Here is a 41,999-nt window from a genome sequence, read left to right as displayed (position 1 = left end):
GATGATGCCTACCCGAGGCCCTTTCCGGGGCCCCCACCCTGGCGCAAGCCAGGGTGGGGTGGTATTAGCCCTAGCGCACCTCTACCCCCACCTTGCGCTTGGCGTAGGCCCGCACCAGGGTGCGGATGGACTCGATCACCCGGCCCTGCTTACCGATCAGCCGGCCCTTGTCCTCAGGGGCCACCTCCACCACATACACCGGCCCCTCGCGGGTGCGCCTTTCCTGCACCCGAACCCGCTCCGGCTGGTCCACCACGCTCTTGGCCAGGTATTCCACCAGGTCCTTCATGCCCTAATGCTAAAGGAAAAACGCCGGCGGGAAAACCCTACCGGCGCTTGGGCTCCTATGCCCCTTGGCCCCGAGCGCTTGCTGTACCTGGGGCTCCAGGCTATGCGGGCTGGTCTTGCCGGAAAACCCCCGCCTGCCGGAGAAGCCTACGTGCGGTGTCCGTGGGTTGAGCGCCCACGGACAGCCAGTACCTGGCCCTCTCCACGTCCACCTTAAGCCACTCCGGGGTGGTCTTCCGGGGGTCGTAGTAGCCTATCTTTTCGATGTACGCCCCGTCACGCTTCTTGCGGCTATCGGTCACCACGATGCGGTAGTGGGGGTTATGCTTGGAGCCGAAACGAGAAAGACGGATCTTGACCATTCTCCCTTACCTCCTGAACATTCCCATGAGTCCCCGGCCCTTGTTCTTCTCCAGGGACTTCATTAGGGCCTTGGTTTCCTCAAAGGCCTTGATGAGCCGGTTGATCTCCTGCACGCTGGTGCCGCTTCCCCTGGCGATGCGCTTGCGCCGGGAGGCGTTTAAGATGCGGGGGTCCTTCCGCTCCTCGGGGGTCATGGAAAGGACGATGGCCTCGAGGCGCTTCAGGGCCTTATCGTCCACCTGAACCCCAGCGGGCAAGGCCTTCCCCACCCCAGGGAGCATGGAGAGCACCTCCGAGAAGGACCCCAAGCGCTTTAGGTTTTGCATTTGCTTGAGGAAGTCCTCCAGGGTGAGCTCCTTAGCGGACTTGGGGGTCTCCGCCTCGAGGCCCGCCGCCCGCACCTTCTCCGCCAGGGTGGCCACGTCCCCCATGCCCAGGATACGGCTCGCCAGCCGGTCCGGATAGAAGGGCTCCAGACCCTCGGGGCGCTCGGAAACCCCGGCGAAGTAGATGGGCTTCCCCGTCACGTGCCGGGCAGAAAGGGCCGCCCCACCCCGGGCATCCCCGTCCAGCTTGGTAAGGATGAGGCCCGTGACCCCCACCTTTTCGTCAAAGGCCTTGGCCACCCCCAGGGCCTCCTGGCCGGTCATGGCGTCCAGGACCAGAAGCACCTCGTCGGGGCCCAGGACCTCCTTGAGGAGGGCAAGCTCCGCCATGAGGGGCTCGTCAATCTGCAGACGCCCGGCGGTGTCCACCAGGATCAGGTCGCGAACCTCCTGCCTGGCCTTTTCCTCCACCCGGCGGCGGATGGACCCGGGGCTCTCCCCATCCTGCACCTCCAGGACCGGGACCCCGATCCTCTCCCCCAGGATACGAAGCTGCTCCCGGGCAGCGGGGCGCTGGGTGTCGGCGGCCACCAGGAGGGGCCTGCGCCCCTTGCCCTTATAAAAGAGGGCCAGCTTGGCGGCGGTGGTGGTCTTACCGGAACCCTGCAGACCCACCAAGAACCAGAGGTTACGGTCCTTCAGGGTAGGGAAACGGGGCTCCCCACCCAAGGCCTCCTTTAGGGCCTCGTAGACCGTGGCCAGGACCACCTCCGCCGGGGTAAGGCTCTCCAGGACCTTTTGGCCCAGGGCCTTTTCCCGCACGCTCTCCACGAAGGCCCTGGCCACCTCCAGGTTCACGTCCGCGTCCATCAGGGCCCGACGGATCTCCCTCAGGGTGGCCTTCAGGTCCTCCTCGCTGATGCGGCCCCGGCCCCTTAGGCGGTCTATGGCTTCCTGTAGTTTCCCCGCTAGCTTGGCAAACATGCGCCTCCCGGCCACCAGGCCGGGCCTTAGGATAGGGTACACCCCTTGAGCGTGTCAACCTCAATTTTTCCCACACTTCTAGCGAGGTTGGTTGACGGGGAAAGCCTGACCCCCTAGGCTAGAAAGGGTATGACAGGGGCTTTGCCCTCGAGTCCTAGGCCCTGAAGGCCGCCATGGGCGGCCTTCAGCGAGAAAGGAGGCCGCCTGTGGAAACGACCCTTTCCCCCCTTCGCCAAGCCCTGCGAGAAGGCGATACCCTTGCGCTTCAGAAAATCCTGGAGGAAATCCATCCCCAGGACCTCCTTGCCCTTTGGGATGAGCTAGAGGGGGAGCACCGCTATGTGGTCCTCACCCTCCTGCCCAAGGACCGGGCCGCGGAGGTCTTCTCCCACCTAGGCCCCGAGGAGCAGGCGGAGTACCTGAAGACCCTACCCCCCTGGCGGGTTCAGGAACTCCTGGAGGAACTCTCCCTGGACGACCTGGCCGACGCCCTCCAGGCGGTAGAGGAGGAGGACCCCGAGCTCTTCCGCCGCCTAAAGGAAGCCCTAGACCCGGAAACCCGGGCCGAGGTGGAAGAACTCACCCAGTACGAGGAGGACGAGGCGGGCGGCCTCATGACCCCCGAGTACGTGGCGGTACGGGAGGGCATGACCGTGGAGGAGGTGATCCGCTTCCTGCGCCGGGCCGCCCCCGATGCGGAAACCATCTACTACATCTACGTGGTGGATGAGGTGGGCCGCCTTAAGGGGGTGCTCTCCCTACGGGACCTGATCGTGGCCGACCCCCGGACCAAGGTGGCGGAGATCATGAACCCCAAGGTGGTCTTCGCCCGCACGGACACCGACCAGGAGGAGGTGGCCCGCCTCATGGCCGACTACGACTTCACCGTTTTGCCCGTGGTGGATGAGGAGGGGGTGCTGGTGGGCATCGTCACGGTAGATGACGTCCTGGACGTGATAGAAGAGGAGGCCACCGAGGATATCCACCGCCTGGCCGCCGTGGACGTGCCGGATTTGGTCTACAGCCAGGCCTCCCCCATCGCCTTGTGGTTGGCCCGGGTGCGCTGGCTGGTGATCCTGATCCTGACCGGCATGGTCACCAGCTCCATCCTGCAAGGGTTTGAAAACCTCCTCGAGGCGGCCACCGCCTTGGCCTTTTACGTGCCCGTGCTCCTGGGCACGGGAGGCAACACCGGCAACCAATCCGCCACCCTCATCATCCGCGCCCTAGCCACCCGCGACCTAGACCTTAGGGACTGGCGGCGGGTCCTCTTTAAGGAAAGCCTGGTGGGGAGCCTTCTGGGCCTCACCCTGGCCATGCTGCTTTTGGGCAAGGTCTTCCTGGACGGGCACGCCCCCTTGGCCCCGGCGGTGGGCTTAGCCCTCTTCCTCCTGGTGCTCTTCGCCAACCTGGTGGGGGCCATGCTCCCCGTGGTGCTGAGGCGTCTTGGAGTAGACCCCGCCTTGGTGTCCAATCCCCTGGTGGCTACCCTTTCCGACATCTCGGGCCTCCTCATCTACCTTTCCGTGGCCCGCTTGCTGCTTAACCTGGGATGATGCGGCTTTCCATGGTGGTGGAGTGGAGCAAGGGAAGCCCCTTCCGCTATGCCTGGAAGGAAGGGAGACTCAGCCTGGTGGCCGTGGACCAACCGGCGCCGGTGAACTACGGCCTCATCCCGGGCCTCATCAACCCCGCCGACGGGGAGGAGGTGGATGCCGTGTATCTGGGCCCGGCCCTTCCTCCAGGAACCCAGGTGGAAGGGGAGGTGGTGGGGATGGTGTGGCTAGCGGATGGGGACCACAAGCTTCTCCTCGGGACCGAAGAAGGAAAACCCGGCCCGGGGGAGGTCCAAGAGCTCCTCGCCTGGTTCCACCCAGGCCGCAACCCCCGCCTCCTTGGACCACAGGAGGCCTGGGACTGGGTGAGCGCATTGCTTAGAGGATGAGCATGGCATCCCCTAAGGAGTAGAACCGATACCTTTCCGCCACCGCCAGCCGGTAGGCCTCCATGGTCCTTTCGTAGCCCAAACAGGCCGCCACCAGCATGAGGAGGGTGGAGCGGGGCAGGTGGAAGTTGGTGAAAAGACCATCGATCACCCGGAAGGTATAGGGCGGCCGGATGAATAGCCGGGTCTCCCCTTCCCCAGCCACTACCCCTACCCCCTCCCGGTAAGCGCTTTCCAAGGCCCGCACCACGGTGGTGCCCACCGCTACCACCCGCCTCCCCTCCTCCTTAGCCTGGTTGACGGCCTTTGCGGTTTCCTCGGGGATCTCGTAGGGTTCGGGGTGCATCGGGTGCCCCTCCGGATCCCCCTTCACCGGGCGGAAGGTGCCGGGGCCCACGTGCAGGGTGAGGAAGCGGAGCTCCACCCCCATATCCCTCAGGCGGGCCAAAAGCTCCGGGGTGAAGTGAAGCCCAGCGGTGGGGGCCGCCACCGAACCTGGGCGCCTGGCGTACACCGTCTGGTAGCGCTCAAGGGGGATTCTGGTCTTGATGTAGGGGGGCAAGGGCACCTCCCCTACCTCCTCCAAGTGGGCCAAGAGGTCCCCCTGGAAACGGAGGAGCCGCACCCCCCCCTCCTCCACCCCCACCACCTCCGCCATCAGGCCCGAAACCTCCTTCAGGTCCCGGGGCGAAAGGAAAACAAGCCTCGTGCCGGGCTTAGCCTTCCTCCCTGGCCCCACCAGGGCCTCCCAGAGGCCAGGAGCCCTCTCCCGCACCAAAAGCACCTCCACCTTGCCCCCCGTGGGCCTTCGGGCGAGAAGCCTGGCCGGGATCACCTTGCTTTCGTTGAAGACCAGAACATCCCCCGGGCGAAGGTAGTGGGGAAGGTCCTTAACCTGGCGGTGCTCCGTACGGAAAGGCCCTTCCCGAAAGACCACCAGCATCCGGGCCAGGTCCCGGGGCTCCACCCCCTCTTGGGCAATCAGCTCGGGGGGCAGAAAATAGTCGTAGGCCTCGAGGCTCATCGCTCGGCGTTCTTGGGCTCCATGAAGGCATTGGGGATTTCGGGAAGGTGCACGAAGCGATCCACGGCATCGATGAGCTTTTGGGCGGTGGTCTCCCGGAAAGCGATCACCTCCACCCGGATGCCCCTTTCCATGAGGACCTCGAGGATCTCCACAAAATCCCCATCCCCGCTTCCCAGGACCACCACGTCCAGGTGGGGCATGAGCCGCACCATGTCCGCAGCGATACCCATATCCCAGTTGCCCTCGTAGATGGGCTTCCCTCCCTCGCCCAGCTCCTTCACCGTGAGGTACATGCGCCTAACCCGGTAGCCGATGGTGGAAAGCTTGTAGATGAAGGGCCAGGCGGAGGTGTCCCCCTCCTTTTCCACCACGTAGGCGGTGGCCCGCACCAAGCGCCTCCCCCCCACGGCAAAGCGCAGGAGGCTTTCAAAGTTCACGTTGCGTTCGTAGTAGTCCCGGGCGGAGTGGTAGAGGTTCTGGGTGTCCACGAAGACGCCCACCCGCTGGTCAGGATGCTGGCCGAGTTCCATCGGCCTCCATCTTACCCCGCATTCCTAAGACCCGCCGCCACCCCCAGCAAGGAAAGCAAGAGGGCCTTCCTCAGGGCCTCGTCCTCCCGGCCTCCGGGGGCACGGTAGCGGCGGAGGAGCTCCACCTGCACGAAGTTGATGGGGTCCACGTAGGGGTTGCGTAGCCCGATCTGCCTTTCCAGGGTCCTTTGGTTGTGGAGGAGGGGGGCCTGGAAGATGTTTTCCAGAAGCGCCACCGTCTTTTGGTACTCCTGGGCGATGCCGTGGAAAAGGGAATGTAGCTCCTCCGGCACCAGGCGCAGGTAGAGCTCCGCCACCCCAAGATCCGCCTTGGCCAAGGCCATGGCGGCGTTTTCTAAGGTGGTGGCGAAGAAGGGCCACTCCCGGTACATCCGCCTGAGAAGGTCCAGGGGAAGGGTTTCCAAGGCGCTAAGCCCATACCATCCCGGCAGGAGAAGGCGCACCTGGGTCCAGGCCATCACCCAGGGGATGGCCCGGAGGTCGCGGATCTCCCGCACCCGGCCGTGCCGGTACACGGGGCGGCTGGCAATGGGGAGCTCCCCGATCTCCCGGATGGGGGTGAGGGCCTCAAAAAAGGGGAAGAAACCCTCCTGGGCCAGAAGGGCCCGGTACCGGCGCACGCTCTCCTCCCCCGCCTGCCAAAGGGCCTCCCGCCACTCGGGCTTGGGTTCTATCCCCTCCCCCAAGGCCGCCTGGGCGAAATGGAAGAGGAGTTGCTCCAGGTGGCGCACGGCCAGCTCGGGGTGGCTGTACCGGTCCGCCAGGGCTTCCCCTTGCTCCGTGAGGCGGATGCGGTGCCCCACGCTCCTGGGCGGCAGGCTGGCGATGGCCCGGCCTGCGGGGCCCCCGCCCCGGGCGGTGGAGGTACCCCGGCCGTGGAAGAAAAAAACCGGCAGGCCAAAGCCTTTCCCCACCCTGGCCAAGGCCTCCTGGGCCTCGTACAGGGCCAGGTTAGCGGCCAGGAAGCCCACATCCTTGTTGGAATCGGAGTAACCGATCATCACCTCCACCCCTCCCCGGCCCCGGGCGTGGGCCTGGAAAATGGGGTTGGAGAGTAAGCGGGCCAGCACCTCCGGGGCCCGGTGGAGGTCCTCCAGGGTTTCAAAAAGGGGCACCACGTCAAAGGGTAAGGAGGCGCCCGGGCGGTATAACCCCACCTCCCGCGCCAGGAGGAAGACCGCCAGGATGTCCGCAGGATGGTGGGTCATGGAGACCACATGGGCCCCCTTGTCCCGCCAGGCCCTAAGGGCCCCCAGGGCCACCCGCAAGGCCTCGCCCTTGGGCTCCTCCCCCACGGGCAAAAGGGGTCGGGCGCTGGCCAGCTCCCGGGTGAGAAGCGCCTCCTTCTCCTCCGGGGAAAGGGAGAGAAAATCGGGGTGGACACCCCCTACGAAAAGAAGCTCCTGGGCGGCCTCCAGAAGCTTTATGGACTCCTCCCTCAGGTCCAAAGGGGCCAGCTCCAGGCCGAAAGCCTGCAGGCGGGCCTCGAGGGGGCGGAAAAAGGAGAAGGCCACCTGCCCTAAGCCCACCGTCGCCAGGCCCTCCTCCGCCATCTTTAGGGCCTTTAAAAGCTCCTCGGTGCTGACCTCTTCCCTTTCCAGCCGGGCATAAAGCCGGGCAAAGAAGCGGCGGTAGGGTTCGCCGGGAAAGCGCTCCACCCCTTCTCCCCCCTCCCGGATACCCCGGGGGACGGGCACCTTGGTTTCGGAGAGGGAGAGGTCCCGCACCAGGTCCTCCAGCTCCCGTAAAAACCGTTCCCGGGCCACCTGGCGGGCATACCGACCGGCGAAGGCGGTCACCTCTGGGGTGACAAAGGGGTTGCCATCCCGGTCGCCTCCGATCCAGCTCCTAAAGCGCACCGGGCTCTTCAGGCGGGGCCTTTGGCCATACACCTGCTCCAGGGCCGCCTCGAGGCCCTCCACCACCTTGGGCACCGCCTGCCAGAGGGTGGTGGGCAGGTAGTAAAGTCCCCCCTTGATCTCGTCCTCCACCGTGGGCCTGGCCTTGCGCACCTCCTCGGTGGCGTAAAGCAGGGCTACCCTGGCGGCCAAACGGGAGCGGTCCTTGGCCTCCAGCTCCTCTTGAAGCTTTTCCAGATGGTACCTTAGGGTCCGCCGGCGGGTCTCGGTGGGGTGGGCGGTGAAGGTGAGCCATAGCTCCAGGCAGTTCAGGTGGGCCTCCACCTGCTCCAAGGAAAGGCCCCTTTCCTTCAGGGCCTGGGCCAAGGCCAGGAAGCCCTCGGGCCTAGGATTCTCGGGGGTTTCCGCCTGGGCCCTAAGCCGGTTCACCCGCACCCGGTGCCTCTCCTCCGCCAGGTTCACCAGGTGGAAGTAGTGGGTGAAGGCCCGCACTAGGGCCTCCGCCTCCTCCAGGGAAAGCCCCTCCACCCGCTCTAAAAGGAGGGCGCTCGCCCCCTCGTCCCCTTGCCGCCGGGCTTTGGCAAGGAGGCGCACCTCCTCCACCAGGGCAAAAAACCGCTCCCCCGAGATGGCCCGGATGGCCTCTCCCAAAAGGCGGCCCAAAAGGTCCACCTCCGCCCGCAAGAGGTCAAAGGTGTCCTCCTTACCCTGCGTCAAGGTTCCTCCCACACATAAGGGCCTATGGAGGCCCCCCTTCCTCCTTCCAGAATCAGCTCCGTGGCATGGAAACGGGCCCTTCCCTGGGCAGCCCTAAAGGGCTGGGGCCTACCCGTGAGGAAGCGGGCCAGAAAGGTTTCCACCTCCCCGCCGATGATGGACTCGTAGGTGCCGGTCATGCCCACATCGGTCTGGTACAGGGTACCCTTGGGCAGGCGCATGGTGTCCAGGGTGGGCACGTGGGTGTGGGTGCCCAGCACCGCGGTCACCCGCCCGTCCAGGTAGTGGGCCAAGGCCATCTTCTCGCTGGTGGCCTCGGCGTGCACCTCCACCAGGATATAGTCCGCCCTTTCCTGGGCCAAAAGGGCATCCAGGGTGCGGAAGGGATCGTCCAGGGGGTCCATGAAGATCCGGCCCATCACCTGCACAAAGAGGAGGCTCTCCTCCCCTGCCCAAAGCCGCCACCAACCCCGCCCCGGGGTACCCGGAGGGTAGTTGAGGGCCCGGACCACGGGTTCCTTCTCCAAAAGGTCGTAGACCTCCTTGTGGTCCCAGGCATGGTTCCCCAAGGAAACCAGGTCCACCCCTGCCTCGCGTAGGATGCGGTAGGAACGACGGTCCAGGCCCTTACCCTTGGCGGCGTTCTCCCCGTTGGCAATGACCAGATCGTACCGGTCCCGGATATCCGGCAGGTGCAGGCTCACCGCCCTGAGGCCGGGCTCGGCCATCACGTCGCCGATGAAGAGGACCCGCATGGGGGCATTATACGCACCCTAGGGGTCCTTTCAGGTTCAACCCACCTTGATGTACGCGTACCCTTTGGCCTGAAGCTCCCCCAAAGCCCCCACCCCAGAGGGCACCCACTTGAGGAACTCCTCCGGCCGAAGTTTGTCCTTGGGGATGTTGTTGCGGCTAAAGGTGATCTCGCAGAGGTAGTATTCCACCCCCAGCTGGGCCAGCTGCTTCACCCGGCTGAAAAGGGCCTCCCGGTCGTACTGGGCCGAGGCCCATGGCGTACCCTCCAGATCCTTAAGGAAAAACTGAACCCCGGCCCCATGGGCCACCACCACGATTTTGACCTTGAAGGGGTCGTTGTCGTAGACGGAGAGGTGGTTGCTGATGTTGGTCAGCATCTGCCCAAAGCGGTTAGGGTCCCCAAAGTCCAGGTGGTACACCACGGCCATGGGGGTTTCCTTCTTGAAGTCCTTGTAGGCCAGCCGCTCGTTGGCCCGCACCCCCAGCAGGGAACCCGCCCCCAGAAGCGTCCCCAGCCTTAGTAGAAACCTTCGGTCCATGCTCCCTCCTATTGAGGAAATAGGTTACACCCCCCATATCGTTAAGGTCAAGGGTATCCGGCACGTTAAGAAAAAACCCAGCCCCTTGGGTGGGGGCTGGGTTCGGGATCGCCTCCTGACCCTCCTCGAGGGGCTACCCTATGCGGTTCGCCTCTGCAAAAGGTACACCACCCCGTAGCCGATGGCCGCCAGGATCAGCAAGGGGATAGCGAACTTCAAAAGCTCCCAGATCAGGCCGGAAAGCGCCAGGAGCACCCGCCCCAGAAAGGAGAACACCCATCCGCCCACCCACAGGGCAAGGAGCACCCCCACCACCACCAGTAACCCCAAGACCACCCACTCCAGAACATCGCGCAGGGTCCGTTCCATACCTTAAGCATACACTAAAGAGGTGGAGCGTTACCGGCTGGAGGAAGGCGTGGTGGTGGGGCGTAAGGCCCTACCCCAAGGGGATCTTCTCCTGCGTTTCCTAACCCCAGGGGGGAGCCTCGAGGCCGTGGCCCGCAAGGGGGTGCGCCCCTCGGGGCGTTCGGGGAGGCTGTCCCTTTTCCACCACGTGCGCTTCCAGGTCTACGCCAAGGGGGAAGGCCTTCCCACCCTCACCCAGGCGGAGCTTCTCGGAAGGCTCCACGGCCTGGAGGAACCCGAGCGCTTCCTTCTGGCCTCCTTTCTGGCGGAACTGGCCTACCGCCTGGCCTCCCCCGAGGCCGCGCCCAGGATCTACCCCGTCTTCATCTCGGGCCTAAGGGGCATCGCCAAACACCAAAGGCCCCTTCTGCCCCTGGTGTGGGCCGGTTGGCGGGTGGTGAAGGCGGGGGGCCTGGGTCCCAACCTTTTGGGGCCGGGCCTATACCTGAAGGCGGGCCGCCTGGAGGATGAGGGCATCTACCTGGGGGAAAGGGGCGTGGCAGCCCTCAGGGCCATCCTCCACCTCCCGGGTAGCGAGGCCCTTCCCCATCTGGAGGAGGCTCCCTTGGAAAGACTTATGCTCGCCCTCAAACACCATGCGGAAGAGGCCCTGGGCCCTCTTAAGGCCACGCCTGCCCTCGCAGAACTATAGGGGCTTGATCTCCAGGATGGTGTAGACCTGGGCTCCCCTCTTGCCCCTTATCTCCACCACGTCCCCTACCTTCTTGCCCAAAAGCGCCTGGCCCAAGGGGGACTCGTCGGAGATCTTGCCGCTGAAAATGTCAGCCTCGTGGCTCCCCACAATGGCCAAAGAGAGCCTTTCCCCGGATTCGGTTTCCAGCTCCACCTGGCAGCCCAAGGCCACCTGCTCATAGGAGCCGTTCCCCTCCACCACCACCGCCCGGGCCAAGAGGTCCTCCAGCTGGGCAATCCGGGCCTCATTTTGCCACATGGCCCGGCGGGCCTCATCGTAGCCAGCGTTCTCCCTTAAATCCCCTTCCTCCAAGGCCTGTTCAAAGTCGGCGGAGATCTCCTGCCGCTTGGTGGTCTTTAAGTGGTTGAGTTCCTCCTGAAGGCGCCTAAAGCCTTCTGGGGTCAGGTAAACCGGCTTCTTCATCCCTTCCCTCCGCGTAAAAAGGGGCACCAGCCCATGGGGATGGGCTGGAGGTACCGCTATTCAGTATAGCAGGCGGGAAGGAAGCGCTCCACCAAGGGGGCCAAAGCCTCCGGAAGCGGCCCCACGGGCAAAAGCCCCACCCCGCTTCCCGCTAGGAGCAGGCTTCCCCTTCCTTCCCGCTCCCCCCGTTGGCGGCGCAGGGCCAGTTGCGGCGGAAGGGGTGGCGGCTCAGCCAAGGGAAGTTCCCAGGGGTAAAGCCGGGCCCTTTCCACCCTTAGGCCCAGTTCCCGAGCCGCCTCAGCCACCTTCCTCCGGGTGATCCCCTCGAGGCCCCCCTCCAGGAGCACGAGCACCCCATCCCGGTAAAGGAGAGGGCTGGTGCGGCTTCCGTCCACCACATAGCCCTCCCCATCTTGGAGAAGCCCCTCAAAGGCCCCCTGCCCCTCCGCCTCCTTCAAGGCCAGGCGGTACGGCAGGTAGTTGCCCGTCTTAAAGCGGTACAGGTCCGGATGCACCCGGTAGGGCGTGAGGAGAACCCGCACCCCCTCCTCATAGGCCGCCAAGGGAAGGGGGGTATAGGGCCGGGCCTCGGTAAGCCAGACCCCCTCCCCCACGGTGAAGCGGAGGCGGAGGCAAGGAAGGTGGGAAAGCTCTCCTTTAAGGGCCTCGAAGTCCTGCAGGAACACCCCATCCCCCGGGTAGGGAAGCCCCAAGGCTGAAGCGTGCCGCCTCAGGCGGTGGAGGTGTTCCTCCAACCAAAGGGCCTCTCCCCTTTCCACCCGCAAGGTGGTGAAGACGCTTAGGCCGTGGTACAAAAACCCTTCCGGAAGGGGCTCGCGAAAAGGCTCCCCCCTCAGGAGCACCCGCCTTAAGCCTCCTCCAGGAACCTGGCCAAAAGCTCCATCCCCCACGGGGACAGGATACTCTCCGGGTGGAACTGGACGCCATAGGCCCGTCTGCCGTCCCAGATGGCCATGGGTACCCCATCCCCTGTCCAAGCCAGGAGGCGCACCTGGGGAGGAAGGTTTCTAAGGGCCAGGGAGTGGTAGCGGGCAAAGGGAAGGGGATTGGGTAGGCCCGCAAAGAGCCCTTCCCCGCTATGGAAAACGGGGTGGGCCTCCCCGTGGACCGGCCTTTCCCGGTAAAGCTCCGCCCCCAAGGCCACCCCCAAGGCCTGGTGCCCCAGGCATACCCCAAAGAAAGGCATCCCTTCCGCCAAGGCCTGTTGCGTCCAGGCCAAAACCCTTCCCGCCGCAAAGGGGTCCTTGGGCCCTGGGCCTACCACCAGGTGGGTAAAGCCTTGGAAATGGGGTGGCTCCTCCTGATCCACCACCTGAACCTCAGCCCCCAAGGCGCTCAGGTAATCCACCAGGTTGTAGCTGAAGGAATCCCGGTTTTCCAGGAAAAGCACCCGGGCCTTTACCCGCCGGGGAGGGGGAGGCGGCGCCCAGGAGCTCGAGGGCCTGGGAGGCAAGGGCTTGACCCCAGGCCGGCCCCGGTTCAGGGCCAGTAGGAGGCTTTGTGCCTTGTGGAGGGTCTCCTCGTACTCCGCTTCCGCTTCCGAGGCGATGACGATCCCCGCCCCCGCAGAGAAATACACCTCCTCCCCTACCCTCTGGAAGGAGCGGATGAGGATGTTGAAATCCGCCCCCCGGCCCGACACGTACCCCAGGCTTCCCGTATAAGCCCCCCTCGGTACAGGTTCCAGCTCCCGGATGGCCTCCATCACCGTCCCCTTGGGGGCCCCGGTGATGGTGCCTCCCGGGAAGAGGCTGGCGAAGACCCGGCCCAAAGGAGCCCGCGTGTACCCCTCCACCTCGGACACCAGGTGCATCACGTGGGCGTAGCGCTCCACGGTGAAGAGCTCCTGCACCCTCACCGTACCCGGCAGGGCCACCCGGGCCAAGTCGTGGCGCAGAAGATCCACCAGCATGGCGTGCTCCGCCCGCTCCTTCGGGGAGGAGAGGAGTTCCCTTTCCAACGCCAGGTCCTCGGCTTCCGTTTCCCCCCTAGGCCGGGTGCCGGCGATGGGCCGGGCAAGAACCCGGCCTCCCACCTTTTTTAAAAGCCTCTCCGGGCTACCCGAGACCACCGCCCATCCCTCCCCCTCCATTAGCCCCATAAAGGGGGAGGGGTTTAAGGAACGGAGGCGGGCGTAAAGGAGGAGGGGGTCCACCGCGCCCAAAAGCCGGAAGCGGTGGGAAAGGTTCACCTGGTAGACCACCCCGGCCCGGATCCTCTCCTGCACCGCCACAACCCCAAGCAGGAAATCCTCCCTGGGGAAATCGGAAACCAGGGGGTATTGGGGCAAGGGAGGGGGATTATAGGGAAGGGGCCTCAAGGGAAAGGAAGGGGTTTCCACCAGCCGCCCCTCGAGGAGGGCGAATCCCTCGGGGTAGTAGGAGAACGCGGCCTCGGGAAGGCCAGGAAGGGGCTTGTGGGTGGCCAGGCCCAGATGCCGGGCAAACTCGTAGGCAAAGAACCCCATCCAGGCAGGGAAATACCCTCTCCCCAGCCCTTTTTCCAGGTAGGTAAAGATGTCCAGGGCCTCGCCCACCCGCTTTCCGTCCAGGTAAAGCCGGCCCTCCCACACCTCGAGGCGGTGCGCTGGCCGCAACCCCAAAAGGAAAAGGCGGGAAAAAGGCGCCCGGATCCCCAAGGACTCCAGCAGGGCAGGCCTCAAGCCCAGGCTCCGGGCGGCGTGGTAAAGGCCTAGCACGGGGCCAAGTATATCGGCCAGACCCACCGGGGCAACCCCTTGTCCTGCACCTCAGGGTATGGTACCTATCTAGATATAGGTCTAGATATTGGAGAGAAAATGGCCGGAACCAACCCCCGAACCAACCTTACCATCGGCAAACCCCTGGGCCCATGGATGGTTCGTTCCACCCCTCTTCTGGGGGTTCATTGGATAAGAGACCGGTTTGTTGCCCTAGGATGGCACGGCCTCTGCTTGGAAAGCCCAGATGGCCTGGACTGGAGGCCCGTGTCCACCCCCACCCACCTTTCCCTCACCGCCTGTACCGGCGGGGAACATCCCTGGGTGGTGGTGGGAGCGCAAGGCACCATTTTGGCCTCAACAGGGAAAGGTACCTTGAAGGAAGTGCACCGGGGTGGGGACCGAAGGGGTCTTTGGGCTGTTGCTTACGGGCTCGGTCGGTATCTTGCCGTGGGTATGGAGGGCCTGGCTTTAGGCTCCACGGATGGGTATGCCTGGTACCCCTTAGAGCCAGGCACCAACGCCAACCTTTGGGGCGTGGCCTTTGCTCAGGGAAAGTTCGTGGCTGTAGGTGACCATGTCATCCTGGTTTCCCGGGATGGCCTCCACTTTGAACACCTGCCCGCACCGGGTATTCTCAACGCCGTATCCTTCGCTAACGGCCTTTGGGTGGCCGTAGGGTGGGGTGGCCTCGTCCTCGCCTCCCAAGACGGGCGGACCTGGCAGCCCCAAACCTCAGGGGTTTGGAGGGGACTCTTCGCGGTGGAATGGGGCAACGGGCACTGGGTCGCTGTGGGGGAGCACGGCACCGTCCTCGTATCCCGGGATGGTGCCCGCTGGCTACGCATACCCCTCGGGGGCCAACCCTTCCTCACCGGCGTGGCCTGGAACGGCCAGCGGTTCGTGGCCTCCGGTTGGGGTACCTCCCTCTACTTCTCCGAGGACGGCCTCACCTGGAACCCCGTGCATACGGGAACAGGGCAGCACCTCTCCGCCTTAAGTGCTGGCCCAGAGGGCTTCGTGGCCGTAGGACACGAAGGACTCTTGGGAGTGATCCTTACCTCGCCCAATGGCTCCAAGTGGAACCTAGCCGCACGCGCCCCAGGCTGGCTCATGGCCGTGACCCGGGGTCAAAGGGGTTTTGTTGCCGTGGGGGAGAAGGGATTGGTGCTCTATTCCCGCGACGGTACGGCCTGGAGGGCACTCCCCTCCCCCACGCAGAAGTGGCTTTATGGCGTGGCCTTCGGCAACAACCGCTTCGTCGCCGTAGGCGAGGCCCTCCTCCTTTCCCAAGATGGCCTGGCCTGGGAGGCCCTGGCCGCACCCACCGATCAAACCCTGCTGGGGGTGGTGTTTGGAGGGGAAATCTTCCTGGCCGCAGGGGAGAAGGGAACCCTCTTTGCCTCCCGCGATGGTGTCCGCTGGGAACCCGTGTTGTCGGGCGGAGCCCCGTGGCTCAAGGGCCTTGCCTCCGGCAACAGACGCTTTGTGGCCACAGGGTACGGGACCATCCTGGTGGCCAAAAGGCCCTGGGACTGGGAGGAAGCCAACACCCAGCACCTTCCCCAGTACCTTCCCAGCGTGGCCTACGGCCAAGGCCGCTTTGCTCTTGTGGGACACCCCCGGCCGGGTGACGGCGTCGTTGCCTTCTCCGAAGACGGCCTAACCTGGGAAGAGGTATACCCCTTGGCCGCGGAACCAGAGGCCATCGCCTTCGGCCAGGGGAGCTGGGTGGTAGCCGGGGTATGCGGCACCCTCTTAAGTATCCTCAATCCACGCTAAAGTACCGCGCCTCTGGGTGATGGACCACGATGGCACTGGTGGCATGCTCGGGGTCCAGCTGGAAGTTCTCCGTGAGGCGCACCCCAACCCTGCTGAAGTCCATGAGCCGGTCCAGCTTGGCTTGGTCGGCTAGATCGGGGCAGGCGGGGTAGCCGAAGGAGTACCGGGCCCCTTGGTAGCCCTGCTGGAAGAGTTTTCTGATCTCGGTGGCGTCCTTACCAGCAATCCCCCACATCTGCCGCATCCTTTTGTGCCAGTACTCCGCCAGGGCCTCCGTCATCTCCACGCTGAAGCCATGTACGAAAAGGTACTCCTGGTAGGTCCCAGCCTCAAAAAGCGCCTTGGCCTTCCGGGAAGGCTCCTCCCCCATGGTGACCAGCTGCACCCCCAGGACATCCCTGGCCCCAGCCCTAAAGGCGGGAAGCCATTCCTCCTCGTCCGCCAAGGGAGGGGCAAAGCGCGCTCGGAAAAAGTCCACGAGGCTTAAGCCGCCACCTCTTTGCCGAGGGAAGGCAAAGCGTTCCCAAACCTCCCCGGTATCGGGGGAGAAGACCAAAAGCTCCTCCCCTTCCCGGGCCACGGGAAAGAAGCCATAGAGAACCCTGGGCCTGAGCCAGCCCTCCTCCATGGCCTCCTTGAGAAGCCTTCGGAACACGGGTTCGGCCTCCCTTTCCACCAGGGCCTGCCATTCCTCCCGGGAAAGCCCTTTGCGGCTGTAGCCCCACTGGCCCCGGAAAAGGGCCAGCTTGTTCACGTAGTGGGCGAGGGTGGCCAGGTCCAGGTTCTCCTCCACCCGCACCCCGAAGAAAGGAGGCCGGGGGACAAAGGGAGCCTCCCCCACCGGCTTGGCCCTGGGCACCACCTGGGGTGCCTCCACCCGGGGCTTACTGGCCGCCCTCGGCACCGAGGTGGCCTCCCCGCTGGTGAGGGCCTCCATGAGCCTAAGGCCCTCAAAGGCATCCTCCGCATAGTGGACGTTGGGATAAACGGCCTTTAGCTCCTCCACATAGGAGCGGGTGAGGGCCGCCCCCCCTAGGATCACCGGCAGGGTATAGCCCCTATCCCGCATGTACTCCAGGTTTTCCTTCATGACCACGGTGCTCTTCACCAAAAGCCCCGACATCCCCACCGCATGGGGCTTGTGCTCCTCCACCGCCTTGAGGATCTCCTCAATGGGCACCTTGATCCCTAGGTTGATCACCTGGTAGCCGTTGTTGGTGAGGATGATGTCCACCAGGTTCTTGCCAATGTCGTGGACATCCCCCTTGACCGTGGCCAGCACCATCTTCCCCCGGCCTTCCCCCCGCCGTTCCATGTGGGGCTCCAGGTGGGCCACCGCCCGCTTCATCACCTCAGCAGCCTGGAGGACGAAAGGCAGTTGCATCTTCCCCGCCCCAAAGAGTTCCCCCACCTCCCTCATGCCTTCCAAAAGAGGGCCGTTGATGAGCTCCAGGGGTGTATGGCCAAGCCTCAAGGCCTCGTCCAGGTCCCCCTCGAGGCCCCCCTTCCTCCCCTCCACCACCCGGCGCTTTAGCCTCTCCAAAAGGGGAAGGGCCTGGAAAGCATCCTCCTTAAGGGCAGGGTCCTCCCGGTGGGTTTCAAAGTAGGCCATAAAGGCCAGAAGCGGGTCGTACCCCTCCCTCCTCCGGTCATAGATGAGATCCAGGGCCAGCGCGTAGGCCTCCTCGGGGATCTGGCCCAAGGGGAGGATCTTCCCCGCATCTACAATGGCGGCGGTAAGCCCCCTCTTCCGGGCTTCGTCCAGGAAAATGGAGTTCAGGACCCGCCGGGCCCGGGGCTTCAGGCCAAAGGAAACGTTGGATACCCCCAGGATGAAGCCCACCCCGGGAAACCTCTCCCGTAGCTCCTCCATGGCCAGCAGGGTTTCCTTGGCCAAGGGGCGGCTCTCCTCGTCCCCTTGGGTGATGGGGAAGGTGAGGAGGTCGAAGAGGAGGTCCTCCGGGCGGAAACCGTGGTGCTCGGTGAGGCGCTCGTACATGCGCAAGGCCACCTGCACCTTCTCCTTCTGCGTTTTGGCCATGCCCCTTTCGTCAATGGTGAGGACCACCAAGGCCGCCCCGTGGGCCTTGGCCAGGGAAGCCACCTGGTCAAACTTCAAGAGGCCGTCCTCGAGGTTGGCGGAGTTGAGAAGGACCCGGCCCGGAAGGTGCTTCAGGGCCAACTCCATGGCCGAAGGAGAGGTGGAATCCACCATGAAGGGCACGGTGACCGCCGTGGCCAGGTGGGGAAGGAGCCAGGCCAGGTCCATTAGCTCATCCCTTCCCGTCCAGGCCACGGAGAGGTCCAGGGCGTGGGCCCCCTCCGCCACCTGCTCTCGTGCCAGGGCCAGGATCCCCTCCAGGTCCCGGGCGAAGAGCATCTCCCGAAACCGCTTGCTCCCGGTGGCGTTCAGGCGCTCCCCCACCAGGAAGAGGCTGGCCTCCTGGCGCAGGGGAACCGCCTGGTAGAGGGAGGCCACCTGGGGTGGGAAGGCTTCCGGACGCTTGGGGGCCGGCTTCCCCTTAATGGCCTCCGCCACCTTTCGGATGTGCTCCGGCCCCGTGCCGCAACACCCACCCACGGCGTTTACCCCGTACTCGGTCACGAACTTGAGGTGCCACTTGGCCAGCTCCTCTGGGGTGAGGTCGTAGACCACCCTTCCCCCTTCGTTCCGGGGCAGGCCCGCATTGGGCAAGCAGCTCACGAAGCGGGTGGCGTTCTCGGCAAAGTAGCGGATCTTGGCGTCCATGAGGTCGGGGCCCGTGGCGCAGTTCATACCCACCACATCAATGGGCAGGCTCTCCAAGGCCGCCAGGGCCGCCTGCTCGTCCGTGCCCACCAGCATGGTGCCCGTGGCCTCCATGGTCACCTGGACCTGCAAGGGCACCTCCCTGCCCACCTCGGCCATGGCCTCCCGGGCCGCCAGGACCGCACACCGCACCTGCAGGATGTCCTGGGCGGTTTCCAGAAGGATCAGGTCCACCCCGCCCCTTAGAAGCCCCCGTACCGCCTCCTTGTAGGCGGCAAAAAGCTCATCCCAGGTGATCTGGCCCAGGGAGATAAGCTTGGTGCCCGGCCCTAAGGCCCCCGCCACGAAGGCCCCGTAGGGCTCGGCCACCTCCTTGGCGACCCGAGCCCCCAGGTAGGCCAGCTCCTCCGCCTCCCCCTCCAGTCCATACTCCGCCAGCACATGGCGGAGAGCGCCAAAGGTGTTGGTTTCAATCACCTCCGCCCCCGCCTCGAGGTAAGCCCGGTGGATCTCCTGGATGACCTCGGGCCGGGTACGGTTCAAGACCTCCGGGCAACCAAAGTAGGCCTCCCCCCCGTAGTCCTCAGGGGTGAGGTCCCTTTTTTGCAACTCGGTGCCCATGGCCCCGTCAAAGACCAGGGGCCTTTCCGAGAGGGCTTTAAGGTAGGGGAACTTCTGCGCCCGGGCTTCCCTGTTGTAACCAAGCCGCACCAAAGGGGCATCCCCAAAGCCCGCCCCCCCCAGGTGGTGACGGCAGCCGGGACTGCAGGTGTGGACCTCCACCATATCCCGCTAGTTTAGCCAAATAAAGCAAGCTATGCTAGGCCCATGGACCCCTTCGGCATCCTCTACACCGACCTCTACCAGCTCACCATGGGCCAGGTTTACTTCCGGCTTGGCCTGCACGAAAGGGAAGCCCTCTTTGAAGCCTTCTATCGCAAGAACCCCGACTACGGGGCCCATCAGGCGGGTTACACCGTCTTCGCCGGTCTGGATCCCCTCTTGAGTTGGATGGAAACCGCCCAGTTTGCCGAAGAGGAGCTGGCCGCCCTCCGCACCCTAAAGAGCCTTAGCGGCAAGCCCCTCTTCGCCAAGGATTACCTGGAATATCTAAGGGGGATAGGAGGCTTTCCGGGGCTTACCCTAAGGGCCCTTCCCGAAGGCCGGGTGGCCCATCCCCAGGTGCCCCTCATCAGCGTGGAAGGCCCTCTCCTCCAGGCCCAGCTCCTGGAAACCGCCCTCTTAAACCGCATCAACTACGAAACCCTCATCGCCACCAAGGCCAGCCGGGTGCGGGAAGCCGCAGGGGAGGCGCTGGTGCTGGAGTTCGGCCTCCGCCGCGCCCCCGCCAAAGGGGGAGAGGCCGCCACCCGGGCCAGCCTCATCGGCGGGGCCAACCGCAGTAGCGCCGTGAGCCTTTCCCACCTCCTGGGGCTTCCCTCCTCCGGCACCCATGCCCACAGCATGGTCCAGGCCTTTTTGGCGTTGGGCCACTCCGAGGAGGAAGCCTTCCAGGCCTTCGCCGAGGTCTTCCCCGACGACACCATTCTCCTTTTGGACACCGTGGACACCCTGGGCTCGGGCCTTCCCCACGCTATCCGGGTTTTTGAGAGGCTAAGGCGCAAGGGGCACAAACCGGTGGGGGTGCGCATCGACTCTGGGGACCTGGCCTACCTGGCCATCCAGGTGGCCAAGGAGTTGGACAAGGCGGGTTTCCCGGAAACCCTCATCGTGCTCTCCGGGGACTTGGACGAGCTGGTCATCTGGCAGATCAAAAGCCAGATCCTGGAGGAAGCCCCCCGGTACGGGGTGGACCCGGACCGCCTCCTCAGGCGTCTGGTCTACGGGGTAGGGACCCGCATGGTGGTTTCCTGGGGCTACCCGGCCCTGGGAGGGGTCTACAAGCTGGTGGCCATCCGGGAAAACGGCACCTGGGCCCCGGCCATGAAGATCTCGGACTCCCTGGAAAAGGTGCTCAATCCCGGGCACAAGAGGGTCTTTCGGGTCTACGACCACCGGGGCCTGGCCACCGCCGACCTTTTGGCCACCTTTGACGAGGAGGTCCGGGAGGACAGGCCCCTTCTCCTCCGCCACCCCACGGACCCCACCAAGCGCCGTATCCTGCAACCCGGAAGCTTCACCCTCGAGCCCCTCCTGGAAGAAGCCTACCGGGGAAGGCGCCTCTTTCCCCCCTTGCCCCTGGAAGTGCTACAAGAAAGGCGGCGCAAGGATGTGGAACGCCTGGACCCGGGGGTGCGCCGCCTGGTGAACCCCCACCTCTACCACGTATCCCTTAGCGAAAGGCTTTTCGCCCTGAAGGAGGAACTGGTGGCCCGGCTGGGCCAGGCCTAGGAAGCCTGGCGAAGCTTGGCCTCCTCCAGGGCCTTCAGGGGCTGGTCCAGGTGGGGGAGGTCAATGACCAGCTCCCGGACCCCGCTCCCCGGGGCCTCAAACATCAGGTCCACCATGGTCTTCTCCAGGATGGCCCTCAGGCCCCGGGCCCCTGTGCCCCGCTTCAGGGCCCTGCGGGCGATCTCCTTCAAGGCCGCCTGGGTAAAGCGGAGCTCGATCCCCTCCATGCGCAAAAGCTCCTGGTACTGCTTCACCAGGGCGTTTTTGGGCTCGGTGAGGATACGCACCAGGTCATCTTCCGTAAGGGGGTGGAGCTGGACGATGAGGGGGGCCCGGCCCACAAACTCCGGGATCATGCCGAACTTCACCAGGTCCTCGGGGATGACCTCCAGGGGCTCGTCCTTGCTCTTGGTGCGGGTAAAGCCGATGGTGGTGCGCTCGGTTCGGGCCTTCACGATGGCCTCGAGGCCCTCAAAGGCCCCGCCCAGGATGAAGAGAATGTTCTTGGTGTTCACGGGGATGAACTCCTGGTGCGGGTGCTTGCGCCCCCCCTGGGGCGGCACGTTGGCGATGGTGCCCTCGATGATCTTCAGAAGGGCCTGCTGCACGCCTTCCCCGGAAACATCCCGGGTTAAGGAGGGGTTTTCCGACTTGCGGGCGATCTTGTCGATCTCGTCAATGTAGACGATGCCCATCTCCGCCCGCTCCACGTCAAAGTCGGCGTTTTGCAGGAGGCGAAGGATAACGTTCTCCACATCCTCCCCCACGTACCCCGCCTCGGTTAAGGTGGTGGCGTCGGCGATGGCGAAGGGAACATCCAAAAACCGGGCCAGGGTTTCCGCCAGAAGGGTCTTGCCCGTGCCCGTGGGGCCGATGAGGAGAATGTTGGCCTTGCCGATCTCCGCCTCCGGGTGAAGGAGGCGCTTGTAGTGATTGTAGACGGCCACGCTCAAGGCCCTCTTGGCCGCCTCCTGCCCCACCACGTACTGGTCCAGATGGGCCTTGATCTCCTGGGGTCTGGGCAGGCGGCTGGGCCCCTTGGGACCCGGCTTTTCCCTTGAAAGAAGCTCCCGGGCCCGCTCCACACATTCCTCGCAGATGTAGACCTCAGCGACAGGGCTCTCCAGAAGCCGCCCCGTCTCCGGCGGGCGTAGCCCGCAGAAACTGCAGAAGGGCCTAGGCTTCCTCACGGCTCACCACCTGGTCAATGAGGCCGTACTCCAGGGCCTCCTGGGCCGAGAGGTAGTAATCCCGGTCGGTGTCCTTTTCCACCTTTTCCAGGGGCTGGCCGGTATGCTTGGCCAGGATCTCGTTCAAAAGCTTCTTGGCCTTGAGGATCTCCTGGGCCTGGATGGCGATGTCGCTGGCCGTGCCCCGCACCCCGCCCCAAGGCTGGTGGATCATGACCTTGGAGTGGGGCAGGGCGTAACGCCGGCCCTTTTCCCCAGCGGCCAAGATCACCGCGGCCATGCTGGCCGCCATGCCGATCACGATGGTGGAAACCGGGGCCCTGACGAACTGCATGGTGTCGTAGATGGCCAGGCCCGCATCCACCTCGCCCCCAGGGGAGTTGATGTAAAGGCGTATCTCCTGGTTGGGGTTTTGCGCATCCAGGAAAAGAAGCTGGGCCACGATGGTGTTGGCCACCTGGGAGTCTATGGGGGTGCCCAGGAAGATGATGCGATCCTTGAGAAGCCGGGAGTAGATGTCGTAGACCCGCTCGCCGCGGGCGGTCTGCTCTATGACGTAGGGTATGACCATACCAGTCCCCATTGTAGCGGCAAGCCCAGGGGGAAAACCCCCCTGGGCCACCATGGCGCACCTATAGGAGCTTGGCCAAGGCCTCCTTAACGGCCTTATCCTGAATGTACGCCGCCCTCAAACGGGCAAGCCCCCTCTCCCCAAACTCCCGCTTCAGCTCCTGCAGGGAGACGCCGTAGGACCGGGCCACCGCCTGGAGGTAGGCCTGCCACTCCTCCTCGCTCACCTCGGGCTTGAGCTCCTCAGCCAAGCGCTCCTTAGCCAAGGAGCGCCGCACCCGCTTCAGGGCCTCCTGCTTCAGCTCCTCCCGCAACTTCGCCAACTCGCCCTTCTCCTCCAAGGCTTGGAAGTAGGCCTCCAGGGGAATCCCTTGACGGGCCAGGTCCTCGGCCAGGTGCTCTAGGAGATGGCGCTCCTCCGCCTCCAGCATGGAAGGGGGGATCTCCGCCTCTAGCCCCTCAGCCAACTTCTCCAAAAAGGCCTGCTCCCGCGCCTCCTGGTACCGGGCCTCCGCCTGGCGCTTGAGGCTCTCGCGCACCTTCTCCTTAAGCTCCTCCAGGCTTTCCACCTCCAGGGTCTTGGCGAACTCCTCATCCAGCTCGGGGAGCTCGAGGGTCTTCACCTCCAGAATCTCGGTGCGCACCTCCCGCACCTTCTCCCCCTGCTCGTTCAAGACGGGGACCATGACCACCTCCCCCGCACGCCTGCCCAAAAGGGCCTCCCGCACATGGGGAAGGGCCTTGGAAAGGTCGATGGGGAACTCCGCCCCTTCCTCGGTGCGCACGAAAACGTGGTCCTTCTCCTGGGCCTCCCGATCTACGGGGACAAGCTCAGCGTAGCGGTGGCGGAGCTCCTCGAGGGCCTTTTCCACCATCTCCTCCGTGACCTCTTCCGGCGCCACCCCAAGGTCAAAGCCCCGCCAGTCGGGAAGCTTGACCTCGGGGTAGTTCTCCACCTCCGCCACGTAGCGGAAACCCTCCCCCTCCTTGAGCTCCTCCTCCACCACCCTGGCCGCCACGGGCAAAAGCCCAAGCTCCTGCACCGCCAAGGGATAGGTTTCCTCCACCAGGCGCTCCTTGAGGTCGGAAAGAAGCTCCTCCCGCCCGATCCGGGCCTCCACCACCTTCAAGGGCGCCTTGCCCGGGCGGAAGCCCGGGATGCGCACCCGCTTAGCCACATCCTTGAGGAGGGCCTGGTAGCGCTCTTGCACCTTCTCCGCAGGCACCTCCACCCGCACCTTTACCCGATAGCCGGAACGCTCCAGGATCTCCGCCACGCCTCACCTCACTGAACAAGGGGCCTCGCCCGCGTGGTGCGAGGAGCGGGACTTGAACCCGCACGGGCTACCCCACCGGATCCTAAGTCCGGCGCGTCTACCGGTTCCGCCATCCTCGCATGGGAGGACGAGGCCCCCCTTTAAAATACCACCCCTTTCGGGGTGGAGGTATTGGGGTGAGCGATGGGACTTGAACCCACGACCCCCGGATCCACAGTCCGGTGCTCTAACCAGCTGAGCTACGCTCACCACGCTCAGCATCCGCCATTCTAAGGGCCTAACCCCCCACCGTCAAGGCCTGAAGCCCCCCCTCCAGGCTCATGGCCTCATACCCTTCCGCCTCCAGGTAGAGGGCCGCCACCTGGCTGATAAGCCCCTTCTCGCACACCAGGAGGAGGGGAACCCGGGGCAGGTGGTGTTCCCCTGCTTGGATCTTCTCCAAGGGAACCCACTCCGCCGCAAAGGGCAAGGGGGTGTGGCGCTTGTCCGCAGGGCGGACATCCACCACCTTCACCCCCTGGTCCAGAAGGGCCGGCAACTCCTCGGGTTTGACCCTACGCATACCCTTGATTGTACCAGGAGAAGGCGGGGCCTCGAGGACCATGCGCAAAGTTATGCAATAAACCCGGGAAGCTCTGCATAAGAAGTGGGGTCCTCCTTGGACAGCCCGGGGCAAATATGTTATCCTCGCCCATTGGGTACGCGATGCCGCCGAGAAGAGACCTCAAGAAAATCCTCATCATCGGTTCCGGGCCCATCACCATCGGCCAGGCTGCGGAGTTTGACTACTCGGGCACCCAGGCGGTGAAGGCCCTAAGGGGTGCGGGGTACGAGGCCATCCTGGTCAACTCCAACCCCGCCACCATCATGACCGACCCCGAGCTGGCCGAGCGCACCTACCTGGAACCCCTGACCCTGGAGTACCTGGAAAAGGTGATCGCCCAGGAACGCCCCGACGCCCTCCTGCCCACCTTGGGGGGCCAGACCGCCTTGAACCTCTCCATGGCCCTCCACGAGGAAGGCATCCTCGCCCGCTACGGGGTGGAGCTTATTGGGGCCAAGGCGGAGGCCATCAAGAAGGGGGAAGACCGGGAGGAGTTCCAGAAGGCCATGCGGAAGATCGGCCTCGAGGTGCCCCGGGGCCAGATGGTGAGTAGCCTGGAGGAGGGCCTGCACTTCGCCCGGGAGGTGGGCTATCCCGTGGTGGTCCGCCCCTCCTTCACCCTGGGGGGCACCGGGGGCGGCATCGCCCACAGCGAGGCGGAGCTAAAGGAAATCCTGGGCCGGGGCCTCCTCCTTTCCCCGGTGCACACCGCCTTGGTGGAGGAATCGGTTTTGGGCTGGAAGGAGTTTGAGCTGGAGGTGATGCGGGACCATGCGGACACCGTGGTCATCATCACCAGCATCGAAAACGTGGACCCCATGGGGGTGCACACGGGGGACTCCATCACCGTGGCTCCCGCCCAGACCCTTTCCGATGTGGAGTACCAGAGGATGCGGGACGCCGCCAAGGCGGTGATCCGGGAGATCGGGGTGGACACCGGGGGCTCCAACATCCAGTTCGCCGTGGACCCCAAAACGGGCCGCCAGGTGGTCATCGAGATGAACCCCCGGGTCTCCCGCTCCAGCGCCTTGGCCTCCAAGGCCACGGGCTTTCCCATCGCCAAGATCGCCGCCCTCTTGGCGGTGGGGTACCGCCTGGACGAGCTTCCCAACGACATCACCCGCAAGACCCCAGCCTCCTTTGAACCCACCATTGACTATGTGGTGGTCAAGATCCCCCGCTTTGCCTTTGAGAAGTTCAAGGACCTCCCCAATACCCTGGAAGGCCTCACGGACCAGCTGGGCACCCAGATGAAGTCCGTGGGGGAGGTGATGGCCATCGGCCGCACCTTCAAGGAGGCCCTCATGAAGGCCCTAAGGGGCCTGGAGCGGGACGTGAAGGCCCTAGCCCAGGTGCGCACGGAGGACCTGGAGAAAAAGCTCTACCCCAACCCCGACCGCATCTATGCGGTCATGGAGCTCCTGCGGCGGGGCATGCCCATAGAGGACCTCCACCAGGCCACCCGCATCGACCCCTGGTTTCTCTACCAAATGCAGGAAATCGTGCAGGCCGAGGCATGGCTCCAGGCCCATCCTCCCAGGGACCGGGAGGACTGGCGCTTCTACAAGGGCCTAGGCCTCACCGATGCCCGCATGGGGGAGATTTTGGGCAGAAAGGAAGGGGAGGTGCGCAGCGAGCGCAAGGCCTTGGGGGTGGTCCCCGTCTACAAGACCGTGGATACCTGCGCTGCAGAGTTTGAGGCCTACACCCCCTACCACTACTCCACCTACGAGCTGGAGGACGAGGTCTGGCCCACGCAAAAACCCAAGGTGGTGATCCTGGGCTCGGGGCCCATCCGCATCGGCCAAGGGGTGGAGTTTGACTACGCCACGGTGCATGCGGTCTGGGCCCTGCGGGAGGCGGGGTACGAGACCCTCATGGTGAACTCCAACCCCGAGACGGTCTCCACCGACTACGACACCGCCGACCGCCTCTACTTTGAGCCCCTGACCCTCGAGGATGTCCTCAACCTGGTGGAGCACGAGAAACCCCTGGGGGTCATCGCCACCCTGGGCGGCCAAACCCCCCTGAAGCTGGCCAAGGGCCTGGAGGAGGCCGGGGTACGGCTTCTCGGCACCCCCTTCGCCGCCATCCACAAGGCAGAGGACCGGCAGGAGTTCCACCGCCTTTGCCGAGAGCTTGGCATCCCCCAGCCCGAGGGCCGGGTGGCGGCCACCCCCGAGGAAGCCCTCCGCTTGGCCCAGGAGGTGGGCTTTCCCCTCCTGGCCCGGCCCAGCTACGTGCTGGGAGGCCGGGCCATGCGGGTGCTCCACAGCCAGGAGGAACTCAAGCGCTACCTGGAGGAGGTCTACGAGCCCCTTCAGGACAAGCCCTCCATCCTCCTGGACCGGTACCTGGAAGGCGCCTTGGAGCTGGACGTGGACGCCCTTTGCGACGGGGAGGAGGTGATGATCGCCGGGGTGATGGAGCACGTGGAGCGGGCCGGGGTGCACTCGGGAGACTCCGCCACGGTGCTACCCCCCGTGCACCTCTCCCCTGCCGCCTTGGAAAAGGTGAAGGCCTACACCCGCCGCCTGGCCTTGGCCCTGGGGGTTAAGGGGCTTTTGAACGTCCAGTATGCGGTCCTTGGGGAGGAGGTGTACATCCTCGAGGCCAACCCCCGGGCTAGCCGCACCGTGCCCTTCGTCTCCAAGGCCATCGGCATCCCCTTGGCCAAACTGGCCGCCCTTATCGCCGTGGGCAAGAGCCTCAAGGAGCTAGGGGTGCGGAACCTGGAACCCGTGCCCCCCTACTATGCGGTGAAGGAGGTGGTCATCCCCTGGCTCAAGTTCCCCGGGGTCATCCCGGTCCTGGGGCCCGAGATGCGTTCCACCGGGGAAAGCATGGGCCTGGACGAGGACCCCTACCTGGCCTACTACAAGGCAGAGCTGGGGGCGGGCCAAAGGCTTCCCCTCTTCGGGCGGGTCCGCTTCTTGGAGGAAGGGCTTCCCGAAAAGGAGCAGGCCCGGCTAGAGGAGGTGCGCCGGGCCTACTTGGCTGCCGGCTTCACCCTCTCCCACGAGGATTACGACCTCCTTATCAGCCCTACCCCTCATCCCGAGCTGAGGCGGGCCGTGGAAAAGGGCCTTCCCTTCATCACCACCCTGGAGGGGGCCTGGTGGAGCCTAAAGGCCATCCTGAGGGCCCGGGAAAAGGGCACCAGGGCCAGAAGCCTTCAGGAATGGCACGGCACCCTGCAGAGGGCCTAAGGCCAAACAGGCCCGCCCGTGTACAATGAAGGGCAATGAAGCTCATCGTGGCCATCGTGCAGGATACGGATGCCCCGGGCCTCACCAAGGCCCTTTTGGAGCGGGGCCTTCAGTCCACCAAGTTGGCCTCCACCGGCGGCTTCTTACGGGAGGGGAACACCACCTTGCTGATCGGGGTGGAGGACGAAAGGGTCCCAGAAGTCCTAGAGCTAATCCAGGAGAAATGCCGCACCCGCACCCGCCTGGTCACGAGAGGCTTTCCCCTCTCCGAGGCCCCTGACCCCTTCCTGGCCCAGCCCGTGGAGGTTCAGGTGGGCGGGGCGGTGGTCTTCGTCCTGCCGGTGGAAGGGTTTTTCAAGATATGAGGAGCTGGGCCCTCCTCCTCCTCCTGGGCACGGCTTGGGCCCAGATTGGCAAACCGGTGGAAGGCGCGCTCCGGGGTGTCCTACCCCCTCCCGGGGGCGAGGTCCGGGTGGAGGAGAAAAACGGCCGCCTCCTGGCGGTGAGCTATACCGGCCCCCTGGACGCCTCCTTTCTGGCCCTGTTGGTGGACAGGACCACGGGGATGGCCTTCGGTGCGCCTCTTAAGGAGTGGGTAGGGAAAAACGCGGGGAACCTTAAGGGGCAACGGGTCAGCCTGAACCTGGAGGAGGCCTTTCTTCTGGACCTGGTCCTCACGGAACCCATGCGGGCCCGGATAGGCCCAAGGGAAACGCGGGAAGCGGCCCTGGGCGAGGACCGCTGGGTGCTAGGGGAAAAGGGCCCCGTGCTCCGCATCTTCTCCGACTTCCAGTGCCCCTTCTGCCAGCGTCTGGCCCGTGAGGTGCTTCCCCAGCTGAAACCCCGGGCCCTCAGGGGGGAGCTTCGGATCAGCTACCGCCACTTCCCCCTCAAGGAGATCCACCCCGAAGCCCTGCCCGCCGCCATCGCCGCGGAGTGCGCCGGGGCGCGAGGGGCTTTCTGGCCCTACCACGACCTCCTGATGCAGGGCCGGCTTGGGGATTACCTGGGCCTGGCCCGCTCCCTCTCCCTGGACCTGAAGGCCTTTGCCAGCTGCCTCAAGGACCCCCAGGTGGCCCAGCGGGTGGAGGCCGAGCGGGCCTTGGCCCTCCGCCTGGGCCTTAGGGGAACCCCCACCGCCTTCGCCGGACCCTACCAAACTCCCAACCCCTTTGACCTGGAAAGGGTCCTGGACTATCTGGCCCTGGCCCGCTAAAGTAGGCGGGATGGAAGGGGAGCTCTTCCTTCTCAAGGATGGCAAAGGCCGGGCCTTCCTGATCCGCCTCAAGGAGGGTGGGGTTTTCCACCACCACCGGGGCACCGTGCCCCATGAGGCCATCGCCCAAGCGGGCCCAGGGGGAAGGGTCTACACCCACCTGGGGGAGGCCCTCTCCGTCCACCGGCCCACCTTGGAGGAGTACCTCCTCTACATGCGGCGAAGCGCCACCCCCACCTACCCCAAGGATGCCAGCGCCATGGTGACCCTTCTGGACCTGGCCCCGGGGATGCGGGTCCTCGAGGCGGGCACGGGCTCCGGAGGGCTCACCCTTTTCCTGGCCCGGGCGGTGGGGCCTATGGGGCTCGTGGAAAGCTATGAGCGCCGCCCCCCGCACCTGGCCCAGGCGGAGGCCAACGTGCGGGCCTTCTGGCAGGTGGAGAACGTGCGCTTCCACCTGGGAAGCCTGGAGGAGGCCACCCTGGAAAGGGAGAGCTTCCACGGGGTGGCCCTGGACCTCATGGAACCCTGGAAGGTGCTGGCCAAGGCCACGGAGGCCCTCATGCTGGACCGTTTCCTGGTGGCCTACCTCCCCAACATCACCCAGGTGCTGGAGCTGGTGCAAAGGGCCGGGGGCCTACCCCTCAGGCTGGAACGGGTTTTGGAGGTTTCCTGGCGGGAGTGGGAGATAAGGCTGCCCGTGGCCCATCCCCGCTTCCAGCAGGTGGGGCACACGGCCTTTTTGGTGGTGTTTAGGAAATGGAAGGCCTCCTGATCCACGCCTTTTTGCGGGAGCTGACCAAGGAGCTCCCGGCCCCTAACCTGGGCCTGGCCTTCCCTGATGAGGGCAGCCTGGCCCTTCTTCTCAAGGGGGCCACGGGCCGCATCTTCAACCTGGTTCTCCGCTACCGCCCTCCCTCCCCCAGCCTAGCCCTGGAGGAAGGCACCCTTATGGGCGAGCCCAAAACCGCCTTCCAAAGGCAGCTCCAGGCCCGGGTAAAGGGACCCTTGCTGGAAGCTATGCAACTCAAGCTGGACCGGGTGGTGTTTTTCCGCTTTGCTGGGGAAAAGGGGTTTGTGGACACCCCGCCCTCCACCCTGGTCCTCGAGGCCACGGGACGGAACGCCAACCTCCTCCTCCTGGACGAAGGAGGCCTGATCCTCGGGGTTGACCGGCCCATCACCAAGGAGGTGAACCGCTACCGGGAACTCCGCCCAGGCCTTCCCTACATGCCCCCACCCCCCTACGAGAAGCTGGACCCCCGCACCCTTACCCTAGAAGACCTCCACATCCTCCTTGGGAAACCCTTGAAGGAGGTGGTGCGCCATGTGGACGGGATAGGCCTGGAACTCATGCGAGAGCTGGCCAAAAGAGCGGGCCTCACCCCGGAAACCCCCTTGGATGAGGAGGCCCTGGCCCGGGTATACCAGGCCCTCAAGGATTTGCTGGAACACCCCCACCTGGGCACCACCCTTTCCCAGGAGCTTCGGGAAAGGTGGCGGGAAGAGGAGAAAGAGGCCTTGAGGAAGCCCCTCCTCGAGGCCCTTAGAAGGGAGGAGAGGACCCTCCGCGCCCGGCTTCTTGACCAGGAAAGGGCCTTGGAAAGGCTAGGGGAAGCGGAAGGCCTGCGCCGGCAGGCCGACCTCCTCCTGGCCCGGCTTAAAGAGGTGCCCAAGGGAGCGGAAAGGGTGACTCTGGAGGATTTTGAGGGAAGGCCGGTGGAAATCCCCCTAGACCCCGCCCTCTCCCCCCAGGAGAACGCCCAGAGGCTCTACGAAAGGGCGCGGCGCCTCGAGGAGCTGGCGGAACGGGCCCTCACCCTGATCCCTAAGCTGGAGGCCCAGCTCCAGGCCCTTGAGGAGGAGGCCCGGCGGGTGGAAAGGGCGGAACTTGCGGAACTCCTAGCCCTCTCCCGTCACCCCAAGGGGCAAAAGGGACCCAGGCTGGGCCTCCGCTATACCTCCCCTTCCGGATTCCTAGTCCTGGTGGGCAGGAACGCCAAGGAAAACGACCTCCTCACCCGCACCGCTCACTCCGAGGACCTCTGGTTCCATGCCCAAGGGGTGCCGGGAAGCCACGTGATCCTCAAGGCGGAAGGGAAAAGCCCGCCCCTGGAAGACCTCCTCTTCGCCGCCAGGCTGGCCGCCTACCACTCCAAGGCCCGGGGAGAAAGCCAGGTTCCCGTGGACTACACCCGCAAAAAACACGTCTGGCGACCGCGCAAGGCCGCTCCAGGCCAGGTTCTCTACACCCACGCCAAGACCCTCTTCGTGGAGGGGTCGCTTCCCCAAGAGGCCCTCGAGGGGTAGACTTGGCTTTTGTGAGAAGGGTGATGTTCCACGCCAAGATCCATAGGGCCACGGTGACCCATGCCGACCTTCACTACGTGGGTTCGGTGACCGTGGACCAGGACCTCTTGGATGCCGCCGGCATCCTGCCCTACGAGCAAGTGGATATCTACGACATCACCAATGGAGCCCGGCTCACCACCTACGCCCTTCCCGGGGAGAGGGGTTCGGGGGTGGTGCAGGTGAACGGGGCCGCCGCCCACCTGGTGCGCCCGGGGGACTTGGTGATCCTGGTGGCCTACGGGATCTTTGAGGAGGAGGAGGCCCGAAACCTTAAGCCCACCGTGGTTTTGGTGGACGAGGGAAACAGGATCCTCGAGGTGCGCCAAGGATGACCAGGCTACGGCTCTACCTGGACCTAATCCGCTTCGAGCACACCCTTTTCGCCCTTCCCTTTGCCTACGGAGGGATGCTCCTGGCGGCCGGGGGCTGGCCCGGATCTCGCACCTTCCTCCTGGTCACCCTGGCCATGGTGGGGGCCAGGACCATGGCCATGGCCCTGAACCGCCTTATAGATTGGCGCATGGATGCGCTAAACCCCCGCACCCAAAACCGGCACCTGCCCAAGGGGCTGGTTAAACCCTGGGAAACCCTGGCCCTGGCCGGAGCGGGGCTTGCCCTATTGGTCTATGCGGGGCTTTCCCTAAACCCCCTTACCGCCAGGCTCCTTCCGCTGGCGGTCTTCTTTCTTACGGTCTACAGCTACACCAAGCGCTTCACCTGGCTTTGCCACTATGTATTGGGGCTCACCATCGGGGCTGCTGCGGCAGGGGGTTGGATCGCCGTTACGGGAAGCTTCCACCCCACCGCCTACTGGCTTTGGGCGGGGGTGGGGCTTTGGATTGCGGGGTTTGACATCCTTTATGCCACCCAGGACTTTAGCTTTGATCGCTCCTATGGGGTGAAGAGCATCCCCGCCCGCTTCGGCATCCCCATGGCCCTAGGCGTGGCCCGCACCACCCACCTCTTGGCCTGGCTTTCCCTTCTCTTAGCCGGGCTCAGCTATGGCGCCGGGCCCTTTTTCTACTTGGGCCTTCTCCTGGTGGGAGCGCTCTTGGTCTACGAGCACCGCCTGGTGACCCCCGAGGACCTGAGCCGAGTAGAGGTGGCCTTCTTCCAGGCCAACGTGGGGGTGAGCCTAGGGATGTTCCTCTTCGTGGTCCTGGACCTAGTGTTTTAGGGCCTGGGGGTTAAGCTTAAAGAATGACCATGGAAGGTATCCGCAAGGCAGCGGAAAGGGCCACCCTGGAGCTTCTGGAGCTTTTCCCCATGCCCCAAGGGAGCCTTTTTGTCCTGGGAGGATCCACCAGCGAGGTCCTGGGGGAAAAGGTGGGGACAAGGCCCAGCCTCGAGGTGGCCGAGGCCATCTTGGAGGGGCTCCTTCCTCCCCTTCTGGAACGGGGAGTGTGGGTGGCCGTCCAGGGGTGCGAGCACCTCAACCGGGCCCTGGTGGTGGAAAGGGAAGCCGCCCAGGCCTATGGTTTGGAGGAGGTCACCGTCTTCCCCCACCCCAAGGCGGGAGGAAGCCTCGCCACAGCCGCCTTCCTTCGCTTCAAAGACCCCGTAATGGTGGAATCCTTAAAGGGCCAAGCCCATGGGGGGATGGATATCGGGGGCGTCCTCATCGGCATGCACCTTCGCCCTGTGGCCGTACCCCTTAGGCTCTCCCTGCGGAAAATCGGGGAGGCCCTGCTGATCGCCGCCAAGACCCGGCCCAAGCTGGTGGGTGGAGCCCGGGCGGTCTACTCCCGGGAGGAGATGCTCAAGAGGCTGGAAGAATATCGGCAAAAGCCTCTTTGAAGAGGGCCGCCACGCCAAAGGCCTCGTAGCGATGGTAGTGGCCCATCAGGGAGAGGCGGAAAATCTTCCCCTTCAAAGGCCCTTGCCCTCCAGCGATCACCGCCCCCTTTTGGGCAAAGGCCTCCTTCACCGCCCGGTAGGGAATGCCTTCCGGCAGGTAAAAGGCCGCCACCGCCGGGCTTGCCACCTTGGGCACAGGCCTCAACCCCAGCTCCGCCCCAACCCGGTAGAGAAGATCGTTCTGCCAGGCCTTGAGGGCCAGGTGTTCCGGAAGCCTGGGCAACACCTCCAAAAGCACCGCCGCCACCGCCCCCACCAGGTTGATGGCTGGGGTCCAGGCGCTCTCCCCTTCCCCCTGGGCCTTTAGCTCCCGGGACAGGTCGTAGTAGTACCCTCGGGGGCGAAGGGCCTCCAGAGCCCTAGGGCTTAAGGCCACGAAACCCAAGCCGGGGGGGCACATGAGGCCCTTCTGGCTTCCGGAAACGGCGGCGTCCACCCCCCAGGCCTCCAGGGCCACCTCCCGCACCAGGAGGCTTGTCACCATATCCGCCCCCACCAGACCCTCGGGGTTGGCCTCCTTAAAGGCCCTTGCCAGGGCGGGCAGGTCCACCAGGGCCCCGGTGGAGGTCTCCGAGTGGACCAGGAGCAACCCCCGGTAGCCCGGCCTGGCCACCCCTTCCGGGCTTGGCACCTCCCCGTAGGGAAGTTCCCAGCGGTCCACCTCGAGCCCCGCCCTTTCGGCAATCTCGGCAAAGCGCTCGGAAAACTTCCCGTACACCGGCACCAAGACCCTTTCCCCGGGGGAGAAAAGGTTGTGCACCAAGGCCTCCATGGCCAAGGTGCCGCTTCCCGTTAGGACCAGAACCTCCCCTTGGGTCTGGAAAGCCTCCTTGAGAAGGTCCCTGGCCTTAAGGAAAACTTCCCGGGCCGGCTCCGTGCGGTGGTGGAGCTGGGGGCGGGCCAACGCCTCGAGGGCCTTAGGGTGAAGCCGAACGGGTCCAGGGGTGAGGAGCCACTCCATGGGAAAAGTTTAGCGTACCACGCCCCCTACCAGGCGCTGGACCACCCGCCCCGTGAGGAGTAAGAGGCCATGGAGAATGGCCCCGGGCCTGGGTGGGTCCCCGGGCACGTAGACATCCACGGGAACCACCTTATCCACCCCTGCCCACACCTCCTGGCTTTCCGCGAAAACCCCGCCGGCTATGGCCTCGTTGCCCACAGCCACCACCCCTTTGGGCTCCGGCATGGCCTGGTAGGTGCGCTCTAGGGCCTCGGCCATGTTCCGGCTCACGGGGCCGGTGACCAAAAGGGCATCGGCGTGGCGGGGCGAGGCCACCACCTGGAAGCCAAACCGGCCCATGTCGTTAAAGGGGTTCCCCAAAAGGGCGATCTCGGAATCGCTGAGCCCTGTATCCCCGGCGCTCACCTCGCGGAAGGCCAGGGTGGGGAGGCGCAGCTCGGGCCGGGGTGGCGGGGGTGGCCCAGGGTCCAGGAAGGCTTGGGCCGCCAGGTCCACCCGTTGTACCAGGTCTTCCCGGCGAACCACGGCCACCTCCAGGGTCTTCATCTCCCCCACGGCCTCGGGGTAGGCCAGGGCGCACCGCCCACACCCCACGCAGCGGGCTAAGTCCAGGCTGAAAATCCCTTCTTCTTCAACGAAGGCCCCGCTGGGGCACACCTTCACCAGGCCCTCCCGGGCTTTCTGGGAAAGCCCCTTGGGTTGCAAAAGAGGATAGCCAAAGGCATGCGAGGGCACCTTTAGAATCTCCTCCAGGGCCCGAGCCAAAACCCCTATCCTGAGCGTGCGCAAAAGGCTCATCCTACCCCCTACAGGTCGTTTCCCGCATAGGAAAGGTCAAAGGACTTGTTACAGAGAGGGAAGTCCGGCAGGCCTTCCCCCCGCACCGCCAGCTCCAGGGCCCGCCAGTTCTTGAAACTGGGGTCCACCCCCTCCGCCTGGGCTACCCTGCCCTCCTCCAGCCGGACGAACCAGAACACCTCCCCCCGGCCCGCCTCCACCCGGGCCATGCCCTCCCCGTCCCCCGCTTCCGCCTCCACCGCCAGAGGCCCTTCAGCCCGTTGGCGTAGGAAGCGCTGGGCATACTCCAACGCCTGGAGGGCTTCCTCCGCATACACCTGGGCCCGGGAAAGGACATCCCCTCCCTGGCGCACCGCAGGGACAAAGGCAGGGTAAAGGGCATCGTCCTGCCTTAGGTCCCGCTCCACCCCACTCGCCCGGGCCGTGGGCCCCACGAAGCCCAAGGCCAACGCCTCCACCCGCCGCACCACCCCCACGTAGCGCATGCGATCCAGCACCTGGGGGTGCTTAAGAAGCCGGGGCAAAAGCCAATCCAGCTCCTTTTGGTACCGCGATAGGGCCTCGAGGTCCGGCCCGCCTTCCCGCCACACCCCTCCCACCCGGATGAAGTTGCGGCCATAGCGGTGGCCCGTGAGGCGGTCCACCTCCCCTTGCAGAAGGGCCCGTATCCGACCCACCTGGGTGGCGCCGTAGGCGTAGCCGATATCGGTGAAAAGGCCCGCCAGGTGGCCCAGGTGGCCAAAGGCCCGCTCCAGCTCCAAGGCCGCCCGACGCAGGTACTGCGCGCGGGGAGGAGCCTCTATTCCCAGGGCCCTCTCGCAAGCCTCCGCAAAGGCCAGGGCGTGGGCCACGGGCTCACCCCCCGCCCGTTCCGCCAGGAGCAGGGCCGCCTCTGGACCCTTGCCCAGCATGATCCGGAGGAGGCCCCGGTGCTGGTAGCCCAGGCGGATCTCCAGGTTAAGGATTCGCTCCCCAAGAACGCTAAAGCGGAAGTGGCCGGGCTCAATGATCCCCGCATGCACCGGCCCCACCGGCACCTCGTGCAGGTGGGGAAACTCCCGGAAGGCATAGGGAAGGTCGTGCCGCCTTAAAGGTCTTAGCCCGGGATGCCCCACAAGCTCCAATCCCCTTTCCCAAAGGGTCCGCTCAAACCAATCCAGGGAGGGAAACTCCCCGGCCAGACTGGGTAAACGCCTCCCCTGGCCCAGGGAAAAGGCCTCGAGGCTCCGCCTGCGCTCCACCAGCAAAAGCGCCCCCTCGCCGTAGGGGAAATAGGCCACGGGCCTACCCTCCTGCAGGGCCTCCTTCACGGCCTCCACAACACCACCTCCAGCGCCTTAAACACCCCCACCGGGGGAAAGACCCCAAGAAGAAGGAGCAGGAGAAGCAAAACCCATAGCAACCAAAGGTCCAGCCCCCTTCCCCTTAAGGGTTTTCCCTGACCAAAACCCATCTGGGCCATGGGGTATAAGAGGCCAGCAAAGGCCAGCCCCAGCCCCACCAGGTAGAGAACCCCCAGCCAGGGCGATTTCATGGCCACCTCCACCGCCTTGAACTCGGCGAAAAACAGGGGAAAGGGAGGAAGCCCCCCCAAGGCCGCCAGGGAAAGGATAAAGGGCACACCCAAGGCAGGGGTATGGAGGACCAGGCCTCCTACCCGCCCTACCTCCTTGGCATGGCTCAGGGCCAGAATCCCACTGGCTCCCAAAAACGCCAAGGTCTTGCTCAAGGAGTGGGCCAGGGTGTGGAGAAGGGCAAGCCAGGGAAGACCCAGGCCCAAAGCAAAAACACCAAGGCCCATGTGTTCCATGCTGGAATAGGCGAGAAGCCTCTTGTACTCCTTCTGCCCAAAGAGAAACAAGGCCCCAAACAGCAGGCTCAAAAGGCCAAAGGCCAAAAGAAGCCCGGAGGCAAAAGGGAAAAGCCCCGCCACCTGCATAAGGGCGGTGTAGCGCAAAAGGGCGTAAAAGGCCACGTTGAGAAGGGTTCCCGAGAGGAGGGCGGAGGCCGGCCCCGGGGCCTCGGCATGGGCATCGGGGAGCCAGGCCTGGAGGGGAAAAAGCCCCACCTTGGTACCGAAGCCCACCAAGAGGAGGGCAAAGGCCACCTTAAGCCCCTCGGGATTGGCCTCCCCCACCAAGGACCGGACCTCCCCCCAGTCCAAGGTGGCCCCGCCCACCAAGGCGTACACCAGGATGACCCCGATGAGCCCCATGGCGATGCCCACGCTCCCCAGCATGAGGTACTTCCAGGTGGCTTCCAGGGCCCTTGCCCCGCCCTTGTGGTAGACCAGAAGGGCCGAGGCCAGGGTGCTCCCCTCCACGAAGATCCAAAGCACCCCTAGGTTGTGGGCCAGGTACGCCCCGTGGGCCGAGGCCAGGAAAAGGGCACCCGCCCAATAGAACCGCCAAGCCTCCTCCCGGGAAAAGTAGCCCCGGGCAAACAGGGCCACCAACCCGTAGATGAGGTCCGTCAGGAGGAGGTAAAAGAGCCCCACCCCATCCAATCGGAAAGGGCCCGCCGCCGCACCCAAGAGGAAAGGGGCAAGGAGCAAGCCCAGGAAGGGTACCAAAACGGAAAGCCGCACCAGCAAGGTGGTTTCCCTGCGGGCCAAAAAGACCATCAAGGGCAAGAAGACCAGAAGATACAGCACCCCTACCCCCTTAAGGAACGCATCCGAGCCGTGTCCACATGCCCCATCTCCCCCTTGATGCGGAAGATGAGGATCCCCGCCAAGAACACGGCGGCGAAGGCATCCAACGCCACCCCCAGCTCCACGAAAAGGGGAAGGCCGTGGCTCTCAGAAAGGGCCATGAGGAAAACCCCATTCTCCAACGCCAGAAAGCCCAGAACCTGGCTGATCGCCTTTTTCCGGCTAACCATGGAAAGAATCCCCAACAGGACCAGGGCCAAGGCCACGGGCACCCCTTGGGGCAAGGGCGCCTCGGGGAGAACAAAGGCCTTTCCCACCCGGAAGGCCAAAGCGGTGAGGAGCCCTGCCAAAAGGAGGGAGAGGGAAACGGACAAGTATCCCTCCACCTCGTGGCTCACCTCGAGGCGGTCTATAAGCCAGAACAGGTACCAGGGTATGAGGACCCCCTTGACGGCGAAAAGGGCCAGGCCTGCCACGATAAAGTGCACCTCGCCTCCCGCAAGGGCAAAGGAAACCAAGGCCAAGAGGATGTTCTGCAGGGCGTAGAGCCGGATGATGGCGTCCAGGCTACGGCGGCTTACCATCAGAAAACCGGTGGCCAGAATGGCCAGGACCAAGGTGTTTAGAAGCGCCATATCGCCCCCAAAAGCGCCAGCACCCCAAAAAGGGTGTTGTACGAGAGAAAGTCAGGAAGCCTGAGGTAGCGAAGCTTCACCCCGTAGGTCTCCAGGTAGGCCAGCACCACGGCCCAGGCCCCCACCACCCCCAGGAAGACCAGGGGTTTCGGCCCCGGCAACAACAAGGCCATCAACCCCGCGTAAAAGAGCATCTTAAGCGAGCCAGCAAGCTCGTACAAGGCCAAAAGAGGCCCGCTATGGTCCAGGAGCTGCGCCTCGTGGATCATGGTGAGCTCCAGGTGCGTGGTGGGGTCGTCCACCGGCATCCTGGCCCCCTCGGCCAGAAGGGCCAGGGCCAGCGAGGCCAGGGCCAGCAGCAACACCAAGCTATTCTCCACCCCAAGCTGGGGCAGGCCGCTTAAGGAAAACCCCTCCCCCAGAAGCACCGCCCCCGCCAAGGCCATAAGCGTTCCCGGTTCCGCCAACACCGTGACCACACCCTCCCGGTAACTTCCCTGGGCCCCAAAACTGCTACCCGCATCCAAAGCCGCCAGCATTTGCAAAAAGCGGCCCAAGCCCAGCAGGTAGAGGGCGAGGAGAAAATCCCCCTTGAAGGACAGTCCAGGGAGGATGGGCAACAAGGCCAAGGCCCCAAGGGTACCCAGTAGGGCCATGATGGGGCCGAGAAGGAATAGGGGGGTGGTGGGGTGGGGCACTACCCAGACCTTGCGCCAGAGCTTGGCCAGATTCCGGTACTCCATGAGGGGGCTTGGCCCCTGCCGATGGGTAAGCCTGGCCTTGAGCCACTTGACGGTTCCCGAAAAGAGGGGAGCCAAAAGGAGGGCCAAGAGCGCCGTCACAGCAAAACCACCCCCAGGACCACCACCAAGGTAAGGAGCTGCAGAAGAAGGTAAAGGTGCAGGCTTCCCGACTGAAGGGTCTGGACCAAAGCGGCAAGGTGGCTATAGGCCCGCCCCACACCGGCGTATACCTCGGCCAAGGGTTCCTCCAAGCGGGGATGTTCCCCCGCCCTAAGGCGAAGAAAGGGGAACAGGCGCAGGGCCGGTTCGGCAAAACCCAGGCCGTTGGGTTGCATCCTGGGGGTTAGGGGCTGGAAACCGCAGTCCCAGGTGCCGTACTCCCGCTGGGGCAGTTGCCGAATCCTACGGTAGAAGACACCGGCCAAAAGGCCAAGGAGGACCAAGAGAAACCCGTTGGGATAGGTGCGGATCCCCAGGGGATCCAGAATCAGCCCAGGCGCCACGGCCACAAGGAGGAGAAGCCCTGCCAAAGCGCCAAGCCCCAGGCGCATCCCCCTGGCCCAGTGGAGCCCCGCCTCGCCTCGAGGCAGCCCCAAAAAAGCCAGCCCGAAAAGGCGCACGTAAAAGTAAAGGGCCAAGGCCCCCACCAAGGCCAAGGCCCCGGCGGCCAGGGGCATCAGGAAAGGCCCCTGCAAAAAGCCTTGGTAAAGTTGCCACTCCGCAAGAAAAACAGGGCCAGGAGGCAGGCCGGCCCCCGCCACCATCCCCCACAAGGCCAGGGCCCCGAGCTCAGGGGCCCTACGGAAAAGCCCACCCAGGTGGGAAATCCGCCGCTCCTCCAGGGCCCCTGCCCCCAGGAAAAGAAGCCCTTTGAACAAGGCGTGGGCTACCTGATGGAGGAAGAAGGCCCCCAGGAGCAAGGGCATAGGCTTAAGAAAATACGCCCCCAAAGCGGAAAGCATGAGGCCCAAGTTTTCCACGCTGGAGTAGGCCAAAGCCCCTTTTAGGTCCTCCTCCCCCAGACCCCGCACCAGGGCATACACCGCACCCAAAAGCCCCAGAAGAACCAAGGCCCAGCCCACCCAAAGCGGAGGGGGACCGAACCAGTACTGGGACTGGTACAACCCCAAAAGGCCCAGCTTGGTCATGGCCCCAGAAAGCAGGGCCGACACCGGGCTGATGGCCACGGGGTGGGCTTGGGGCAACCAGGCGTGGAAGGGGAAGAGGGCTGCCTTCACCCCAAAGCCCAAAAGAAGCCCCGCCCAGACCCAGTCAGCCCCCAGATGCCCCTGCCCCAGGAAGGCCAGGTAAAGCCCAGCCCCAGAAAGCCGGCTAGCCAGGAAAAAGGCCCGGGCTCCCGCCAGAGCGCCTGGCCCCTCGAGGGCAACCAGGAAATAACCCAAGAGGGCCATGCCCTCCCACAAAAAGAGGAAGCCGAACCCCGGGGAGGTCAAGGCCACCCCTGCCATGCTAGCCAAGAAAAGGGGAATGAGAAGGGCATAGAGGTGCGCCTCACGAGGGTGATGGGCTAAATACGCAGGAAGGTAGGGGGCAAGGCCCAGGGTCAGGGCCCCGAGGAGGAGGAGGTAGAGGAAAGGAGCACCCCATCCCCAAGCCCAACCCATCCCCCCCAGCGCCACCCACGCAAGGCCCGCCAAACCCAGGGAGAGGGAAAGCCCCCGGAAACCCCAGGGGGTCCCAGCGGACACCACGGCCAAGCCCAGGGGCAAGAAGGTCCAAAGAGGGCTCATTCCTCCTCCCTAAGGGCGTCCAGACGCTCCCTCTCCGCCTCGAGGTGGCGTTCGAAGATCCGCCGTCCCAGGTCCAAAAAGGCGTAGACCTCCGGATCCCGGGTGCGGTAGTAGACCATCTGCCCCTCCCGCCTAGCCTCCACCAAACCCCGCTCCCGGAGCAGGGAAAGCTGCCGAGAGAGCACGGACTGCTCCGCCCCAAGCTCCCGCTGGAGGGCGGAAACGCTCTTCTCCCCTTCCCTTAGAGCGTCCAGGATGGCCAGGCGCAAGGGATGGGCCAAGGCCTTGAAGAAGGCAGCCTTATAGCGGTGCAGGGCGCTTGGCATATCCCTCCCCTTGTGTATATGCGCAAAATAACATATGGTCATGTTAAAACCCCGGTCCGCCCTCGTCAAGCCCCACGTGGTACCATGGGCCCTCAGGGTATGGCGTATTTCCGCCTGCGCTTCCGGGCTCCTGCTTCCGACACGTACCTCCTTCCCCTGCCCCAGGACCTCCCCGGGCAAAAGGTCGGGGATCTCCTCCTATCCCGGCGAGCCGAAGCCATGTACGAGGACCGGGGCAACCTCCTGGCCCGGTTTCCCCTCGAGGCGGAAGAGGCGGTGGAGGTCCGCTTCCACCTGGACACCCATCCCCTGAACCCCGCCCCTCCCTGGCGCAAGGTGCTTCTCGGGGAACCCCCAGAGGCCTGGCCGGGTATCCTGGCCCACAGGGGACACAAGGTAGAGCGGGCCCTAGGCTTTCTCCTTTCCGGAAAGCCCCACACCTGGTTCTTGGTGGACGGCACGCCCCTAGACCCTTTCCTGTACCAAGCCCTCCTGGAGCACCCAGGCCAACTCCTCCCCCTTGGCGTAGCCCCTGATCCCCTCACCTACCTGGGAGGCCACGAGGGAAAAAGGTTGCTGCTCTTGAGGACGCCCTGGCCAGGGGAGGAAACCCTCCCATGGGATACCCTCCATTCCCTGGCCAAAGACCCTTTACCCCTCCTGCGGGGCCTGGCCTTTGGCGCCTTGGGCCTTTCCGCCCTGGGATACCCCACCGGGCCTTGGCCCTACCTGCCCTACTTGGGGCTCCTGGCCTGGCGGCAAGGCCCTGCCCTAAAAGCCCTTTTTCTACGATCCCCCCGCCACGCCGTAGAAAGCCTCCTCTTTCACGCCTTTGCCCTCACCGTAACGGCAAACCCCAGGCCCGAGATCGGCCTGGGGTACCTGGCGCTCTTCCTCTGGAACCGGCTTAGGCCTTCCGCTTCAACTCGGTCAGGATCTCCCGAAGAAGCTTAACCTCCTCGGGGGGCTCGGGAGGCGGGGGCGGGGCCGCCTCCTCCGCCTTCTTGCGCCGCTTCTCAATCTCCTGCATGGGCACCACGATCAAGAAGTAGATGGCCGCCCCCACCACCAGGAAGTTCACCACCGTGTTGATGAACTTCCCAAGAGCGATAGGCCCCAGCTTGATGGCGGAAAAATCCGGGGCTCCTCCCAAGGCCCCGATCAAGGGGGTAAGGACATCCGCCACCAAGGAGTTCACCACCTGGCCAAAGGCGCCGCCGATGACCACGGCCACCGCTAGGTCCACCACGTTGCCCCGCATGATAAAGTCCCGAAAACCTTTTAACATCCTCCCACCTCCAAACCTAAAATCCCTTCGTTTGCTACCTTAAAGCTCCACCCCAGCCATTTGCAGCAGGACATAGCTGCGGATGAG

At 64.7% G+C, this 41,999-nt stretch carries 40 protein-coding genes and 2 tRNA genes; 14 read left to right on the top strand and 28 right to left on the bottom strand.

The annotated features are described in order from the left end of the window. Nucleotides 1–70: 70 nt before the first annotated feature. The 3 genes from DK874_RS00210 to ffh all read right to left on the bottom strand — a co-directional run bounded on the left by DK874_RS00210 (nucleotide 71) and on the right by ffh (nucleotide 1,961). Entirely contained in the window at nucleotides 71–289 is a 219-nt protein-coding gene (locus DK874_RS00210; RefSeq protein WP_038056973.1) for a KH domain-containing protein, read from the bottom strand. A gap of 100 nt (nucleotides 290–389) precedes the next feature. After that, a complete protein-coding gene (gene rpsP / locus DK874_RS00205) occupies nucleotides 390–650 on the bottom strand; it encodes a 30S ribosomal protein S16 (protein ID WP_114311523.1) in 261 nt (86 codons plus the stop codon). Between the two features lie 6 nt (nucleotides 651–656). Beyond that, complete coding sequence (gene ffh / locus DK874_RS00200) at nucleotides 657–1,961, bottom strand: signal recognition particle protein (protein WP_114311699.1); 1,305 nt, start codon at nucleotides 1,959–1,961, stop codon at nucleotides 657–659. Between the two features lie 206 nt (nucleotides 1,962–2,167). Here ffh and mgtE point away from each other — a divergent pair, with 206 nt between their 5' ends. Together mgtE and DK874_RS00190 are read left to right on the top strand one after the other, a co-directional pair. Beyond that, nucleotides 2,168–3,517: a magnesium transporter gene (mgtE, locus tag DK874_RS00195; RefSeq protein WP_114311521.1), complete on the top strand. Its 1,350-nt coding sequence runs from the start codon at nucleotides 2,168–2,170 to the stop codon at nucleotides 3,515–3,517. Then, nucleotides 3,517–3,906 carry an inorganic diphosphatase gene (locus DK874_RS00190; RefSeq protein ID WP_240307562.1) on the top strand — a complete coding sequence of 130 codons (390 nt, stop codon included), beginning with the start codon at nucleotides 3,517–3,519 and terminating at the stop codon, nucleotides 3,904–3,906. Before mgtE ends, DK874_RS00190 begins: the two co-directional genes overlap by 1 nt. Here DK874_RS00190 and queA read toward each other — a convergent pair. The 6 genes from queA to DK874_RS00160 form a co-directional block, all read right to left on the bottom strand. Then, nucleotides 3,896–4,930, bottom strand: a complete 1,035-nt coding sequence (gene queA / locus DK874_RS00185; protein WP_114311517.1) for a tRNA preQ1(34) S-adenosylmethionine ribosyltransferase-isomerase QueA — start codon at nucleotides 4,928–4,930, stop codon at nucleotides 3,896–3,898. The two genes, DK874_RS00190 and queA, sit on opposite strands and share 11 nt — an antisense overlap. Then, the gene (locus DK874_RS00180) at nucleotides 4,927–5,463 is read right to left on the bottom strand and encodes a LabA-like NYN domain-containing protein (protein ID WP_114311514.1); all 537 of its coding nucleotides are present in this window, start codon (nucleotides 5,461–5,463) and stop codon (nucleotides 4,927–4,929) included. Before DK874_RS00180 ends, queA begins: the two co-directional genes overlap by 4 nt. Before the next feature lie 11 nt (nucleotides 5,464–5,474). Next, the gene (locus tag DK874_RS00175) at nucleotides 5,475–8,060 is read right to left on the bottom strand and encodes a phosphoenolpyruvate carboxylase (RefSeq protein WP_114311657.1); all 2,586 of its coding nucleotides are present in this window, start codon (nucleotides 8,058–8,060) and stop codon (nucleotides 5,475–5,477) included. Beyond that, nucleotides 8,057–8,815, bottom strand: a complete 759-nt coding sequence (locus DK874_RS00170) for a TIGR00282 family metallophosphoesterase (RefSeq protein WP_114311511.1) — start codon at nucleotides 8,813–8,815, stop codon at nucleotides 8,057–8,059. Before DK874_RS00170 ends, DK874_RS00175 begins: the two co-directional genes overlap by 4 nt. 36 nt (nucleotides 8,816–8,851) lie before the next feature. Next, entirely contained in the window at nucleotides 8,852–9,355 is a 504-nt protein-coding gene (locus tag DK874_RS00165) for a DsrE family protein (protein ID WP_114311509.1), read from the bottom strand. 138 nt (nucleotides 9,356–9,493) lie between these two features. After that, nucleotides 9,494–9,724, bottom strand: a complete 231-nt coding sequence (locus tag DK874_RS00160) for a hypothetical protein (RefSeq protein WP_114311506.1) — start codon at nucleotides 9,722–9,724, stop codon at nucleotides 9,494–9,496. A gap of 22 nt (nucleotides 9,725–9,746) precedes the next feature. On the opposite strand from DK874_RS00160, the gene recO reads away from it, so the two are divergent. Next, nucleotides 9,747–10,415 carry a DNA repair protein RecO gene (gene recO, locus DK874_RS00155; protein WP_114311503.1) on the top strand — a complete coding sequence of 223 codons (669 nt, stop codon included), beginning with the start codon at nucleotides 9,747–9,749 and terminating at the stop codon, nucleotides 10,413–10,415. Here recO and greA read toward each other — a convergent pair. From greA to DK874_RS00140, 3 genes are read right to left on the bottom strand one after another with little or no spacing between them, the layout of a single operon-like run. Further along, nucleotides 10,410–10,880 (bottom strand): transcription elongation factor GreA, encoded by a 471-nt coding sequence (greA, locus tag DK874_RS00150; RefSeq protein ID WP_114311655.1) that lies wholly within the window; start codon nucleotides 10,878–10,880, stop codon nucleotides 10,410–10,412. The genes recO and greA overlap by 6 nt on opposite strands. 56 nt (nucleotides 10,881–10,936) lie before the next feature. Next, the gene (locus DK874_RS00145) at nucleotides 10,937–11,791 is read right to left on the bottom strand and encodes an aminotransferase class IV (RefSeq protein ID WP_205387538.1); all 855 of its coding nucleotides are present in this window, start codon (nucleotides 11,789–11,791) and stop codon (nucleotides 10,937–10,939) included. Continuing rightward, nucleotides 11,749–13,599, bottom strand: coding sequence for a chorismate-binding protein (locus tag DK874_RS00140; RefSeq protein ID WP_240307561.1), 1,851 nt, complete (start codon nucleotides 13,597–13,599; stop codon nucleotides 11,749–11,751). The genes DK874_RS00145 and DK874_RS00140 overlap by 43 nt, the downstream gene beginning before the upstream one ends. A 456-nt stretch (nucleotides 13,600–14,055) precedes the next feature. On the opposite strand from DK874_RS00140, the gene DK874_RS00135 reads away from it, so the two are divergent. Then, a complete protein-coding gene (locus DK874_RS00135) occupies nucleotides 14,056–15,381 on the top strand; it encodes a WD40/YVTN/BNR-like repeat-containing protein (RefSeq protein WP_240307560.1) in 1,326 nt (441 codons plus the stop codon). Here the strand turns inward: DK874_RS00135 and metH are convergent. Beyond that, on the bottom strand, nucleotides 15,368–18,916 hold the full coding sequence (metH, locus tag DK874_RS00130) for a methionine synthase (RefSeq protein WP_114311494.1): 3,549 nt from the start codon (nucleotides 18,914–18,916) through the stop codon (nucleotides 15,368–15,370). The two genes, DK874_RS00135 and metH, sit on opposite strands and share 14 nt — an antisense overlap. 42 nt (nucleotides 18,917–18,958) lie before the next feature. Between metH and DK874_RS00125 the strand changes: the two genes are divergently transcribed. After that, entirely contained in the window at nucleotides 18,959–20,482 is a 1,524-nt protein-coding gene (locus tag DK874_RS00125) for a nicotinate phosphoribosyltransferase (RefSeq protein ID WP_114311492.1), read from the top strand. Here the strand turns inward: DK874_RS00125 and clpX are convergent. From clpX to DK874_RS00095, 6 genes are all read right to left on the bottom strand, one after another. Next, the gene (gene clpX / locus DK874_RS00120; protein ID WP_114311490.1) at nucleotides 20,479–21,672 is read right to left on the bottom strand and encodes an ATP-dependent Clp protease ATP-binding subunit ClpX; all 1,194 of its coding nucleotides are present in this window, start codon (nucleotides 21,670–21,672) and stop codon (nucleotides 20,479–20,481) included. The two genes, DK874_RS00125 and clpX, sit on opposite strands and share 4 nt — an antisense overlap. Continuing rightward, complete coding sequence (gene clpP, locus DK874_RS00115; protein WP_114311487.1) at nucleotides 21,659–22,243, bottom strand: ATP-dependent Clp endopeptidase proteolytic subunit ClpP; 585 nt, start codon at nucleotides 22,241–22,243, stop codon at nucleotides 21,659–21,661. Before clpP ends, clpX begins: the two co-directional genes overlap by 14 nt. A 61-nt stretch (nucleotides 22,244–22,304) precedes the next feature. After that, a complete protein-coding gene (gene tig / locus DK874_RS00110; RefSeq protein ID WP_114311485.1) occupies nucleotides 22,305–23,519 on the bottom strand; it encodes a trigger factor in 1,215 nt (404 codons plus the stop codon). Between the two features lie 34 nt (nucleotides 23,520–23,553). After that, a tRNA-Leu gene (locus DK874_RS00105) sits at nucleotides 23,554–23,638 on the bottom strand. A 53-nt stretch (nucleotides 23,639–23,691) separates the two neighbouring features. Next, nucleotides 23,692–23,768, bottom strand: a tRNA-His gene (locus tag DK874_RS00100). Nucleotides 23,769–23,796: 28 nt separating this feature from the next. Further along, nucleotides 23,797–24,081 carry a rhodanese-like domain-containing protein gene (locus tag DK874_RS00095; RefSeq protein WP_114311483.1) on the bottom strand — a complete coding sequence of 95 codons (285 nt, stop codon included), beginning with the start codon at nucleotides 24,079–24,081 and terminating at the stop codon, nucleotides 23,797–23,799. 143 nt (nucleotides 24,082–24,224) lie between these two features. On the opposite strand from DK874_RS00095, the gene carB reads away from it, so the two are divergent. From carB to DK874_RS00055, 8 genes are read left to right on the top strand one after another with little or no spacing between them, the layout of a single operon-like run. Continuing rightward, nucleotides 24,225–27,332 (top strand): carbamoyl-phosphate synthase large subunit, encoded by a 3,108-nt coding sequence (gene carB, locus DK874_RS00090; protein WP_114311480.1) that lies wholly within the window; start codon nucleotides 24,225–24,227, stop codon nucleotides 27,330–27,332. A 35-nt stretch (nucleotides 27,333–27,367) separates the two neighbouring features. Continuing rightward, nucleotides 27,368–27,697, top strand: coding sequence for a cyclic-di-AMP receptor (locus DK874_RS00085; RefSeq protein ID WP_114311479.1), 330 nt, complete (start codon nucleotides 27,368–27,370; stop codon nucleotides 27,695–27,697). Further along, a complete protein-coding gene (locus DK874_RS00080; RefSeq protein ID WP_114311476.1) occupies nucleotides 27,694–28,548 on the top strand; it encodes a DsbA family protein in 855 nt (284 codons plus the stop codon). Before DK874_RS00085 ends, DK874_RS00080 begins: the two co-directional genes overlap by 4 nt. A gap of 10 nt (nucleotides 28,549–28,558) precedes the next feature. Further along, the gene (locus DK874_RS00075; protein ID WP_114311474.1) at nucleotides 28,559–29,323 is read left to right on the top strand and encodes a tRNA (adenine-N1)-methyltransferase; all 765 of its coding nucleotides are present in this window, start codon (nucleotides 28,559–28,561) and stop codon (nucleotides 29,321–29,323) included. After that, nucleotides 29,308–30,858, top strand: coding sequence for an Rqc2 family fibronectin-binding protein (locus tag DK874_RS00070; protein WP_114311471.1), 1,551 nt, complete (start codon nucleotides 29,308–29,310; stop codon nucleotides 30,856–30,858). Before DK874_RS00075 ends, DK874_RS00070 begins: the two co-directional genes overlap by 16 nt. 23 nt (nucleotides 30,859–30,881) lie before the next feature. Next, nucleotides 30,882–31,232, top strand: a complete 351-nt coding sequence (gene panD, locus DK874_RS00065) for an aspartate 1-decarboxylase (RefSeq protein ID WP_114311469.1) — start codon at nucleotides 30,882–30,884, stop codon at nucleotides 31,230–31,232. After that, nucleotides 31,229–32,077 (top strand): menaquinone biosynthesis prenyltransferase MqnP, encoded by an 849-nt coding sequence (mqnP, locus tag DK874_RS00060; protein ID WP_114311466.1) that lies wholly within the window; start codon nucleotides 31,229–31,231, stop codon nucleotides 32,075–32,077. Before panD ends, mqnP begins: the two co-directional genes overlap by 4 nt. Nucleotides 32,078–32,106: 29 nt before the next feature. Then, entirely contained in the window at nucleotides 32,107–32,697 is a 591-nt protein-coding gene (locus DK874_RS00055) for a TIGR01440 family protein (protein ID WP_114311651.1), read from the top strand. On the opposite strand, the gene DK874_RS00050 is transcribed toward DK874_RS00055, so the two are convergent. Genes DK874_RS00050 through DK874_RS00015 form a run of 8 tightly spaced genes read right to left on the bottom strand, consistent with a single transcriptional unit; the run spans nucleotide 32,660 to nucleotide 40,624 of the window. Further along, nucleotides 32,660–33,718 (bottom strand): pyridoxal-phosphate-dependent aminotransferase family protein, encoded by a 1,059-nt coding sequence (locus DK874_RS00050; protein ID WP_114311463.1) that lies wholly within the window; start codon nucleotides 33,716–33,718, stop codon nucleotides 32,660–32,662. The genes DK874_RS00055 and DK874_RS00050 overlap by 38 nt on opposite strands. Nucleotides 33,719–33,727: 9 nt before the next feature. Next, nucleotides 33,728–34,516 carry an NADH-quinone oxidoreductase subunit B family protein gene (locus DK874_RS00045; protein WP_114311461.1) on the bottom strand — a complete coding sequence of 263 codons (789 nt, stop codon included), beginning with the start codon at nucleotides 34,514–34,516 and terminating at the stop codon, nucleotides 33,728–33,730. Between the two features lie 8 nt (nucleotides 34,517–34,524). Beyond that, nucleotides 34,525–35,835, bottom strand: a complete 1,311-nt coding sequence (locus DK874_RS11935) for a hydrogenase large subunit (RefSeq protein WP_114311459.1) — start codon at nucleotides 35,833–35,835, stop codon at nucleotides 34,525–34,527. Then, nucleotides 35,823–37,169, bottom strand: coding sequence for a proton-conducting transporter transmembrane domain-containing protein (locus DK874_RS00035; protein WP_114311457.1), 1,347 nt, complete (start codon nucleotides 37,167–37,169; stop codon nucleotides 35,823–35,825). Before DK874_RS00035 ends, DK874_RS11935 begins: the two co-directional genes overlap by 13 nt. 2 nt (nucleotides 37,170–37,171) lie before the next feature. Beyond that, entirely contained in the window at nucleotides 37,172–37,804 is a 633-nt protein-coding gene (locus DK874_RS00030; RefSeq protein ID WP_205387537.1) for a hypothetical protein, read from the bottom strand. Further along, nucleotides 37,792–38,646 carry a respiratory chain complex I subunit 1 family protein gene (locus DK874_RS00025; protein ID WP_114311455.1) on the bottom strand — a complete coding sequence of 285 codons (855 nt, stop codon included), beginning with the start codon at nucleotides 38,644–38,646 and terminating at the stop codon, nucleotides 37,792–37,794. The genes DK874_RS00030 and DK874_RS00025 overlap by 13 nt, the downstream gene beginning before the upstream one ends. After that, nucleotides 38,643–40,298 (bottom strand): proton-conducting transporter transmembrane domain-containing protein, encoded by a 1,656-nt coding sequence (locus tag DK874_RS00020; protein ID WP_114311453.1) that lies wholly within the window; start codon nucleotides 40,296–40,298, stop codon nucleotides 38,643–38,645. The genes DK874_RS00025 and DK874_RS00020 overlap by 4 nt, the downstream gene beginning before the upstream one ends. Further along, complete coding sequence (locus tag DK874_RS00015) at nucleotides 40,295–40,624, bottom strand: ArsR/SmtB family transcription factor (protein WP_114311451.1); 330 nt, start codon at nucleotides 40,622–40,624, stop codon at nucleotides 40,295–40,297. Before DK874_RS00015 ends, DK874_RS00020 begins: the two co-directional genes overlap by 4 nt. 99 nt (nucleotides 40,625–40,723) lie before the next feature. Between DK874_RS00015 and DK874_RS00010 the strand changes: the two genes are divergently transcribed. Continuing rightward, nucleotides 40,724–41,578: a hypothetical protein gene (locus DK874_RS00010; protein ID WP_114311449.1), complete on the top strand. Its 855-nt coding sequence runs from the start codon at nucleotides 40,724–40,726 to the stop codon at nucleotides 41,576–41,578. On the opposite strand, the gene mscL is transcribed toward DK874_RS00010, so the two are convergent. Then, the gene (mscL, locus tag DK874_RS00005; protein WP_114311446.1) at nucleotides 41,532–41,912 is read right to left on the bottom strand and encodes a large conductance mechanosensitive channel protein MscL; all 381 of its coding nucleotides are present in this window, start codon (nucleotides 41,910–41,912) and stop codon (nucleotides 41,532–41,534) included. The two genes, DK874_RS00010 and mscL, sit on opposite strands and share 47 nt — an antisense overlap. Nucleotides 41,913–41,999: the final 87 nt, after the last annotated feature.

The sequence above is a fragment of the Thermus caldifontis genome (assembly GCF_003336745.1).
Taxonomy (GTDB): Bacteria; Deinococcota; Deinococci; order Deinococcales; family Thermaceae; genus Thermus; species Thermus caldifontis.
This window is presented reverse-complemented; position numbering and strand designations above follow the sequence as displayed.

Coding starts and splice junctions, on each gene's coding strand:
- DK874_RS00015 (WP_114311451.1), bottom strand. CDS start 40,624: ATGCCAAGCGCCCTGCACCGCTATAAGGCTGCCTTCTTCAAGGCCTTG.
- queA (WP_114311517.1), bottom strand. CDS start 4,930: ATGAGCCTCGAGGCCTACGACTATTTTCTGCCCCCCGAGCTGATTGCC.
- DK874_RS00125 (WP_114311492.1), top strand. CDS start 18,959: ATGGACCCCTTCGGCATCCTCTACACCGACCTCTACCAGCTCACCATG.
- DK874_RS00075 (WP_114311474.1), top strand. CDS start 28,559: ATGGAAGGGGAGCTCTTCCTTCTCAAGGATGGCAAAGGCCGGGCCTTC.
- DK874_RS00010 (WP_114311449.1), top strand. CDS start 40,724: ATGGCGTATTTCCGCCTGCGCTTCCGGGCTCCTGCTTCCGACACGTAC.
- DK874_RS00165 (WP_114311509.1), bottom strand. CDS start 9,355: ATGGACCGAAGGTTTCTACTAAGGCTGGGGACGCTTCTGGGGGCGGGT.
- DK874_RS00045 (WP_114311461.1), bottom strand. CDS start 34,516: ATGAGCCTTTTGCGCACGCTCAGGATAGGGGTTTTGGCTCGGGCCCTG.
- mqnP (WP_114311466.1), top strand. CDS start 31,229: ATGACCAGGCTACGGCTCTACCTGGACCTAATCCGCTTCGAGCACACC.
- clpP (WP_114311487.1), bottom strand. CDS start 22,243: ATGGTCATACCCTACGTCATAGAGCAGACCGCCCGCGGCGAGCGGGTC.
- DK874_RS00050 (WP_114311463.1), bottom strand. CDS start 33,718: ATGGAGTGGCTCCTCACCCCTGGACCCGTTCGGCTTCACCCTAAGGCC.
- DK874_RS00210 (WP_038056973.1), bottom strand. CDS start 289: ATGAAGGACCTGGTGGAATACCTGGCCAAGAGCGTGGTGGACCAGCCG.
- DK874_RS00030 (WP_205387537.1), bottom strand. CDS start 37,804: ATGGCGCTTCTAAACACCTTGGTCCTGGCCATTCTGGCCACCGGTTTT.
- DK874_RS00055 (WP_114311651.1), top strand. CDS start 32,107: ATGGAAGGTATCCGCAAGGCAGCGGAAAGGGCCACCCTGGAGCTTCTG.
- DK874_RS00170 (WP_114311511.1), bottom strand. CDS start 8,815: ATGCGGGTCCTCTTCATCGGCGACGTGATGGCCGAGCCCGGCCTCAGG.
- DK874_RS00070 (WP_114311471.1), top strand. CDS start 29,308: ATGGAAGGCCTCCTGATCCACGCCTTTTTGCGGGAGCTGACCAAGGAG.
- greA (WP_114311655.1), bottom strand. CDS start 10,880: ATGAAGAAGCCGGTTTACCTGACCCCAGAAGGCTTTAGGCGCCTTCAG.
- ffh (WP_114311699.1), bottom strand. CDS start 1,961: ATGTTTGCCAAGCTAGCGGGGAAACTACAGGAAGCCATAGACCGCCTA.
- DK874_RS00020 (WP_114311453.1), bottom strand. CDS start 40,298: ATGAGCCCTCTTTGGACCTTCTTGCCCCTGGGCTTGGCCGTGGTGTCC.
- DK874_RS00080 (WP_114311476.1), top strand. CDS start 27,694: ATGAGGAGCTGGGCCCTCCTCCTCCTCCTGGGCACGGCTTGGGCCCAG.
- DK874_RS00085 (WP_114311479.1), top strand. CDS start 27,368: ATGAAGCTCATCGTGGCCATCGTGCAGGATACGGATGCCCCGGGCCTC.
- DK874_RS00095 (WP_114311483.1), bottom strand. CDS start 24,081: ATGCGTAGGGTCAAACCCGAGGAGTTGCCGGCCCTTCTGGACCAGGGG.
- DK874_RS00190 (WP_240307562.1), top strand. CDS start 3,517: ATGCGGCTTTCCATGGTGGTGGAGTGGAGCAAGGGAAGCCCCTTCCGC.
- DK874_RS00160 (WP_114311506.1), bottom strand. CDS start 9,724: ATGGAACGGACCCTGCGCGATGTTCTGGAGTGGGTGGTCTTGGGGTTA.
- DK874_RS00180 (WP_114311514.1), bottom strand. CDS start 5,463: ATGGAACTCGGCCAGCATCCTGACCAGCGGGTGGGCGTCTTCGTGGAC.
- mscL (WP_114311446.1), bottom strand. CDS start 41,912: ATGTTAAAAGGTTTTCGGGACTTTATCATGCGGGGCAACGTGGTGGAC.
- rpsP (WP_114311523.1), bottom strand. CDS start 650: ATGGTCAAGATCCGTCTTTCTCGTTTCGGCTCCAAGCATAACCCCCAC.
- metH (WP_114311494.1), bottom strand. CDS start 18,916: ATGGTGGAGGTCCACACCTGCAGTCCCGGCTGCCGTCACCACCTGGGG.
- DK874_RS00135 (WP_240307560.1), top strand. CDS start 14,056: ATGGAGGGCCTGGCTTTAGGCTCCACGGATGGGTATGCCTGGTACCCC.
- panD (WP_114311469.1), top strand. CDS start 30,882: ATGTTCCACGCCAAGATCCATAGGGCCACGGTGACCCATGCCGACCTT.
- carB (WP_114311480.1), top strand. CDS start 24,225: ATGCCGCCGAGAAGAGACCTCAAGAAAATCCTCATCATCGGTTCCGGG.